Source organism: Herbaspirillum sp. FG34 (genome assembly GCF_057809315.1).
The window spans coordinates 1-56,186 of the sequence record NZ_JBMDJS010000019.1 but is presented as its reverse complement, the minus strand read 5'-3'; the positions used below and the strand labels follow the sequence as shown (position 1 = coordinate 56,186).

The following is a 56,186-nucleotide window of genomic DNA, read 5'->3' as shown; positions in this document are numbered from 1 at the left end:
AAAGAGGGAAACGCTGGAAGGGCGCTGGCATCGACGAGCCTCGGGAGATCGGAAAAAGTGGAGACGAACTGCGGCCCAGTATGGTCAAGGGCCTGCAGGCGGGCTGTAATAAAGTGTAATGCGTGGCTTGGCGCCTGCCGTGAAGTGCAGCGATGGCCATCGTACGCCACGGTAGCGCAGCCAACATTCCTCTTCATACACGGTGTTACAAAGCTGACGCCTTCGTCAGCTTCCCGCAAGCGCGGTAAAGTATAAAAAACCTGCGATTTCTCACTGTTTTTCAGACGATTCTTATGCGCCGACGGGCGCCGCTCCACCACAATAACGGCTTTGTCGGCGGGTCGGTTTCCAGGGGGAGCTGACGCTGCAGCGCAGCAGCTTCACATGATCAGAATTCGAGGGGGAGAGGGCATGACATGGACCTTGGCATCGGGGATGCGCATTGCGCTGCTGGACGACCACGCCGTGGTTCGTTACGGCCTGGCCAAGCGCCTGGCCGAGGAGCCCGACTTCACGGTGGTCGGCGCCTTCGCCTCCAGCCGGGAGCTGATGGCGGCCTTGCGGGCCTCACCGGCTGATTTGCTGCTCATCGATTATTCGCTGGGCAGCAATGACATCGACGGTCTGAACCTGATTCGCGCCTTGCGTGTGCGTTTCCCCCGCGCCAAGATCCTGGTGACCTCGGCCCACAGCAGCCCGGCGACGGTAGCCATGGCGATGAAGGCCGGCGCGCGCGGCTTCGTGAGCAAATCGCAGGAACTGGCCGAGCTGATCCTGGCCATTCGTACCATCAGTCGTGGACGTGAATATCTGAACAGCGCCATGACACGCGAGCTGGCCATCATGCAGGCCGCCGAGGCGGCCACTCGCAGCCAGCCCGAGGTGCGCCCGCCGCGACGGCGTACGCGCAGCACCGAAACCTCGCCAGACACCCTGTCGGACATGCCCAGCCTGTCGCCGCGCGAACGTGAAGTCCTGCGCTGTTGCCTGGATGGCATGTCGGTGACCGAAATCGCCGAAAAATTTGCACGCAGCGTCAAGACCATCAGCGGACAGAAGCAGTCGGCCTTCCGCAAGCTGGGCGTGCGCAGTGACAACGAATTGTTCAAGATCGAATATCAGATCAAGGAGCTGTAAATGCCGCATCAGAGGGAAAGCGCAGTGACCAGGCAGAATGAACCGGGCGTACTGCTGGTTGATGATTCGGTCACCATCCGCTACGCCATGCAGAATCGCCTGCAGCGGCTGGGCTGCCAGGTCGATTGCGTGGCCGATGGCAGCAGTGCGCTGGCCGCCATCCGGGCGCGGCCTTATGGACTGGTCCTGCTGGACTGCTTCCTGCCCGACATCCCCGGACAGGAAGTGGCGCGCCAGGTCCGGCGTCTGGAACAGGAGCAGCGCCAGCGTCCCTATACGCCCCTGATCGGCATTTCCGCCGAGGCCGATGCCCAGCACGTGCAGCGCTGTCTGGACAGCGGCATGGACGGCATGCTGGCCAAGCCCCTGCAGACCCAGGCCATTCGTCGGCTGCTGGCGCTCTGGTGCGATCACGACACCGAAGACGAAGGCGAGGTCGCCACGCCCGAGCAGGAATACGGCCAGGACCTGGACCGGCTGTTCCTGCAAACCACCCGCCATGATCTGGCCGCGCTGGAGCAGGCCAGCCTGCTGGGGGACCGGGCGCGCATGGCGCAGCTTGCGCACCGCATGAAGGGCGCGGCCCTGACCATGGGGCGGCTGGAGCTGGTGGCCTTGCTGGATTGCGTGGAAGAAGCGCTGCGCGCCGACGCCGACGGCCAGCAAGCCATCAGCCTGCTGTTGCAGTCGCTGGCCAGCGCCCTGCAGGCGCGCAGCCTGCAGACCTGAAGGGCCTGCGCAGGTGGTGCAGTCTCAGGCCCCGACCCAGGGCAGGCCGGCGTGGCACCAGCCTTCGATGGTCTTGCGATGGCCGTTGGCGTCCTTGTTGCCTTCGAAACCCTCGAGAATGTCGAAGCAACGCGTGTAACCCGTTTCCGTGGCCAGCTTGGCCGCATGCCTGGAACGCACGCCCGAGCGGCACAGGAACAGCAATACCTCGTCCGGCCGGGCGACTTCCTGCAGTTGCTCCAGGAATTGCGGATTGGGCTTGCCTTCGGGGTAGAGATTCCACTGCACCGCCAGGTGTTGCGCCGGCGGGATCTGGACCACGCCCACCCAGTCGCGCTCGGCGCGGGTGCGTACGTCGACCAGCTTGATGGCGGGATCGGATTGCAGCAGGGCCAGGGCTTCCTGCGGTGTCACGGCACCGGCGTAGGGCAGATGGCCGTCGGCGGCACGGTGGGCGGCAGTACTGAGAATGGATGCGTTGCTCATGGGAAAAGTCTCTGAAGAAGAAGGAACAGCGGACAAATGATTTTAAACAATATAAACAGTTAGGCAATTTTCCCAGGCCGGTGCATGCTTTCTCATCGGCAAGCAGTCTGCCCCAACACGGCGCACGCACATCGTTGGTGCAATTTGCTGCTTTCGTCAAATGATTGCATTTTTATGGTGCATTTTGATCGAGATGCACTAAAAGAATGCAATCTATCCGTAGTGCTGCACCGCGCTTGCTGCCCGGATGGCCGCGCCCTCCCTAAAATATTCCATTATTGGCGCACCTGAAAGGTTGGTGGCATGGAATCTGCTATCATCCGCGACTGAGTTCGGCGCAAGACCGTTGTATCAAATGCAAAGATCCAGTCGCAAAAAAACGGCTCAACACCCCAATTTATACTACTTCCTCGTTTTAGGAGATTCGCATGGCAAGGACGGCCGCAGAGGTTTTGAAGATGGTGAAGGACAACGAAGTCAAGTTTGTCGACTTCCGTTTCGCTGACACCCGTGGCAAGGAACAGCACGTTTCCGTGCCTGTTTCGCATTTCGACATCGACAAGTTCGAATCCGGTCACGCCTTCGACGGTTCGTCGATCGCCGGCTGGAAGGGTATCGAAGCCTCCGACATGCTGCTGATCCCGGACCCGAACACCGCCAACATCGACCCGTTCATGGAAGAGACCACCCTCTTCATGCAGTGTGACGTGATCGAACCGTCCGACGGCAAGGGTTACGACCGCGATCCGCGCTCCATCGCCAAGCGCGCTGAAGCGTACCTGAAGTCCTCCGGCCTGGGCGACACCGCCTACTTCGGTCCGGAACCCGAATTCTTCATCTTCGACGGCGTGCGTTGGGGTGCCGACATGTCCGGTTCCTTCGTCAAGATCGACTCCGAAGAAGCTTCCTGGAGCACCGGCGCCAAGATCGAAGGCGGCAACTCCGGCCACCGTCCGACCGTCAAGGGCGGCTACTTCCCGGTTCCCCCGGTCGACAGCTTCCAGGACATGCGTTCGGAAATGTCCCTGATCCTGGAATCCCTGGGCATCCCCGTCGAAGTGCACCACCACGAAGTGGCTGGCGCTGGCCAGAACGAACTGGGCACCAAGTTCTCGACCCTGGTCGAGCGCGCTGACTGGACCCAGACCCTGAAGTACGTGATCTGGAACGTCGCCCACACCTACGGCAAGACCGCGACCTTCATGCCCAAGCCCCTGGTTGGCGACAACGGTTCCGGCATGCACGTGCACCAGTCCGTCTGGAAGGATGGCAAGAACCTGTTCGCTGGCGACGGCTATGCCGGCCTGTCCGAGTTCGCGCTGTACTACATCGGCGGCATCATCAAGCACGCCAAGGCGCTGAACGCCATCACCAACCCTGGCACCAACTCGTACAAGCGTCTGGTCCCCGGCTTTGAAGCACCGGTCAAGCTGGCCTACTCGGCCCGCAACCGTTCCGCTTCGATCCGTATCCCGCACGTGGCCAACCCGAAGGGCCGCCGCATCGAGACCCGTTTCCCGGATCCCCTGGCCAACCCGTACCTGTGCTTCTCGGCCCTGCTGATGGCCGGTCTGGATGGCGTGCAGAACAAGATCCACCCGGGCGAAGCGGCTACCAAGGACCTGTACCACCTGCCGCCGGAAGAAGACAAGCTGATCCCGACCGTCTGTGCTTCGCTGGATGAAGCCCTGGAGCACCTGGACAAGGACCGCGAGTTCCTGACCCGTGGCGGCGTGTTCACCGACAGCATGATCGATGCCTACATCGAGCTGAAGATGCAGGAAGTCCAACGCTTCCGCATGACCACGCACCCGATCGAATTCGACATGTACTACTCGCTGTAATCGAATCCGCATCCGGAGAAAAAGGGGAAGCTTGCTTCCCCTTTTTTTATGCCCGGCATGCCCTCCATGCCGGGTAGTGCGCCCGGAAATTGCTAGTCAGGACGGATCAAGGACTGCGCCAGAGCGCGCCAGAAGACATGACCCCAGGCACCACGAATGCTCCCATGAAGACACCGCTTCCTTCCCTCGATGGCCTTGACCTGCTGGCCTCGGCCGTGATCATCCTCGATGCCAACGGCGGCATCGTCTACGCCAATGCTGCCGCCGAGAACCTGCTGGAGAGCTCCTTCAAGGTACTCTCACAACAGAAGCTGTCGGAGCTCTTCCTCAATGGCAAGGAGCTCACCGCGCTGTTCTACCAGGCCATCGAACACCAGTTCGCCGACAAGCGCCTGGACCTGGTGCTGGAACGCGCCAACCGCGAGCCGCTGCAGGTCCACACCATCGTCACGCCGCTGGACAGCAGCGACTGGCCGGTGCTGCTGGAGCTGCGCGAGAACGTGCAGCAACTCAAGCTCGATCGCGAAGAACGCATGTTCGACCAGAGCCAGGCCAACAAGGAACTCATCCGCAACCTGGCCCACGAGATCAAGAATCCGCTGGGCGGCATCCGTGGCGCGGCGCAGCTGCTGGAGCTGGAGCTGCCCGAGCGACACTTGAAGGAATTGCGCGAATACACCCAGGTCATCATCAAGGAAGCCGACCGCCTGCAGACCCTGGTGGATCGCCTGCTGGCCCCGCACCGCCATCCGCACATCGTCGGCGACGTCAACATCCACGAAGTCTGCGAGCGCGTGCGCAGCCTGGTGATGGCCGAGTTTCCGCAGGGGCTCACCATCAAGCGCGACTATGACCTCTCCATTCCCGAGTTCCGGGGAGACAAGGAGCAACTGATCCAGGCCGTGCTCAACATCGTCCACAACGCCGCACAAGCGCTGGCCGACCGTATCCGTGCCGGTGATGGCGAGCTGATCCTGCGCACGCGCGTCTCGCGTCAGGTGACGCTATCCAAGGTCCGATACCGGCTGGCACTAGACTTGCATATCATCGATAACGGTCCGGGCATTCCCCCCGACATCCAGGAAAGAATCTTCTATCCCCTGGTATCGGGTCGGGAGGGTGGCAGCGGACTGGGGCTGACTCTGGCGCAGACCTTCGTGCATCAGCACATGGGCGTGATTGAATGCGACAGCCGGCCTGGTTGTACCGATTTCAGAATACTTATACCGCTGCCGTGAGCATGGCCGCAGGCGGCGCGCCAAAGCCGAGTGGACGCAGGGCTTCCCGTCCACCAAGGGGGCTGCGGACAGGGCGCCAGAAGCGCCGTGGATCGCGGGAGCATTAACAGCATGACCAACGCAGGAAGATGTGATTTATGAAGCCAATCTGGATTGTTGACGACGACGAATCGATACGCTGGGTGCTCGAAAAAGCACTGGCCCGAGAAAATCTCGCCACGCAGAGTTTTTCCAGCGCCCGTGATGCCATGGCGGCGCTGCAGAACGGCACGCCGCAGGTGCTGGTCTCGGACATCCGCATGCCCGGCGCCTCCGGCCTGGAGCTGCTGCAGACCATCAAGGCCAAGCACCCCGGCATCCCGGTCATCATCATCACCGCCTTCTCGGACCTGGATTCGGCGGTCTCGGCCTTCCAGGGCGGTGCCTTTGAATACCTGGCCAAGCCCTTCGACGTCGACAAGGCGGTCGAGCTGATCCGTCGCGCGCTCGACGAAAGCCTGCGCGAGACCGACATCGAGCAGGGCGCCGCCCAGACCCCCGAAATCCTCGGGCAGGCCCCGGCGATGCAGGACGTGTTCCGCGCCATCGGCCGCCTGTCGCAATCCAATGTCACGGTGCTCATCACCGGCGAATCCGGTTCCGGCAAGGAGCTGGTGGCACGTGCCCTGCACAAGCACAGCCCGCGCGCCAGCCAGCCTTTCGTGGCGCTCAACACCGCAGCCATTCCCAAGGATTTGCTGGAATCCGAACTGTTCGGCCATGAACGCGGCGCCTTCACCGGCGCGCAAGCCATGCGCCGTGGCCGTTTCGAGCAGGCCGAGGGGGGTACGCTGTTCCTCGATGAAATCGGCGACATGCCGCTGGACCTGCAGACGCGCCTCTTGCGCGTGCTCTCGGATGGTCACTTCTATCGTGTCGGCGGCCATCAGTCGCTCAAGGCCAATGTACGCGTCATTGCGGCCACCCACCAGAATCTGGAGCAGCGTGTACGTGAAGGTTTGTTCCGCGAGGACTTGTACCATCGCCTGAACGTGATCCGTCTGCGCCTGCCCAGCCTGCGCGAACGCAGCGAAGACATTCCCATCCTGGCCCGCTACTTCCTGGCGCAGAGCGCGCGCCAGCTGGGCGTGGAAGCCAAGCGCCTGTCACCGCAGGCCATGCAGTTCCTGTCGCAGCTGGAGTTCCCCGGCAACGTGCGCCAGCTGGAAAACCTGTGCAACTGGATCACCGTGATGGCCCCGGGCCAGACGGTGGAGATCAAGGACCTGCCGCAAGATCTGGTGGAAGAGCGCGTGCATGCGCCGCAACCGGCGCAGATCGTCTCCGCCCCGGCCTCGGCGGCTGCCGTGGCCGCACCGGTGGTGTATGCCGACCCGGCTGCTGCGGCGGTGCCAGTGGATGCGGTGGCTGGCAACTGGATCTCGCTGCTGGAAGTGGAAGCGGCCCAGATGCTGGCCTCCGAACAGCCCGAGGTGATGGATATCCTCGGTCGCCAGTTCGAAGCGGCGCTCATCAAGATCGCGTTGAAGCATACCCACGGTCGCAAGAATGACGCAGCCGTCCGCCTGGGCATCGGTCGCAACACCATCACCCGCAAGATCCAGGAACTGGGTATCGGCGGCGCGGAAGACGACTGAAGCACAACTTAACCATCAAGCAGGGGAGGTCTGCCCGCGAGCCGCCGCGCGGGCAGGATCAGCAAGGGGAAGAGGCGGCGGCCATAAAAAAGGAAATGGCCTGGATCGCGAGATCCAGGCCATTTTTATTGGGCGCTTCGTAAACGATTTATATCATTTGCGCGACGATGCGAAGCATCAGCGCAGACGCAACACGAAACGCGCCGCCACGGTGGCCATCAGGCTCAGCACCGCGCCGAAGATGACGAAGTAGCTCACCGACAGCTTGTCGCCGGTGAAGTCGATCAACCAGGTGATGATGAGGCCGGCGAAGCCGCCGAAGATGGTCACGGCGATGTTATAGGCCAGCGACATGCCGGTGCCGCGCGTGGCCACCGGGAAGATGTCGGCCAGCAGTGCCGGCATCGCGGCGAAATACATGGTCATGAGCACACCGATGACGGTCTGCAGCAACAGCAGTTGCAGGAAGCCCGGCGAGTGGGTCAGGAACACGAACATCGGATAGGTCAGCACGATGTAGAGCGCGCTGCTGGTGATCATGAAGGGGGTACGACCAATCTTGTCGGAGAACTTGCCCACCAGTGGCGAGCCGATGAACATGATCAGGCCGGCCACCGACATCGCGGCAAACGAGGACCAGGCCGGCAGCCCCAGCTGCTTGACGGCATAGGTGGGGATGTACAGCGACAGGTACACCGAGACGGTGGCCATGATGACGCTGCCGGTACCGATCAGCAGGCGCATCTTCTGGTGGGTGAAGGTGTCGCGCAGGGGCGCGTCGGTCTTCTCGCTGGATTCCTTGAATTCGGGCGCTTCATCCAGGTGACGACGGATGTAGATGCCGGCCGGGGCGATCAGCAGACCGAAGATGAAGGGCACGCGCCAGCCCCAGGAGGACAACTGCTCGGGTGTGAGCATGTTGTTGAGCACGGCGCCGAAGATGGCGGCCAGCAGCAGGCTGATGCCCTGGCTGGCCACCTGCCAGCTGGAGAAGAAGCCGCGACGGTGCGGTGCGTGTTCCACCAGGAAGGCGGTGGAGCTGCCGAACTCGCCACCGGCGGAGAAGCCCTGGATCATCTTGCCCAGTGCGATGCCGGCCGGTGCCAGCATGCCGATGCTGGCATAGCTGGGCATGAAGGCGATCATGGCGGTGCCCACCGTCATGAGCATGATGGACAGCATCAGCGCGGCCTTGCGACCGGCGCGGTCGGAGTACGCACCCAGCACCACTGCACCCAGCGGACGCATGAAGAAGGACACGCCGAAGGTGGCGAAGGTCAGCAGCAGCGAGACGTTGTCATCCCCGGTGGGGAAGAACTGCTTGGCGATGACTACCGCGAAGGCGCCATAGATAAGGATGTCGAACCATTCGAGCGCATTGCCGATGGAGGACGAGATGATCGCACGCCGCGCTTGCGGATGCGTGGTGCCGGCGCCAGGCGCCGCGGTATTGCTGGTCATGGAGACTCCCTGATGGATACGTGGATGGAGGAGCAGCACGCCGTTCCGACCCTGGCGGGGCAGACGGCTGCCTGGCTGTATATGGATGGTTGTGGGCTCCGCGTGACGGCCGCAGCCGTTACAGCGGGCGAGCATAGGCGGGGCGATGCGGCACTGTCAAGGCGCAGTGCGGGGGATTATCAGGAGGCAGGACATGGGCGCGATTCTGCGAAATCATTTTCTCGTTTCGCTGACCCGAAGCTCACTGCCGTGCTGACGTTTCGACCTCCTCGACCTCCTTGAGCTTGCGCCACAAGGTCGTGCGACTGATGCCCAGGTGACGCGCGGCCGCGGCGCGGTTGCCACGAAAGCGGCGCAGTGCGGCGTGGATGGAGTCGGTGTCGGGTGCGTGGTCAGTGGTGGTCAGGGCATGAGAGGGCGGCGTCTGTGCAGCGTCCATGATCAGCGGCTGCGCTGCTGTGGCCAGCTCCGGTGCGACCCGCTGTATCAGCGTCGCCGTCAGTGCCTGCAAGGGTTCTGCAGCCAGGAACAGCGCCAGTCGCTCCATCAGGTTACGCAGTTCGCGCACATTGCCCGGCCAGTCATAGGCGCACAGCAGCGGCGCGCAGCGCAGGATTTCCGCGCCCAGATTGGCATGCGGGCGCGCATCGAGTGCGGCCAGCGCATGTTTGAGATGCCATTCAGCCAGCGCCGCAATGTCTTCACGGCGCGCGCGCAAGGGCGGCAGTTGCAGGCGCAGCACGCTCAGGCGGTAATACAGGTCGGCGCGAAAACGGCCTTCCCGCACCCGCGCTTCCAGGTCGCAATGGGTGGCACTGATGATGCGCACCTGGACCGCAATGGGCCGCGTACCCCCCACGCGCACCACCTCGCGCTCCTCCAGCACGCGCAGCAGTCGCGTTTGCAGCGGCAGCGGCATCTCGCCGATTTCATCGAGCAGCAGGGTGCCACGATGCGCCGCTTCGAACACCCCGGCCCGGCCTCCCCGACGGGAACCGGTGAAAGCGCCTTCCTCGTAGCCGAACAGTTCGGATTCCAGCAGCGATTCGGCCAGCGCCCCGCAATTGATGGCCACGAACGGATGCGCGGCCTGGGTCTTGCCCTGCATGCGCGGATGGGCGCGGTGAATGGCCTGGGCCGCCAGTTCCTTGCCGCTGCCGGTCTCGCCCTGGATCAGTACATTGGCCGGCGAACGTGCAAACAGCGTAATGGACTGGCGCACCGCTTCCATGACCGCCGAGTCGCCGCGCAAGTCCTTGAGGTGATGCCGTGCGCGCAGACTGTCTGCCACCGGCAGGCTGGGGCCGCGCGAGCTTTCCAGTTGCGTCAGGCGCGCCAGTTCCAGCGCATCTTCAAAGGCCTGGCGCACCGTGGCCGAGGAGTAGAGGAAGATGCCCTGCATGCCCGCTTCCTCGGCCAGGTCGGTGATGAGCCCGGCCCCGACCACCGCCTGCACGCCGCCAGCTTTCAGTTCCTGTACCACGGCGCGCGCATCTTCCTCGGTGGCATAGGTGCGCTGGGCAATGTCCAGTCCGAACATCTGCTGGAACTCGCTCAGGGCCGGCATCGCCTCCTGATAGGTGACCAGCCCGATGCGCGCGCTGATCTGCCGCGCGCGGGCCAGCGCCTGCATCACGTCGAAACCGCTGGCGCGCGCCACCACCACCGGTACCGGCAGGCGGCTCTTGAGATAGGCACCATTGGAACCGGCCGAGATCACCACATCGCAGCGCTCGCTGGCCAGGCGCTCGCGGATGGCGCGTACGGCCTCGTCGAAACCGAGATGAATGGGCTCGATATCGGCCACGCCGTCGAATTCCAGCGTGATGTCGCGGAAGAGTTCGGACAGGCGCGACACGGACACGGTCCAGATCACGGGTTTGTCGGCCAGGCGGTCAGCAGGGGCAGGGCGTTTCATGGTGGGCGTTCAGTGTGTTTCGGTGAAACGTCAATGTAACACTGATGAAACATGGATGCTTGTGCCAGATCAAGCTGGCAGCTCCGGCGCAAGCCCGGGGCGAGCCCGCCCCGTCCGGTGGCGAGCCTTGTTTGACGGGGGTTTCAGGCGATATGAAGGTTTCTTCGGGGCCCTTGCCATCGGATGCTGCACTGCGATGGCACGGCCGTTGCAATGGTGAACGCAAATGTCGCAGGACGGGTGTGCCTCACGTCCGCCTGTCGCTTTACGCAGTCAAGCAGTGACGCAGTTGGTCCAGACTTTCCACATTCCAACCTCATCGAGAAGGTGTCCACCATGGCTCTCCATTCCGCAGGCGCAGCGTTCCGCCAGGCCGTCCAGGAAGAATCCCCCTTGCAAGTCATCGGCGCGATCAACGCCAACCACGCCCTGCTGGCCAAGCGCGCCGGTTTCCGCGCGATCTATCTGTCCGGCGGCGGCGTGGCGGCGGGTTCGCTGGGCTTGCCTGACCTGGGCATTTCCAATCTGGACGACGTGCTCACCGACGTGCGCCGCATCACCGACGTGTGCGACCTGCCGCTGCTGGTGGATGTGGATACCGGCTTCGGTGCCTCGGCCTTCAACGTGGCGCGGACCGTCAAGTCCATGATCAAGTTCGGCGCCGCCGCCATGCACATCGAAGACCAGGTCGGTGCCAAGCGCTGCGGCCATCGTCCCGGCAAGGAAATCGTCAGCAAGCAGGAAATGGTAGACCGCATCAAAGCCGCCGTGGATGCCCGCACCGACGAGAACTTCGTCATCATGGCGCGCACCGATGCGCTGGCCGTGGAAGGGCTGGACGCCGCCATCGAGCGCGCCGTGGCCTGCGTCGAGGCCGGTGCCGACATGATCTTCCCGGAAGCCATCACCGACCTGGCCATGTACAAGCAGTTCGCCAATGCGGTGAAGGTACCGATCCTGGCCAACATCACCGAGTTCGGTTCGACTCCGCTGTTCACGGTGGACGAACTCAAGGATGCCGACGTGGGGCTGGTGCTCTATCCGCTGTCGGCCTTCCGCGCCATGAACAAGGCCGCTGAAAACGTCTACCAGGCGATCCGCCGCGATGGTACGCAGAAGAACGTGGTCGATACCATGCAGACCCGCATGGAACTCTATGACCGCATCGATTACCACAGCTACGAACAGCGCCTCGATGCGCTGTTTGCCCAGCAGAAGAACAAGTAAGCCCCTTCCGACAAAGCATTGTCACCCCATCCCGAATACGAGGAGAACACGATGAGCGAACAACAAGCCGCAGGTTTCAAGCCCAAGAAGTCCGTTGCCCTCTCCGGCGTGACTGCCGGCAACACCGCCCTGTGCACCGTCGGCAAGACCGGCAATGACCTGCACTATCGCGGTTACGACATTCTCGACGTGGCCGATAGCTGCGAGTTCGAGGAAATCGCCCACCTGCTGGTGCACGGCAAGCTGCCGACGGCTGCCGAACTGCGCGCCTACAAGGCCAAGCTGAAGGCCCTGCGCGGCCTGCCGGCCAACGTCAAGGCAGCGCTGGAATGGTTGCCGGCCGCCTCGCATCCGATGGACGTGATGCGTACCGGCGTCTCCGCGCTGGGCTGCGTGCTGCCGGAGAAGGATGACCACAACACCCCCGGTGCGCGCGACATCGCCGATCGCCTGATGGCTTCGCTGGGTTCGATGCTGCTGTACTGGTACCACTACAGCCACAACGGCAACCGTATCGAGGTCGAGACCGACGACGATTCCATCGGTGCCCATTTCCTGCACCTGCTGCATGGCGAGAAGCCCTCGGCGGCCTGGGAGAAGGCCATGCACACCTCGCTGATCCTGTATGCGGAACACGAATTCAATGCCTCCACCTTCACCGGTCGCGTCATCGCCGGCACCGGTTCGGACATGTATTCGGCCATCACCGGCGCCATCGGCGCCCTGCGCGGCCCCAAGCATGGCGGCGCCAATGAAGTGGCCTTCGAGATCCAGAAGCGCTATGACAATCCGGACGAGGCCGAGGCCGATATCCGCCGTCGCGTCGAGAACAAGGAAGTGGTGATCGGTTTCGGTCACCCGGTCTATACCATCTCCGACCCGCGCAACAAGGTCATCAAGGAAGTGGCACGCAAGCTCTCCAAGGAAGCCGGTTCGACCAAGATGTTCGACATCGCCGAGCGTCTGGAGACGGTCATGTGGGACATCAAGAAAATGTTCCCCAACCTGGACTGGTTCTCGGCCGTGTCCTACCACATGATGGGCGTGCCCACCGCGATGTTTACGCCGCTCTTCGTCATTGCCCGTACCTCGGGCTGGGCGGCGCACATCATCGAGCAGCGCATCGACAACAAGATCATCCGCCCCTCGGCCAACTACGTGGGACCGGAAGATCTGAAGTTCGTGCCGATCAGCAAGCGCAAGTAAGGCTGGCAGGTACAGCGGCGCAAGGAGCAAGGAGCAAGGAGCAAGAGAGGGAGAGGGAGAGGGAGCAGCAAGAAGAAGGGAGCGGCGGCCGGCGTGTGCCGGTCGCCCCATTCCCCGGCGAAGGAGACGGGGCGGGCCGACCCGGGCGATCAGGCCGATTTGTAACAAGCGTTACATATGGTCGAGTCAGTCGCAATATCTTGTTAAGATGCGGGCGGATCTTTTCCGCCTCTGCGTCCACCTCTGACTCTCCATGGATCATCCGATGATTGCTGCCATCGTTTCCCGCCGTCCTTGCGCCTTGCCCCTGACATCCCTCTGCCTGGCCGCCACCGTTGCCGTTGCGCTGTCGGCCTGTTCTTCCACGCCGGTGCCCGTCACCGAGACCAAGCCACTGCTGCCGCAATTGCTGCAATCGCCGGCGGCCACGCAGCCGACCTGGGCGACCCAGCTCAAGACCGGTGCCTTCAGTTGTGAGATGGGCAACAAGGTGGAAATCCGCATGGATGGCCGCGTCACCGATGGGGTCACGCTGGTGTGGAAGGGCAGCAGCTACATGATGAACCCGGTCAGTACCTCGACCGGTGCAGTGCGTCTGGAGAACAAGGGCGAAGGCCTGGTGTGGATCCAGATCCCGTCGAAGTCCATGCTGCTCAATTCCAAGATCGGGCAGCAACTGGCCAACGACTGCCGCACACGCTGAAGCCTTGGCGCTGCGCCGTCGTGATGGCCTGACGCCGGCGCTTTCTTTCCACCTCACGTTTGCTCCTCCCTTGTCATGTTGACGGCTTCATGCCGTCGACAACGCTCCCGCTTTTTTCGTTGTTGCACTTGATCTGTATCAGCCGTGATGGCGCGTCGATGCTGCCGATTCAGCCGCTCGTAAGATTCAGGTGCAAGACTGGTTTCACCGTCGCATGAGGGCCACGCATGGCAGAGATGCCGCTGTACATGCCTCAGAGCCACGCGACCATCACCCTGCGGGCCACGCCGCGCAAGGTCTGCAGCGGTTGTCCAATTCGAGAGACATGAGGAGACGTCATGCAGTACGAGGATTTTTATCGCCGTTCCATCGATCAGCCCGAGACCTTCTGGGCGGAAGAAGCGCAGCGCATCCATTGGAACAAGCCCTTCACCAGTACCCTGGATTATTCCCGGGCCCCCTTTGCGCGCTGGTTCATCGGCGGCACCACCAATCTCTGCTACAACGCGGTGGACCGCCACCTTGGCGAGCGACCCAAGCAGGCCGCACTGATCGCCATTTCCACGGAAACCAACACCGAGCGCGTCTACGATTTCGCCGAACTGCATCGCGAAGTCCAGGCCATGGCCGCCACCATGCTGGCCTTGGGGGTGCAGCGTGGCGACCGGGTGCTGATCTACATGCCGATGATCGCCGAGGCGGTCTTTGCCATGCTGGCCTGTGCGCGCATTGGCGCGGTGCATTCGGTGGTCTTCGGCGGCTTTGCCTCCAACAGCCTGGCCTCGCGCATCGATGATGCACAGCCGAGCCTGATCGTCTCGGCCGATGCCGGTTCACGCGGTGGCAAGGTCATTGCCTACAAGGGCTTGCTGGACGAGGCGATCCACCTGGCGCAGCACAAGCCGCAGAAGGTCCTGCTGGTCGATCGCGGCCTGGCCGACATGGCGCGCACGGCAGGGCGCGACGTTGACTATGCGCCCCTGCGCCAGCAGCATCTGGATCAGCCGGTGCCGGTGGCCTGGCTGGAATCGAACGAGTGCAGTTATGTCCTCTATACCTCCGGCACGACCGGCAAGCCCAAGGGCGTGCAGCGCGACGTGGGCGGTTATGCGGTGGCGTTGGCATCCTCCATGCAGCACATCTTCTGCGGCAAGCCCGGGGAAACCTACTTCTGCACGTCTGACATAGGCTGGGTGGTCGGCCATTCCTACATCGTTTATGGCCCACTGATTGCGGGCATGGCCACCGTGCTCTACGAGGGGTTGCCGATTCGTCCCGATGCCGGCATCTGGTGGAGCATCGTCGAGAAGTACAAGGTCACCCGCATGTTCTCCGCGCCGACGGCCATCCGCGTACTCAAGAAGCAGCCGCCGGAATGTATGGAGCGCTACGATACCTCTTCGCTCAAGGCGCTCTACCTGGCCGGCGAGCCCCTGGATGAAACGACGTCGCGCTGGATTTCGGGCGCCCTGAAGGTGCCGGTCATCGACAACTACTGGCAGACCGAATCGGGCTGGCCGATCATCTCGATCGCCAAGGGTATCAGCGACAAGCCCACGCGCCTGGGTAGTCCGGGCGTAGCGATGCCGGGTTATCGCCTGGCCATCCTCGACGAAGCCACCGGCGCGCCTTGCGCCGCCGGAGAAAAGGGCGTGGTCGCCATCGAGGGACCGTTGCCGCCGGGCTGCATGCAGACGGTCTATGGCGACGATGAGCGCTTCGTCAACACCTACTGGCGCAGCCTGCCGCGCGAGGTGTATTCCACCTTCGACTGGGGTATCAAGGACCAGGACGGTTACTACTTCATCCTGGGTCGCACCGATGACGTCATCAACGTCGCCGGACACCGGCTGGGCACGCGTGAAATCGAGGAGAGCATCTCCAGCCATCCCAATGTCTCCGAAGTGGCCGTGGTCGGCGTGGAAGACAAGCTCAAGGGCCAGGTAGCGATTGCTTTCGCCATCCCCAAGCAGGCCGATGCGATGGCCACCCCGGAACGACGCCGTGCGCTCGAAGCCGAGATCATGGGCGTGGTCGACAAGCAGATCGGCGCGGTGGGTCGGCCGGCGCGGGTGTTCTTCGTCAGCGGCTTGCCCAAGACGCGTTCGGGCAAGCTGTTGCGTCGGGCCATCCAGTCCATCTGCGAAGGGCGCGACCCGGGCGATCTGCCCACCATTGAAGATCCGGCCGCACTGGAGCAGGTTCGCGCAGTGATCAGGGACTGAGGCGGGCGGCGGTCATCCACGGGGCGGTGCGCTTGCAGCGGAGCAGGGGCGCCGCGCCCGGCATAATTTGGTTACACTGAGGGCTTCCGATTTTCCTCGATCCCTTCCTGTCCATGTCTTCCTCCATCCGCCCGGCCACCGCTGCCGATGCTCCCGCCCTCTGCGACATCTACAACCACTACGTACAGACCACTGTCATCAGCTTCGAGACCGAAGCACTCAGCGCCGAGGCCATGGCCGCGCGCATCGCCGATGTGCAGGCCGATTTCCCCTGGCTGGTGTTTGAAGAACAGGGCCAGGTACTGGGCTACGCCTATGCCAGCAAGTGGAAGCCCCGTGCGGCTTACCGGCATTCGGTGGAAAGCTCGGTCTACCTGCGTCACGATGCGGGCGGCAAGGGCATCGGCAAGCAGCTCTATCGTGAGCTCATTGCGCAGTTGAAGCCCCTGGGCGTACACCTGGTCATCGGCGGCATTGCCCAGCCCAATCCGGCCAGCGTGGCCCTGCATGAGAGTGTGGGTTTCGTGAAATGCGGTGTCTTCACGGAAGTGGGCTACAAGATGGGCCGCTGGATCGACGTCGGATACTGGCAACTCAAGCTGCAAGAGGCGCAAGGATGAGATCGACCCGCGCCGCCAGCGCCATCGAGCGCCTGAACAGCCGCACCGAATCACGCGAGTATTCGATGCTGCGCACCTCCGATGAACGCTTCATCCTGACCCGCCGCCTGCCCGGCCAGCCGCTGGAGAAGCTCAACGAGGCCATGGAGCTGGATGACTTCGTCACCTTCGTCAACGCCCAGGGGCCACAGAAGGCCAGGCGCGTGAGCAAGCTGGATGTGCAGTTCGAGAAGAACATGCGCAACAAGAAAGAACAAACGCCACCCGAGGGTGGCGCTCAGTAAGTTTTTGCGTAAATGATATAAATCATTTACATCATTTAAATAATTTGTGAGCAGCCTGCACCGACATCAGTCCGCCAGCGTGGCAATCACGGGCGCGTGATCCGAAGGCTGTTCCCACTTGCGTGGCACCTTGTCGATGACGCAGGCGGTGCAGCGTGGCACCAGTTCTTCGGACAGCAGGATATGGTCGATGCGCAGGCCGCGATTGAGGCGGAAGCCCATCTGGCGGTAATCCCACCAGCTGTACATTTTTTCCGGTTGTTCGAAGAGGCGGTAGGCATCCGTCAGGCCCAGGGCCTGCAGCTTGCGGAAGGCGTCGCGCTCGGGTTCGGACACCAGCACCTGGCCTTGCCAGGCCACCGGGTCGTGCACGTCGCGGTCCTCAGGGGCGATGTTGTAGTCGCCCAGCAGGGCCAGGCGCGGGTTCTTCGCCTTTTCTTGCGCCAGCCATTCGTGCAGGGCGGCCAGCCAGTTCAGCTTGTAGGGATACTTCTCGGACTCCAGCGACTGCCCGTTGGGAATGTAGGCGCAGACGTAGCGCACGCCCTCGATGGTAGCGGCGATGATGCGTTGCTGTTCGTCGGGGAAGAGCGGATTGTTCCTGACCACATCGGTCATTGGATGGCGCGACAGGATGGCCACGCCGTTGTAGGTCTTCTGACCCGAGAATTCGACCAGGTATCCGGCGGCCGCGATCTCGGCGGCGGGGAACTTGTCGTCGGTGAGTTTGGTTTCCTGCAGGCAGAGCACGTCGACCGGGTTTTCTTCCAGCCATTTCAGCACTTGCGGCAGGCGGACCTTGAGGGAGTTGACGTTCCAGGTGGCGATTTTCATGGGGACAATGCAGTGGTGAATCGGAGACCGGCCGCGCGCATCACAGCCGATGCGTCATGAGCAACGGGCGCCATCTTACCGCATTCGTCGCGCTCCCCGGCCAATGACGGTGACCGCGATCATTCCTGCTCCCGAAACAGAAGGGGAATCCCACTGCAAGGGAAACTACGCTCCGACAGGTTTTGTTATTGATGTTGGCAGGGTCGGAACTGCGTCTCGATTTGTGATTTTTGTTCAAGGAGACGGAGCGAGAATAATGGAAAAATACTAACGATATAAACAAAATATTACGCTTTTCATGTAACTTCTGTTGTGGCGTATGAATTCGTGAAGTCGCTCTGGTAAAGGATTCCCGACTGCATGTGGCTTGGCGTGAGGAAATTTGTTTGAATGCGGAAACTAAGTTTTTTCGGCAAATCCATTTTGTTCTCATGCCATGAAAAACAGGACAAATTTTGCGTCAGAAAAAGTGACGCATGAAAACATTCCGGAATTGTTTACGCATTGAAAGCGCGGCTGCAAGCTTGAGCTCTACCGTAAAAGAATTCGCAAGCAAAGCCAGCTCTTCAGCAGGCGGCACAAGCAGGCGCAGAATGCAGACAGAGGAGGGAAGCGGATAGCACAACATGGCCGCTACCCGAAGCCGGCCGTGCGGCCGGTCTCGGGCGGGTAGGGGAGGCGGATTACTTGAAGCGGTAGCTGACGGCCACGATGGCGGTGTCATCCGTGTGGCGGCGGACCAGCGGACTGTCTGCCACGGAATGGTCCAGCCACTTGCGGCGCAGGTGCACATTGAGGTGCCAGGCGCCCGTGAGGGGAATATCGGCAGCCAGGCCCAGGGTGGGGCTGGTGGAGGCGCCGGCGCTGTATTGGCGCAGGCCGCTGGCGGCCGATTCGCTGGCGGAGACGCCGACGAAGTAATCGTTGTAGCTGCCGCTGCGGTATTCCACGCCGAGCTGCGGATAGAGGCTCACCGGACCCAGGTCGATCTGGGCCGCATAGATGGCCTCGGCCAGGGTGCCGTGCGACTTGTTGAAGTCGCGGAAGACGTTGAGGAAGAAGCCGCCGAAGGGCGTTTCCTGATAGGTGCCGATGCCGAGCGGGATCGGGTCAGAGCGGCGCTGCAGGCCGCGTTGGGCATCAAAGCCGTCCAGGCTCACTCGCCCGGCCAGTTCCAGGTAGCCATAGCCCATGCGCATGGTCTTGACGCCGAAGGTGTCCAGGCGCGCAAAAGCACGGCCATAGTCGGCGTAGGCATAGGGCAGCACCTGGTTGCGGCGATGCGCATCGGGACCGTTGCGATCGACGCGGTAGACGCCCACACCCAGGTCACCGGTGAGTCGGTCTTGCAGTTGCAGGGGATCGCTGGTATCGGTTGCGGGCGCGGCTTGCTGGGCCTGGGCGGGGAGCGCGCAGCAGGCCAGCGTGAGAGTGGCGAAAATTGTTTTCATGATGAGCAGGGGAGTGGAGCCAAGCGGCATTGTAGCGGGCTGGCGGTCCGATGCGGCGTGGTGCACGAAAATGGCCTGCCGTGAAGGCAGGCCATGACGGTCTGGAACAGCCGCTGCCGACCTCCAGTTTCAGCGCTGCGGCAGCGGATGCTGCGTCAGGACTGCTGCAGGGGCGGATAGTCGGTATAACCTTCCGCACCACCGCCATAGAGGGTGGCCTGGTTGAACTCGGCCAGCGGCGCCCCGGCCTTGAAGCGTTCCACCAGATCCGGGTTGGCGATCCACGGACGACCGAAGGCCACCAGGTCGGCAACATTGCGTGCGCGCGCCTGGACGGCCATCTCCAGGTCATAGCCGTTGTTGGCGATGTAGATGCCCTTGAAGAGATCGCGCAGCACCTGCAGATCAAAGCCGCCCTCCACCTCGCGCGGGCCGCCGGTGGCGCCTTCCACCACGTGCAGGTAGACCAGCTTGTAGCGGTTGAGCTGCTCCACCACGTAGCTGAAGAGCGCCTTGGGATCGCTGTCGGCGATGTCATTGGCCGGGCTGATGGGGGACAGGCGGATGCCCACGCGCTCGCTCGGCACCACCGACGTCACCGCTTCGACCACTTCCAGCAGCAGACGGGCACGGTTCTCGATGCTGCCGCCATAGGCGTCGGTGCGCTGGTTGCTCTTGTCGCGCAGGAACTGGTCCAGCAGATAGCCGTTGGCGGCGTGGATTTCCACGCCATCGAAGCCGGCCTGCATCGACAGTTGCGCGGCGGTCTTGTATTGCGCGACGATGCCGGGCAGCTCCGCGGCCTCCAGCGCGCGCGGTTCGACGAAGGGCTTGAAACCGCTTTCGGTGAAAGCATTGCCTTGCGGCCTGATGGCCGAGGGAGCGACCGGCAGCGCATGGCCGGGCTGCAGGTCGGGGTGCGAGATGCGACCCACGTGCCACAGCTGCAGGAAGATGCGCCCGCCTTTTGCGTGGACGGCGTCGGTGACCTTCTTCCAGCCGGCCACCTGCGCCTGGTCGTAGATGCCCGGTGTCCAGGCGTAGCCCTTGCCTTGCGGCGAGATCTGGGTAGCCTCGGCGATGATCAGGCCGGCACCGGCACGCTGGGCATAGTACTGGGCGGCCAGGTCGCTGGGCACGTCGCCTGCCTTGGCACGGCTGCGGGTGAGCGGAGCCATGACGATGCGATTGTGCAGTTGCACTGCGCCCAGCTGCATGGGCTTGAAGAGGTCACTCTGAAGATGGGTGGCGTTGGTCATGCTGATCCTTTCTTGTTGGCATTGCTTGGGATGAACTGCGTCGACCTCACTACCGACCGCAGTTGCGTGGCAGTGTTCCGGGGAAGGATCAACAGTCTAGACGGGAACCGGCGTCTTTGCAGAAGGTCGCCGCAGTGATGCCGCCGGGCCAGGATCAGGGGGCGATCCGGTCCAGCCACGGCCCCAGCCGCCTGAGTGCATCCTGGCGTGCCGCCCGGTTGGCCTGGACCGACTGATGCGCCCGGCCGGGATCGTCGAAGTCGTGCGTGGCCCCGGCATAGAGCTTGACTACGGGGGCGGGAGCCTGGCGGATGGGGATGGCCTGGCGCAGTACGCGCTGGCAAGTCTGCGGCGAGACCTCGTCGTCGGCGCTGCCCAGCAGCACCTGCACGGGCTTGTCGAATTCAGGGTGGGACGACAGTAGGGCCTGCCTGCCGCAGCCCGGATAAAACACCAGCGCCGCTGCGAAGGAGGGGCCATCTCCTGCGGGTCGTGCAGCCTGGCGCTGCATCACATTCAATGCCGTACTGGCGCCATTGGACCAGCCTTGCAGCATGATGCGGCGGACATCGACCTCGCTGCGCGTGGCCAGCCATTGCAGCGCGCCTTCGGCATCCAGCGGGCGCACCGTGAGTTCGTTGACGGCGTCCCGTTCTGGCAAGCCATGGGTGTAGCGGCCAAAGCCATGGGCCACGCCGCGCGGGCCGAAACTGTCCACCAGCAGGACCACGTAGCCACGCGCGACCCAGTAGGCAGTCCAGGCCCGGTGGCGCGCCGTGAGCGCATCGGCATCGCAGGGCGAGGGGATGGCCGGACCGACCTGGGTGCAGGCGGCGTTGACGCGCGAGGAGTACAGCCCGGCGCGTCCGTGCAGCAGTACGATGGCCGGATGCGGGCCGGCACCGAAGGGGTCGTAGAGATAGCCGGTGAGGGTGGTTTTTCCGTCAGATGAAGGAAAACGCACGGTCTGGGCGGGCGGCATCGGCGTGTCTTGTGCCACGGACGTTTCCGGCAGGATCAGTCCAAGGCTGCCCGACAGCAGTAAAAAGATGAAAAAAAACCACCGCAACACAAAGTGCTGCGGTGGTCTTGCCGTGGTGAACCCGGGCGAGGTCTGCGGCAGGAAGACGGTCATGGCGAAACCGGTATCGTCTTCCATGCCGCAAGGGCCATCAGCCGCGTGCCGACCTGGCGCGCGCCTGGTTGAGCAGCCAGGTGGTCAAGAGCGGCACCGGGCGGCCGGTGGCACCCTTGGCCGCGCCGCTCTTCCAGGCGGTGCCGGCGATGTCCAGGTGCGCCCAGGTGTACTTGCGGGTGAAGCGCTCCAGGAAGCACGCCGCCGTCACGCTGCCACCGGGCTGGCCGCCGATGTTGGCGATATCGGCGAAGTTGGACTTCAACTGCTCCTGGTAGGGATCCTGAATCGGCATGCGCCAGGCGGTATCGCCGCTTTCCTTGCCGGCGGCCAGCAGGGCGTTGGCCAGCTGGTCGTGGCTGTCATCCTCGCGAGTGAACAGGCCCGTGTTGTGATGGCCCAAGGCCACCACGCAGGCACCGGTCAGGGTGGCGATGTCGACCACGGCGGCCGGCTTGAAGCGCTCCACGTAGGTCAGCGCGTCGCACAGGATCAGGCGGCCTTCGGCATCGGTGTTGAGTACTTCGATGGTCTGGCCGGACATCGAGGTGACGATGTCGCCCGGCTTGGTGGCACGGCCCGAGGGCATGTTTTCGCAGGTCGGGATGACGCCGATGACGTTCAACTTGAGGCCCAGTTCGGCGATGGTACGGAAGGTGCCCAGCACCGAGGCGGCGCCGCACATGTCGTACTTCATCTCGTCCATGTTCAGGCCCGGCTTGAGCGAGATGCCGCCGGTGTCGAAGGTGATGCCCTTGCCCACCAGCACCACCGGTGCATCCTTGGCCTTGCCCCCCATGTGCTTGAGGACGATGAACTTGGGCGGCTGGTCGCTGCCATTGGTGACCGACAGGAAGCTGCCCATCTTGAGCGCTTCGAGCTGCTTGCGCTCCAGCACTTCCACGCCCAGCTTGAATTGCTTGGCCAGCTTCCTGGCGGTAGTGGCCAGGTAGGTCGGGGTGCAGACGTTGCCGGGCAGGTTGCCCAGTTCCTTGGTCAGCGCCATGCCGTTGGCCAGCGCCACGGCCTCGGCCAGGGCGGTCTTGGCGGCAGCGCCTTGCTCGGCGGCCACCAGCAGGGTGATCTTCTTCACACCGGTGGGAGCGGGGTCCTTCTTGCTCTTCATCGTGTCGGAACGATAGGCGGCGTCATGGCCGGCCAGCACCACGGTGCGGATGGCCCAGTCCAGGCCGCGACCCTTGATGCCATCCAGGGGCAGGGCCAGGGCGGCGTTGTCGCAGCCCAGGGTGGCCAGGGTGCGCACCAGGGCGCTGCTGGCGGCGGCGAAGTTCTTGTCGCCGGTTTCTTCTTCGTTGCCCAGGCCCAGCAGCACGATGCGTTCGGCGGCAATGCCGGTCACGCCGCGCAGCAGCAGGGTCGAGCCGGGCTTGCCGGAAATGTCACCCGACTTCAGCGCGGCGCTGATGGCGCCCAGCTTGTCCAGGGCGCTGGCGGCCTTGGTCAGCTTGCGATTTTCATAGATGCCAACGACCAGCGCGCCGGTCTTGACGCCTGTCAAGGCGTTTTTTGCGTCCAATGTTTTTGTGCTAAAGTCCATCGTTCGTCCTTTATATGAATTACCTGGCGATTATAGAGCCCATTTCGACGCTACGCGCGCATGCGTTCAGCCAGGTAAGCCAGCTTCGGACACGATGCCGGGCGCCGGACATCCGCGCAGGCCATCCGTTAATGACCCCGACACCAGAAACCAAGCCAGCCTTCCCATGATTTTCCAACGCGCCCTACGACGCGAATTGACCAGCACCGCAGGTGGGGTCTTCACTACGCTGTTCACCATCACCCTGACCGTGATGCTGATCAAGATCCTCGGCCAGGCCGCAGGCGGCCAGGTTGCGTCGCAAGACGTGCTGGCCCTGATCGGCTTCCAGGCCTTGAACTACATGCCCATCATCCTCATCCTCACCGGTTTCATCTCGGTGCTGCTGGTGATGACGCGCAGCTACCAGGATTCGGAGATCGTGGTCTGGTTCGCCTGCGGCATGTCGCTCACGCGCTGGATCGCGCCGGTGCTGCGCTTTGGCTGGCCCATCGTGGCGCTGGTGGCCGCGCTCTCTTTCGTGGTCACGCCCTGGGCCAATGAGCAGAGCAGCGAATACCGCAGCCGTTTCGAGCAGCGCGAGGACATCGCCCGTGTCTCGCCGGGCAAGTTCCAGCAGTCAGCGGCGGCCAACCGGATCTTCTTCGTCGAAGGCATTTCCGGCGATGCCTCCAAGGTGCGCAACATCTTCGTCAATACCATCAACCCCGATGGCAAGAACAGCGTGGTAGTCGCCAAGGAAGGCGAAACCAAGGTGGACCCGGATGGCGAGAAGTTCGTGGTCATGCAGAAGGGGCGCCGCTATGACGGTTCGCCCAGCCTGCCGGATTTCCAGATCGTCGACTTCGAGCGCTATGGGCTGCTGATCGGCAATCAGTCGCAAACGGCGGCCGGTGAGCGCTCGGCGCGCGCGCTGCAGCTGGCCGAGCTGCTGGGCAAGCAGGACGGATATGCCCGTGGCGAGCTGCTCTGGCGCATGGCGCTGCCGCTGATGGCGCTCACGCTGATGCTGCTGGCCATTCCGCTGTCCTTCGTCAATCCGCGGGCCGGCCGTTCGCTGGGACTCCTGGTGGCCTTGCTGCTGTTCGTGGTCTACAGCAACACGGTCAGCGTGTTCCAGGCATCGGTGGCGCAGCAGCGCATGAGTTTCATGATGGCCTGGTGGCCGGTGCACGTGATCGTGGCGCTGCTGGTGGTGGGCATGTTCGCCCTGCGCCTGAACATCAATCATCCCGCCCACCCATCCCGGTTGTGGAGCCGAGTGCGGCGCGCCATGACGTTCCAGCGCGAGGCCTGAGATGAGAGTCATCCAACGTTACTTCACCACCGAGATCACGCGCTCGGTGCTCTTCGCCCTGGCGGCCTTCCTGGCGCTGTTCGCCTTCTTCGAGATGATGGGCCAGCTGGAACAGGTCGGTCGCAACGGCTACCAGTTGCAGCAGGCGGTGTTCTACGTGCTCATGGGCTTGCCCGGCAATGTTTATGAACTGATGCCCACGGCGGTGCTCATCGGCACCATCTACACGCTCTCGCAACTGGCGGCGCGCTCGGAATTCACCATCATGCGGGTCTCCAGCATGTCTACCGGGATGGCGGCCAAGGTGCTCCTGCGTATCGGCGTGGGGTTTGCGGTGCTGACCATCGTGTTCGGCGAGCTGATCGCGCCCAAGGCTTCCGAATGGGCCGAGAAGTTGAAGCTGCAAGCCCAGGGCGCCTCGATGTCCTCCCAGTTCCGCTCGGGCATGTGGGCCAAGGACGTGATCAAGGACAATGGCCTGGAAGGCAATGTGACCGGCAGCCGCTTCATCAATATCCAGACGGTGCAGCCGGATGGCCGCATCGAGGGTGTCAAGCTCTATGAGCTCGATACCGACTTCCACATGGCGCGCATGGTGACGGCCAAGACCGGCATCTACGAAGGCAATCATCAGTGGGTGCTCAATGATGTGGTGCAATCGGACTTCGTCGGCGGCAAGGACCGCAAGATCACCGAGCCGGTCAAGACCGTCAAGCTCGCCCATGTGAGGCTGGTCTCCGAGGTGACGCCGGAAATTCTCTCGGTGCTCTTCGCCGATCCGGACCGCATGTCCGCCTACGACCTGCTGGCCTATACCAAGCATCTGGAGGCCAACAACCAGCGTACCGATCGTTACGAGATCGCGTTCTGGAAGAAGATCGTCTATCCGCTGTCGATCTTCGTGATGCTGGCGCTGGCCTTGCCGTTCGCCTACCTGCACTTCCGCGCGGGCGGCGTGAGCCTGAAGATTTTCACTGGCATCATGATCGGGGTGTGCTTCCAGCTCATCAATAGCCTGTTCTCCCACCTTGGCCTGCTCAATACCTGGCCGCCTTTCATGACGGCGGCGCTGCCCAGCCTGTTGTTCATGGCGCTGGCCATTGGTGCGCTGTGGTGGGTGGAGCGGACTTGAGTCCGTTCTGCAATCTTGATTTCATTGCCTGAAAGACTGTTGTCATCATCATGAGCGAAGCGATTTCCCAAAGCCTGATCCTGTTCGCCCACGGTGCCCGCGACCCCGCCTGGGCCGGGCCTTTCGAACGTCTGCGGGCGCTGACCCAGGCGGCCATGCCGGGCGCCAGCGTAGAGCTGGCCTTCCTGGAACTGATGCAGCCGGATCTGCCCACCGTGGCGGCCCGCCAGGTGGCCGTCGGCAGCCGGCGCATCACCGTCATTCCGGTGTTCCTGGGGCAGGGCGGCCACGTGCGCCGCGATCTGCCGGAATTGCTGGCGCAGTTGCGCCTGGCGCATCCGGGTGTGGAGGTGCGTACCGTACCGGCGGTGGGGGAGGATGAGGCAGTGTTGCAGGCGATTGCCGCTTATTGCGTGGGGACGGCCAATAGCTGATCCTGCCATCGGCACTCCCGCATGCGACGATGGCCCGGAATACGGGCCATCTGCTTGTTGGGAACAGGCCCTAGAGCCCTTCAGAACAGCCGGGCGCCGTTGGGTACGGCCTGGTCCGGCTTGAACAGCACCACCTCGCCCTGGGCATCCGGAAAGCCCAGCGTGAGCACTTCCGACATGAACTTGCCGATCTGGCGCGGCGGAAAATTCACTACCGCCGCCACCTGGCGACCGACCAGCTGCTCCAGCGCGTAGTGGGTAGTGATCTGGGCGCTGCTCTGGCGCACACCGATGCCCGGACCGAAATCGATCTTCAGTTTGAACGCAGGCTTGCGGGCTTCAGGGAAGGCATCGGCGGCGATGATGGTGCCGATGCGGATATCGACCTTGAGGAATGCCTCGAAATCGATGGGGGCGGCGGCAGGGGCCGCAGGGTCGTGGAGCAGGTGCATGGGCGTCAGTCCCGATCCGCCAGCGCCGGCCCGATCATCACCAGCACCGGTCCGCTGCAGGCCTGCAGCCCGGCCTCCAGGCCAGCCAGTTGCAGATGGTAGATATGCTGGTCAGCGCGGCTGCAGTTTTCTACCACCACCACCGGCGTCTCGGGGGCATGGCCCAGGGCCAGCAGGCGTTGCGCCGTGGCCGTGGCTTCGCGTCCGCCCATGTATTGAACCAGGGTATCGCCATTGGGCATGCGCACTTCGTCCGGCTCGTCCACGCCCGTGCTGGAGGTGAACAGGGAAACGCTGCGCGCAATCCCGCGTCGCGTCAGCGGACGCTTGGCAGCCGAGGCGGCCGCCAGTGCGGCAGTAATGCCGGGGACGATTTCGTAAGGAATGTTGTGCTCTTCCAGCGCCCGCATTTCTTCATCGGCCCGACCGAAGAGCATGGGGTCGCCGCCTTTGAGGCGCACCACGCGGCGATACTGCTGAGCCGCTTCCACCAGCTTCTGGTTGATCACGGGCTGGGCCGTGGAACGCTGACCGCTGCGCTTGCCCACCGGGACCAGCACGGCTTGCGGGCACAGGGCCAAGATATCTTCGGTGACCAGGGCATCGTGCAGCACGACCTCCGCTTGCGCCAAGAGGCGCGCGGCACGCACCGTCAACAGGTCAGCGGCCCCAGGGCCGGAGCCAACCAGCCACACCATGCCCGGATGGTCCGGGCTGGGGGCGGGTGAATCGGAAGAGTAGGAAGTCGCTGCCTGTTGGGTGGCCATGGCCTGGTCGAAGAGACGATTGCGGATCGAAGGAAATTCAGTCGATCCGAATCATACCAGCGGCCACCGTCTGATGGCTCACTTCGTCGATCAGGATGAAGGCGCCGGTGGCGCGGATGTCCTGGTAGGAATCGGCCGCGATGGGCTGCTGCACGTTCACGCTGATGCGGGCGATGTCGTTGAGCTTGAGCGTGTCGGCGGGGCGGCGTTCCTGGGTGTTGATGTCCAGCAGCGTATCGACCTTGGCTACGCGTGCGGCGACCTGCTTGGTGGTGTGCTTGAGCCAGTACTTGCGGCGCAGGTCCAGCGGTTCTTCGGAGAGCCAGCACACATCCGCGTTGACGGTCTTGAGGATGGTCGAGGGCTGGGCCGCCGCGGCCAGCAGGTCGCCGCGCGAGATGTCCAGGTACTCGTCCAGCAGGATGGTCACCGACTGGCCGGCCGAGGCCGATTCCAGCGAACCATCCAGGGTCTGGATGTCCTTGACGGTCGCGCTCTGTCCGCTGGGCAGCACCACCAGCTTGTCACCACGCGCGACCTTGCCGGCTTCGATACGGCCCATGTAGCCACGGAAATCATTGGCTTCGTGGCCGTTGTGGCGCGCCACCAGCTGCACCGGGAAGCGGAAGGCTTCTTCGTGCGCATCTTCATACACCGACAGCGATTCCAGCAGGTTGATCAGCGTCGGGCCCTGATACCAGGACATGCGTGCGCTGGCCTCCACCACGTTGTCACCGGCCAGCGCCGACAGCGGGATGGCGCGCACGTCCTTCAAGCCCAGTTGCTGCGCAAACTGCTGGTAGGCGCCGACGATGCGGTCATAGACGGTCTGGTCGTAATCCACCAGGTCCATCTTGTTGACGGCCACGATCACGTGCTGGATCTGCAGCAGGTGGGCGATGGTGGAGTGGCGCTTGGTCTGGGTCAGCAGTTCCACGCTGCCATCGTCGCCCAGTTTCACCTTGGAGACGTCCACCAGAATGATGACGGCATCGGCGGTAGATGCACCGGTGACCATGTTGCGGGTGTACTGCTCATGACCCGGGGTATCGGCAATGATGAACTTGCGCTTGGGCGTGGCGAAGTAGCGATAGGCCACGTCGATGGTGATGCCTTGCTCGCGCTCGGCTTCCAGGCCATCGGTGAGCAGCGACAGGTCCACGGTATCGCCCACGGTACGCTTGTGCTTGGCACGTGAGATGGCGTCGAGCTGGTCGGCGAAGATGCCCTTGCTGTCGAACAGCAGGCGGCCGATCAGGGTGCTCTTGCCATCGTCCACGGAACCGGCGGTGATGAAGCGCAGCAGGCCGCGTTCGTGCGATTGTGCGGTGGCCTGGGCCAGTTGTGCTTGGGTTGCGGCGGCGTTCATCAGAAATATCCTTCCTTCTTGCGTTTTTCCATCGAGGCTTCGGACGTCTGGTCGTCCATGCGGGTGGCCCCGCGCTCGGTAATCTGGGTCACTGCGGTCTCGGCGATGATGGCTTCCACGGAAGCGGCATCGGAAGACACCGGGCAGGTGCAGGAAATGTCGCCCACGGTACGGAAGCGGACGACCTGCTTTTCCACGGTCTCGCCTTCGCGCGCCGGAGTGAGGTCGGTCAGCGGTACCAAGAGGCCGTTGCGCGGGATCACTTCACGTTCGTGCGCAAAGTAGATCGAGGGCAGGGCCAGTTTTTCGCGGGCGATGTATTGCCACACATCCAGCTCGGTCCAGTTGGAAATGGGGAAGACGCGCATGTTCTCGCCCGGATGTACGCGGGTGTTATACAGGTCCCACAGTTCGGGGCGCTGGGCCTTGGGATTCCACTGGCCGAACTCGTCGCGGAAGGAGAAGATGCGTTCCTTGGCGCGGGCCTTTTCTTCATCGCGGCGAGCGCCGCCGATACAGGCGTCGAACTTGAATTCCTCGATGGTTTCCAGCAGCGTGACGGCTTGTGCTGCATTGCGCGAATCGGTTTGCGGATTGCGCAGGCGCACGGTGCCGCGCTTGATCGAATCTTCCACCGAACGCACCACCAGGCGCTCACCCAGTTCGGCGGCGCGGCGGTCACGGAATTCGATGACTTCCGGGAAGTTGTGGCCGGTGTCGATGTGCACCAGCGGGAAGGGGAACTTGCCGGGGCGGAAGGCTTTTTCGGCGATGCGCAGCAGTACTACGGAGTCCTTGCCGCCGGAGAACAGCAGTGCCGGGTTGCTGCACTCGGCTGCGACCTCGCGCATGATGTGGATGGCTTCCGATTCCAGCCAGTCGAGGTGACGGTTGCTGGCGTTGTCCAAAAAGAGTTTGTCTACCGCTGTGTTCATGCCGGACCTTCCGATGCTTTGCTTGTTGTTGCTTTGATTGAATTCTGGTTCAGCTCGCCGCATGCGCCTTGATGCGCACCAGCTTGCCATCGACCACATGCAGGCCGCACTCCTTGGAGTCGGGGTTCTCCCACCACCAGCGGCCGGCGCGGATGTCTTCACCGGGCTGGATGGCCCGGGTACAGGGCTCGCAGCCGATGGAGGGGTAACCCTGGTCGTGCAGCGGGTTGTAGGGCACGTCATTGGCGCGGATGTAGTCCCACACGTCCTGTTCCGACCAGTCGGCCAGGGGGTTGAACTTCTCCATGCCGTGGGCTTCGTCACGTTCCTGCACATGCAGCTCGGCGCGTGTGACCGATTGTGCACGGCGCTGGCCAGTCACCCACGAAGCCTTGCCCTGCAGGGCGCGATTGAGCGGCTCCATCTTGCGGATGTGGCAGCACTCCTTGCGCAGTTCCACGCTGTCGTAGAAGGCGTTGGCGCCGTTCTTCCGTACGTAGGCTTCTACCGCTTCGGGCTGCGGACGATAGGGCGCGACCTCGTAGTCGTAGGTCTCGCGGATGCGGTCCAGCATGCCCACGGTTTCCTTGTGCAGGCGACCGGTTTCCAGCGTGAAGATGCTGATGCGATCCTGCAGCTTGCCACGCAGGATCAGGTCGGTCAGCACCATGTCTTCGGCGGCCAGGCTGGAGGCCAGCGCGGCCGGGGCGTACTCGGCGGCGATGCGTTCCAGGGTGGCCTGGGTCTTGGCGATGAGTTCTTGCAAGCCTGGGTTGGTCATGGGCTGTCCTTCCTTCTTCACAATCGCCGTTCAGTCAGCGGCCTGCACCGTTTCGCGCTTGACGCGGCGGAACAGCGGGTTCTTCTCGTCCCAGGAGGTCTGGTACTTCTCGGAGAAGTCGGTCAGGCCCTTGACGGCATCGTGGATGTTCTTGTCCGCACGCACGGCGAAGGCGTCAAAGCCCACGCGCTGCATGTAGAACAGCTGGTCGCGCAGCACGTCGCCGATGGCACGCAGCTCACCGGTATAGTCCAGGCGGGCACGCAGGTTGTAGGCGATGGAATAGCCACGGCCATCGGCGAACTTGGGGAAGTCCACGGCGACGACCTTGAAGCTGTCAAGCTGGCCCTTCAGTTCTTCCGGACGCTCATCGCTGGCCAGCCACACGCCGATCTCGGCGCGCGACTTCAGGGCCTCGCCCTGTGCCTGCCACACCTTCAGCGGCACGATCACGCGGCCTTGCGGCACGGTCACGGTCTCTGCGGTCTCGCCTTCAGCCAGGCGCAGTACGGTCCAGTCGTCGCTCACGACGGTCTTGTTCTTGATGATTTCAGGCATTTGCGTCTTCTCCTGCGACATACTCGGCCGAACGGATCGGCGTTGCGTAAACGAATTCCTTGAACGGGGTCACACCGATGCGGCGCACGGTGTCGATGAAGCGTTCTTCCTCGGTGCGCTGCTTGACATACACCTGCAGCAGGCGGTCGATCACGGTGGGCATCTGGGTGGCCGAGAACGAGGGGCCGATGATCTTGCCGATCGAGGACTCGTTGCCCTGGGCACCGCCCAGCGAGACCTGGTACCACTCGGAACCATCCTTGTCCACGCCCAGGATGCCGATGTTGCCCACGTGATGGTGGCCGCAGGCGTTGATGCAGCCGGAGATGTTCAACTCGATGTCGCCGATGTCATGCTGGAAGTCGATGTTCTCGAACTTCTCGGCAATGGCTTGGGCAATCGGGATCGACTTCGCATTGGCCAGCGAGCAGAAGTCGCCGCCCGGGCAGCAGATGATGTCGGTCAGGAGGCCGATGTTGGGCGTAGCCAGGCCATGCGACTTGGCGGCCTTCCACAGCGCATACAGTTCGGATTGCTTGACGTCGGCCAGCACCAGGTTCTGTTCGTGGGTCACGCGCAGTTCGCCGAAGCTGTACTGGTCGGCCAGGTCGGCCACGAAGTTCATCTGGTCGGCGGTGATGTCGCCCGGCGGCACGCCCGGTTTTTTGAGCGACAGCAGCACGGCTGCATAGCCGGCCTGCTTGTGCGCCTTGACGTTGCGCTTGATCCAGTTGGCGAAACCACGGTCTTCAGCCTTCAGGCGTTCATATTCCGCATCCACGGCCGGCAGGGTTTCGTAGGCCGGATCGGTGAAGAACTTGGCCACGCGCTGCAGTTCTTCTTCGGTCAGGGTGGAGGGGCCATCTTTGATGTCTGCCCATTCGGCTTCGACCTGGCGCGCGAACTCCTCGGGGCCGATGGCCTTGACCAGGATCTTGATACGGGCCTTGTACATGTTGTCGCGGCGGCCGTGCTGGTTGTACACACGCAGGATCGCTTCCAGATAGGACATGGCGTGCTTCCAGGGCAGGAAGTCACGGATCACGCTGCCCAGAATCGGGGTGCGGCCCATGCCGCCGCCGACCAGCACACGGAAGCCGACTTCGCCAGCCTCGTTCTTGATGACGTGCAGGCCGATGTCGTGCACGGCAGTTGCGGCACGGTCTTCGGCGGCGCCGCTGATGGCGATCTTGAACTTGCGCGGCAGGTAGGCGAACTCGGGGTGGAAGGTGCTCCACTCGCGGATCAGTTCGGCATAGGGACGCGGATCGACGATTTCATCGGCGGCCACGCCGGCCAGTTCGTCCGAGGTGGTATTGCGGATGCAGTTGCCGGAGGTCTGGATGGCGTGCATTTCCACGCTGGCCAACTGCTCCAGGATCTCGGGCGATTCTTCCAGCTTGATCCAGTTGAACTGGATGTTCTGGCGGGTGGTGAAGTGGCCATAGCCGCGGTCGTACTTGACGGCGATTTCGGCGAACTTGCGCAGTTGATTGGAGGCCAGCATGCCGTAGGGAATGGCGATGCGCAGCATGTAGGCATGGCGTTGCAGGTACAGGCCGTTCTGCAGGCGCAGGATACGGAATTCGTCTTCGGCCAGTTCGTCCGACAGGCGCCGACGCACCTGGTCTCGGTATTGTGCGACTCGCTCTTTGACGATCAGGTGATCGTATTGGTCATAGCGGTACATCTTGTCTTCCCTGTTAACGTCTTATGGGCGCCCGGATCAGGGTGCGCCCGATTGAAAATAAGCCTACCAAATCAGCTTGACTGCAACGCTCGTCAGCGTAATGGCCAGCAGGCCGCGCAAGAATTTCTCCGGCACCGCCCGCGCTGCGAGCGAACCGATGGTGATGCCCGGAACCGAGCCCAGCAACAGCGTGGCCAACAGTTCCCAGTTGATCGAACCCAGCCACCAGTGGCCCAGTGCAGCGATGGCAGTCAGCGGCACGGCATAGGCGATGTCGGTACCGGCGATCTCCGCCGGAGACAGGCGAGGATACAGCAAGACCAGCAAGGTCGCGCCCACGGCACCGGCACCGATGGAGGAAATGGTCACCAGCGTGCCCAGCAGGGCCCCGGCGGCCATGGTGGCACTGGCCCGCCTGGTACCCTGCAACTGGGCTTCCGGATGGGCGTTGAGCCAGGCCTGCATGCGCGAGCGGAACAGCAGCGCCACTACGGTCAGGAACACCGAGATTGCAATCGAATAGCGGATGGTCAGGGCAATGCCGTCGCTGACGGCACCGAAATGCTTGAGCAGCAGCGTAGTCAGCAGCGCAGCGGGCAGGGCACCGTAGGACAGGCGGCGCACCACATCCCAGCGCACCGTTCCCTTGAAGCGGTGGGCCAGGGTGCCGGCGGTCTTGGTGGCTGACGCGAAGGCCAGGTCGGTGCCCACGGCCACAGAAGGATGAATGCCGAACAGCAAGGTCAACAGCGGTGTCATGAGCGAGCCGCCACCAACCCCGGTCAGTCCGACCAGCAGTCCTACGGCAAATCCGCTTACTACATAAGAAACAGTCATAACACCTCGCCCATTAGTCTGCGAATCGTAATAAACTTATGTTTCAAACCAAACTACATAGTATTTATTTGCTTATATACGCCTTTGGCATATGGAAATGCGGCGAATGAAGCAGGCAGGGCTGGCGCCGGGCGCCGCCCGCTTACTAGGTAGAAGCGAAGGAATTCCCACATGAATCTTCATCAGTTCCGTTTCGTTCGTGAAGCGGTAAGGCAGAACTTCAACCTCACGGAGGCCGCCAAGGCCCTCTATACCTCGCAGCCAGGCGTTTCCAAGGCCATCATCGAGCTGGAGGAAGAGCTGGGCGTGGACATCTTCACCCGCCACGGCAAGCGGATTCGCGGCCTGACCGAGCCGGGTCGGGCGGTGCTGCGCTCGGTGGAGCTGATCATGCAGGAAGTGGATGGCTTGAAACGCATCGGCAAGGAATTCGCCGCCCACGACAGCGGCAGTTTCACCATCGCCACCACCCACACGCAGGCGCGCTATGCCTTGCCCAAGGTGGTACAAGCCTTCACCCAGAAATATCCCAAGGTGCATTTGTCATTGCTGCAAGGTAATCCCAAGCAGATCACCGAGATGGTGCGCAACGACCAGGCCGACATTGCCATCGCCACCGAGGCGCTGGCCTCAGGCGAGGGGCTGGTGTCGCTGCCCTGTTACCAGTGGGAGCACGTGGTGGTGGTGCCGCCCGACCATCCGCTGCTGCAATCGAAGAGCCTGACGCTGGAAGAGATCGCCGCCAATCCGCTGATCACCTATGACTCCGCCTTCAGCGGCCGCAGCAAGATCGACCATGCCTTCTCGCTGCGCCAGTTGAAACCCGATGTGGTGCTGGAGGCCATCGATGCCGACGTCATCAAGACCTATGTGGAGCTGGGCATGGGGGTGGGCATCATTGCCGGCATTGCCTTCGATGCCGAGCGCGACCGGGGATTGCGGGCCATTCCGGCCGGCCACCTGTTCGGCACCAATGTCTCGCGCGTGGCCTTGAAGCAGGGGGCGTATTTGCGGGGATATGTCTATACCTTCATCGAATTGCTGGCGCCGACCCTGAACCGCAAGCTGATTGCGCAGGTCATGGAGGGCGAGAAGGACATGTATGAACTTTAAGTCCCGCCGTCCGAAGGCAGACCAGACGTAAAAACGGCCGGATCCGCGCGGATCCGGCCGTTCTTGCTTGTAGCGTGGGCAGCAGTCTTACGCCACTGCCGTGCGCTCCATGTCGCGGCAGCCGTCCAGCAGGAAGGACAAGCCCACCACCAGCACCAGCTCACCTTCAGCCGAACGGGCCGTACCGGTGATGCCGGCGGTATGGATCGCGGTCAGCGGCTTGATCACCAGATCGGCCGTGCCTTCCACCGATTCCACCCCGAGGATGTAGGGATGCGGTACCGCCATGACGATGCCGACCCGTTCATTGCCCGGCTCGTAGCCCAGCACGCCGGCCAGCGAGTTGACCGGCAGCGGCCGGCCCTGGTCGCGCAGCACCGGGGCGCCGCCGACTTCGTCGAAGGTCTCGGGCAGCTCGACCACACGTTCGACCACCGCCATCGGCAGGGCCAGCGGGGCGCCGGCACAGCGCACCAGCATGGTCGGGATGATCGACAGTTCGATGGGCAGGCGGATCGAGAACTTGGTACCCTTGCCGACGGTGGATTCGATGCGGATGGTGCCTCGATGCTTTTCCACGGCGGTCTTGACCACGTCCATGCCCACGCCGCGTCCGGAGACGCTGGAAGCCACTTCCTTGGTCGAGAAACCGGGCAGGAACACCAGCTGCAGCGCCTCGTCGGCGGTCAGCGCCTGGTGTTCGTTGATCAGCCCCTTGGCCAGCGCCTTGCCGCGCAGCATGTCCGGATCCATGCCCTTGCCATCATCGAAGACTTCGATCATGACGCTGCTGCCGGCCTGCCAGGCGTTGAGCGAAATGGTCGCCTTGTTGGGCTTGCCGGCGGCGGCGCGGTCCACTTCGATACCGTGGTCCAGCGAGTTGCGCAGCATGTGCACCAGCGGGTCGTAGAGGCTGTCCACCACCACGCGGTCGACTTCGGTTTCGGCACCGGTGATGACCAGGTCCACGTCCTTGCCCAGGTCCTTGGCCAGTTCGCGCACCAGTCGCGGGAATTTCTGGAACAGACGGCCCACCGGCTGCATGCGCGTGGACAGCGTGGCGCGTTGCAGTTCGCTGGAGTAGCGCGAGGCGCGGCCCAGGGTTTCGGCCAGGGTCGACATGAGCGCCGCAGCGGTGCCTTCGAACTTGAACTGTTGCAGCTTTTCCAGTAGTACGGCGGCCTGGTTGGCGGCCTGCACCGATTCACCGGCCACTTCCAGCAGGGCATCCAGTTTGACGGCATCGATACGGATGCTTTCTTCCTTGGCTCCGCCAGGGGAGTCGGTGGCGCGGCGATTCTGCTGAACCGGGGCGGCGGCCTTGGGCTCGCCATCGGCGGCGGCAGGAGCGGCAGCGGCAGGCACAGCAGCGGTGACCGGAGCGGCCTCGACCGGGCTGTCAGCCACCGGCGCGGCAGCCGCGCCCGGCACCAGCGCCTGGTACAGCGCGGGCCAGTCCAGTTCTCCATTCTTCATCACGCTGGCACTGCCATCGACGCTGGCCGCAGCAGCGGGCGCAGCCGCCACCAGTGCTGCCGCGGGTGCCGCTGCCGCCGGGGCAGGTGCAGCCGCAGCGGGTGCCGGCGCTTCGCTCTTGCCTTCGATGGCCTGGGTCAGGATGTCTTTCAGTTCCGCCGGCATCGAGGCCAGGCTGTCGGGCGCGGCGCCGTTGGACAATTCGTTCAACTGGTCGGCCACGAAGCCGCTGGCCTGCAGCGCCGCTTCGATGGCCAGCGGCGTGACCGGGGCCTTGCCGGTGCGCAGCGCATCGAACAGGTTTTCGGTCAGGTGGCAGGCCGACACCATGGCCGGCAGGTTCACGAACCCGGCACCACCCTTGATGGTGTGGAATGCGCGGAAGACCGCGTTGAGGATTTCAAGGTCATCAGGATGTCGTTCCAGCGTCAGCAGATGCTCTTCCACGTTGGTGGCGAGCTCCAACGCTTCAACGACAAAATCCTTGAGCATTTCGTCATCCATTAGAACCCCAGGCTATCGAGTAAGTCGTCCACGTCGTCCTGTGCCATGGCGGTGCCCCCCACGGACGGGCCATTCATCAGGGTGACCGGTTTTTCCGCATCCATCTGCGCCTTCACCTCGGGCGGTGCATTGTCGCGCAGCAATTGCGCCAGTTCGCGCTCGGCGGTGGCGGTGATGGCCACGATCTTCTTGATCAGCTGGCCGGTGATGTCCTGGAAGTCCTGGGCCATCATGATTTCCAGCATGCGCGCCTTTTCCGCTTCGGTCGATTCCATGACCGAGGTGGAGAATTTCTGCGAGTCGCCTGCCAGCGCCTTGAACTCGTCGATGTTCATCTGGCCGGCATAGAGCCTGGTCCAGCGGGCGTTGATGTCCTTGGCCTGTTCCTGCAGGCGGTCCTGGGCCGGCATGCCCGAATCGAGCGCATTGAGCACCTTGTTGGCCGCCTGCTCGGTGAGGGTGGCGATGTGTTCGAGACGGCTCTGGGCGTCGCCGATCTGCTCGGCTACGTCGGTGAGCGAGCGGTCGTAGCCCAGTTCACGCATGGAATCGTGCAACAGGCGCACGATGCCGCCCAGGCGTTCATACATGGGCTTGTCGCTCTGGTCTTCCTGTTCGCCTGCGGCTGCCTCGTCGGTGCTGGCGGTGGCGGCGGCCGGTTCGGCGGTCATGCCCGGTAGCGTCTGCGAGGAAATTTCGTCAAACAATGCTTCCAGATCAACGTCGTCGCTCATGATTACTGATTCTCCCAACAAAGGTGTGCGCTCGTCGGCGCACTGCTGTGCAAAGTTGCCCGTAGGCGGATCAAATGCGTCGTTCCGGGAGGCACAGCAACTACCCTTTCCCCGATATCAAGGAGATATCGGCAGCCAGAGGCAGAGTCTGAAGGCCCGCAGACCACGACAACGGTTCAGGGATGACAGTGAGGCCAGCGGACCCGCCAAGAGTCCATCGGTCGACGATGCCATGGCGCCGAGTATAGGACCGCTTGCCGTGATCTCATCGGCCAAACAGCGAGTGAAATCCCCCATTTGTTTCAATTTTTCGGCCCCGACCACCCAGCGCCGGAGACCGCGTTTCAAATGTTTTCGATAGAAGAATCGAATTTATTCTATATAAAGCTGCTGGGGATGAATTCTATCTGGCTTTTTCCTGAAAGCAATTAGTGTGCTCGGGCTTGTGCTGATTTACATCATCTGTTGCCGGGCGCTTGTGGCCTGCACATTGCACGCCTACAATGGCGCGGTTTTGGTGCCCGCCGGCGTATCCTCGCCGGCCGTTAAACGGGAAACACGCGCCAGGCCGCCTGCAGCAAGCAGGAGGGCCGGCCAAGGTGTACTGCCCCCGCAACGGTAACCAGGTGCCGGCAGCAGTGAGACGATGCGTCTCGCCATGCCGGCGAGACCGTCTTCCACGCCACTGTGTTTTTGCGCGAACGTTCACTTCGCCACATGGGAAGGCCGATGGTCATGCCTGCAGTCCGGAGACCGGCCAGAACAGGAGGGAGCTGCACAGCCAATGCTGGTGCGGTTTTCCGTTGATTGCGGCTTGCGGGGAGGCAGGCTGCACACATTCATCGACTGTCTTTTCATGCACATCGCTCATTTCCCGGCCCGCTGCGGCGGTCCACGCCCCCGTTTTGCCCTGCGCACCGCCGTTGCGCTCATCCTCTCGACCCTGGCCGCCGGCAGCCAGGCGGCCGACGCCAGCCAGCCGCTGTCGGCCGTGGTGGTGTCGGCCTCGCGCTTCCCGAACGATCCGGCCTTTGCGCCGGTGGCCACCACGGTCATCACCGCCGAGCAGATCCGCGAAGCCGGCATCGACAACGCCAATGAAGCCATCCGCAAGCTGGGCGGCGTCTACGGGCGCCAGAGCCTGGCCGGTCCGCGCGACTTCCCGCTGGACCTGCGCGGCTTCGGCGCCAATGGGGACCAGAACATGGTGGTGCTGGTCGACGGTGTACGTATTTCCGAGAACGAACTGACGACGCCCTTGCTGTCGTCGATTCCCATCGAGACCATCGAACGTATCGAGATCGTGCGCGGTGGCAGCAGCGTCCTCTATGGCAGCGGCGCCACCGGCGGCACCATCCAGATCATCACCCGCCGCCCGCAGGCCAATGCGGCGCACGGTACCGTGGTGGGCGAAGTCGGCAGCAACGGTCAGCGCGCGGGCCGGGCAGCGGTCTCGCGCGGCTGGGACAACATGTCCATCGATGCCAGCTATGCCAAATCGCACGCCGACAACTGGCGCCACAACAGCCGTGCCAACCAGGAAAACGCCAGCACCACGGTGCAATGGTTCGCCAGCGACTGGCGCTTCGGCCTGCGCGCCAACCTGTCCCGGGCCGATTTCGGCCTGCCGGGCAGCCTGACGCAAGCGCAATATGAAGCCAATGCGCATCAGACCAGCAAGCCACTGGACCATGGCTCCTATGACAACGACAGCATTACGGCCTTCCTGGAACGCCGTTTTGGTGCCTTTGATGTGGCCGCCGAACTGTCGCATCGCGAGAAGATCTCGCGCTCCACCTATGTCAGCAGCGGCTCGACCGCGCAGAACAATGTACGCACTACCCAGTTCTCGCCGCGCCTGCGCCACGTACTCGAGAGTGGTTTCTGGAAGAACGAGGCCATTGCCGGCGTCGACCTGGCCCAATGGAGTTCGGCCACCAACGCCAGCTATGGCAACAGCGATGCCTCCCAGCATTCGAAGGCGCTGTATCTGCGCGATGAAATCGAGTTCGACCACAATGCCCGCGTGGCCGCCGGCGTGCGCCGCGAGCAGTTCACCCAGCTAAGTGGTTCCGGTGCCTATGGCCGCACCAGTGCCGTCAATGCCTGGGACCTGCAGGCCAGCTACGCACCGCTGCCGTTGCTGCGCGGCTTCGTCAAGACCGGCCAGAGCTATCGCCTGGCCACGGCCGACGAGAACGGTTTCACCGCCTTGCCCAGCGGCGCGGTCCTGAAGCCCCAGGTCTCGCATGATCTGGAACTGGGCGCGACCCTGGGCAATAGCGCACGCCAGGTGACGCTGCGCTGGTTCCGCCATCGCGTGCGTGACGAGCTGTATTACGACCCCACCGCCAATGGCGGCAACGGTGCCAACAGCAACCTGGCCCCGACCCGTCATCAGGGCGTGGAACTGGAAGGGCGCGTGCAGCTGACCGAGACCCTGGGGTGGCGTGCCACCTACCAGCACATCGATGCGCGTTTCGTGCAGGGCGACAACAGCGGCAAGCAACTGGCGCTGGTGCCGGCCAATACGCTGTCGACCCGATTGAACTGGAAGTCCGGCCAGCACAGTGCCGATGTGGGGGCGCGCTGGGTGGACCGCCAGCGCATGGGCAATGATTTTGCCAACACCTGCGCGCGCATGCCGTCCTTCACCACCTTCGATGCCCGCTATGCGGTACGTGTCAGCGCCTGGGAATTGGCCGTTACCGGCACCAACCTGGCCGACCGCAAGTATTACTCGCAAGCCTATGACTGCAGTGGCGGGGCGGTATCGGGCATCTATCCGGAAGATGGACGGGCAGTAAAATTCACCGCCCGCTACGACTTCTGAAGCCAAGCCCGCGCTTCTGCCACTGATCTGAGCCTGCCACCCATGCGACCTTATCTGCCCGTGCTGTGCATCTTGCTGCTGCTATCCCTGCTGGCCTTGTCGGTGGCGGCGCTGTGCGGCAGCACGGGGTGCCTGCGTCCTTCATCGCCGGCCGACAGCGTGGCACTGTTGCTGTCGCTGCGGGTGCCGCGGGCGCTGACGGCTTTTGTGGTGGGCGGTGCGCTAGCCCTGGCGGGCGCGCTGATGCAGGTCCTGTTGCGCAATCCCCTGGCTGATCCTTATGTATTGGGCCTGTCCGGTGGTTCTGCGGCGGGCGCCCTGCTGGCCATGCTGGTGGCGTTGCGGCTGGGCTGGCCGCTGCAGGCGGTCACGGCGCCCGGCGCCTTGCTGGGTGCAGGCCTGGCCATGCTGCTGCTGTTCGGGCTGGTGCGCCAGTCGCTGCGGCATCTGGCGATCTCGCCCTTGCTCTCCAGTCAGCGCCTGCTGTTGACGGGGGTGATGCTGGCGGCCGGGTTCGGTGCGCTCATTTCCCTGGCTTTGTCGATTGCGCCCGATGCCCAATTGCGCGGCATGGTGTTCTGGCTCATCGGCGACCTCGACGATGCGCGTCTGCTGCCCCTGGTGGCACCGGTCCTGCTGCTGGCGCTGCTGTGGAGCTGGCGTCATGCGCCGTCGCTGAACCTGCTGGCGCGCGGCGATGCCTTTGCTCAGTTGCTGGGTGTGCCGGTGATGCGGCTGCGCGTGATGCTGCTGTGCGTGGCCGCCGCCTGCACCGCCGGCGCCGTGGCCATGGCCGGGACCATCGGCTTTGTCGGACTGGTGGTGCCGCATGGTCTGCGGCTGCTACTGGGCAATGACCAGCGTCTGCTGCTGCCGGCTTGTGGTTTGGCCGGCGGCGCGGCGCTGACCCTGGCCGACCTGCTGGCGCGCACGGTGGTGGCACCGGTGCAGTTGCCGGTGGGCGTCATCACCGCCCTGGTGGGGGTGCCGCTGTTTCTGTGGCTGCTGGCGCGGAGTCGCACATGAAGGGGTCTTCCGTTCCCTTGTTGGAGACGCGCCAGCTGGTCGTGCGGGCCGGTGCCCGCCTGCTGCTCGATGGACTGGACTGGCAGGTCCGGCCCGGCCAGTTCTGGTGCGTATTGGGCCGCAATGGCGTGGGCAAGAGCAGCCTGCTGCATGTGCTGGCGGGTTTGCAGCCGCCCCATGGCGGGCAGGTACTGTTGCAGGGGCGTGCGCTGTCTTGCTACTCGCCGGCGCAACTGGCCTTGCAGCGGGGTCTGCTATTGCAACATCAACAGGATGCGTTTTCGCTGCCGGTACTGGAGGCCGTCATGGCCGGCCGCTTCGCCCATGGCGATGGCTGGGGTGGCGAGAAACGCGACACCGCACCGGCCAGCCTGGCGCTCGAACAGGTCGGCCTGGCTGCTCTGGCGACCCAGGACCTGTTGCGACTCTCCGGCGGCGAGCGCCAGCGCGTGGCGCTGGCGACCCTGCTGGTCCAGGCCCCCGCGCTCTATCTGCTGGACGAACCGACCTCGCATCAGGATATCGCCGCGCAATGGCAGGTGATGCAGCTGCTGCAGGCATTGGCGCAGCAGGGCGGGGCGGTAGTGGCCAGTTGTCATGACATCAATCTGGCCAGGCGCTTTGCTTCGCACGTTTTGCTGCTCGATGGCAGTGCCGCGCAAGGTGGCACGGTGGAGGCGGTCATGCAGCCCGCTGCGCTGGAAGCCGCCTTCGGTTGCCGCTTCGTCCCCCTCGCAAGCCCGGACGGAATGGTCTTCCTGGCTGCCCAGGGCAGCCCGCTGATCCCGAAGACTTGAAAGAAGCTTCGTATTCTCGTGCACCCGTATGTCAATCTGCATCCCTTTTCGCGAGGGATGTTTCTTATGGGCTGCGTGTGGCTGCCTGACGCGCCTGCTCCAGCTTGCCGCAGACCTCCTCGGCCGCTTGCAGCACCCGCGGCCCGGCCCGGTTCAGCCAGTCCGCATTGACCGAATACAGTTGCCCGTCGCGCACCGCGCGCAGGCGCGTGAACTGCTTCCAGCGCGCCAGCGGTTGATCGCGTGCGTCGCCGGCGCTGAGGATGACCTGGGGATCCGCAGCCAGTACCGATTCCACGCTCACGGTGGGGGCCAGTTGGGGAAGATCGGCAAAGATGTTGCGCCCGCCGCACAGCCGCAGCACGGCCGATACCATGTGTCGGCCGTTGAGCGTCATCAGGGGCTGGCTCCAGATCTGGTAGAACACGGTCACGGGCGTGCGTCCCCGGTATTGCACCTCCAGCTGCTGCCAGCGCGCCCGGAAGGCCGCTGCAGCCGCTTGCGCGGTGGTGTCGGTGCCGGCCAGTCGGCCCAGTCTTTCCAGCGAGGAGGCGATCATGCCGAAGTCGTCCGGCTGGCTCTCGAAGACGGGAATGCCGAGGCTGCGCAGGCGCGCCAGTTGCAGGGGTTTGTTGCCGCTGTGCCAGGCCACGATGAGGTCGGGTTTGAGACTGGCGATGCGCTCGATGTCGAGCGCGTTGTAGCCGCCCAGACTGGGCAGTTGGGCGGCTTGCGGAGGATAGTCGCTGTGGTTGCTGACCCCTGCGATCTGCGCCCCGGCCCCGGCTGCATAGAGCAGTTCGGTCACATGCGGCGCCAGGCTGACGATGCGGCGCGCGGGTTGGGTCAGGGTGACGCTCTGGCCCAGGTCATCCTGGACAGTGATGCTGGCGTGGGCGGCATCGGCGGCCAGCAACGCCGCCCAGGACAGCAAGCATCCCGCCAGCACACGCATGAATCAGATCTCCAGGTTGTCGATCAGGCGCGTCGCCCCCAGCTTGGCCGCCGACAGCACCACCAGGGGGGCGCCTTGCTCCATGTCGGCAGGGGAGGGCGGCTGCAGGTCGATGCGCTTGCGCACGGCCACGTAGTCGGGCTTCCAGCCACGGGCGGCCAGGCGTTCCATGGCCACGCGCTCGGCCAGGGCCACGTCGTGCTGGCCGCCGCGCACTTCATCGGCGACCGCATTGAGCACCTGGTAGAGCAGCGGCGCCTCGGCGCGTTCTTCCGGGGACAGGTAGCCGTTGCGCGAGGACAGCGCCAGGCCGTCCTCAGCCCGATAGGTTTCGGCGCCGACGATCTCGGTGGGCAGGGCGAACTGACGTGCCATGTTGCGCACGATCATGAGCTGCTGATAATCCTTCTTGCCGAACACGGCCACGCGCGGCTGCACGCAGGAGAACAATTTCATCACCACGGTGGATACGCCGGTGAAGAAACCGGGACGGAATTCACCCTCGAGGATATTGCCCAGATCATTGGGCGGCTGTACGCGGTATTCCTGCGGTTCCGGGTACATATCCTTTTCGGTGGGGGCGAAGAGTACGTAGACGCCTTCCTTCTCCAGCTTCTCGACGTCAGCCTGGAAGGTGCGCGGATACTTGTCGAAGTCCTCGTTGGGGCCGAACTGCAGGCGGTTCACGAAGATCGAGGCCACCACCGGATCACCGTGGGTGCGCGCCAGGCGCATCAGCGAGAGATGGCCTTCGTGCAGGTTGCCCATGGTCGCCACGAAGGCGGTGCGCAACTGGCCGCGCAGGTGGTCACGGAGTTCTTCGATGGAGGAAATGATTTTCATGCGGATTCTCTGGTTGCGGGCGGACTGTCTATCGCCCCGTTGCCGGTGGACTGCGCCCGTTCAGCTGGGCGAGTAGGACAGTCTGACATAGATGGGCGCGAAGGCTTCGGCCTGGGTGATTTCGATGAGCGTTTCCTTGGCCAGCTCCAGCAGGGCGATGAAGTTGACCACCACCACAGGGACCCCGCGCGAGGGATCGAAGAGGTCCGAGAACTCGACGAAGCGTGCCGACTGCAAACGCCGCAAGATGCCCGTCATGTGCTCGCGCACGGACAGTTCTTCGCGGCTGATGTGGTGATGCTGGGTCAGCTTGGCGCGCTTGATGATATCGGCCCACACCGCCTTGAGGTCGTCGATGTCGACCTCGGGCCAGCGGGTGACCACGGTCTGCTCGATGTGGACCTGAGTGCGCACGTAGTCGCGGCCGACCTGCGGCAGCTGGTCCAGCTCCTGGGCGGCCAGCTTGATCTGTTCGTATTCCAGCAGGCGGCGCACCAGCTCGGCGCGCGGGTCTTCGGGCTCCTCGCCGGGCTCGGCCTTCTTGGCCGGCAGCAGCATGCGCGACTTGATTTCGATGAGCATGGCGGCCATCAGCAGGTATTCGGCGGCCAGCTCCAGGTTCTGCTTGCGGATCTGCTCGACGTATTCCAGATACTGTGCGGTGACCTGCGCCAGCGGAATATCGAGGATGTTGAAGTTCTGCTTGCGGATCAGGTAGAGCAGCAGGTCCAGCGGCCCCTGGAAGGCTTCCAGGAAGACTTCCAGCGCATCCGGGGGGATGTAGAGATCATTGGGCAGCTGGAACAGCGGTTCGCCGTACAGACGTGCCAATGCCACGCCGTCGATCACGTCGGGCGTGGTGTCCTGCTGGCCTGCGGGGGTGATGTCGATGGCGTCGGCGCTGGGTTCCGCGCCGGGCTGGCCGGCGGGGTCGGCGCCACCTGCTTGGGCCGTCATGCCAACAGCTTAGTGGCTCTGGTAGACGTAGGGCTGCTGGGCCACGCGCGAGGCCTTGTCACGGGCGGTCTTGTCCAGGTCCAGCGGTTCCTTGTCCCACAGCAGGGCGCGGCCGGCGCGTTGCGATTCTTCCAGCTTCGGGTTCTTCGTCTTCAGTTCGTCGATGAACTGGGTGATTTCAGATACGTAGGTGGTCTTTTTTCCGAAGAGCATGATATTTTCAGGCCAAATGTTACACAGAAGCCGTATTTTACCTTGTCTTCATCAGGGATAATCAAATACCTATGCGTGAACCCATCTTCACTCGCCTGCGTCGCCATGCCGCCCATTTCGGGGCTTTATTTGTTGCCCTGGCCCTGTTCGGCTGCGACCGCAACGGCAATCCCATCGAGGAGTTCGGTTTGGACAAGTTGCAAAAGGGCATTTCCAGCGAAGCCGACGTACGCGGCGTGATGGGCCAGCCCGACACGGTCTGGGAGGACGGCGGGGGTGCCCGGACGCTGGAATATCCCAAGGGACCGGAAGGCATCCGCACCTGGATGTTTCGTATCGGTGCTTCCGGTACGCTGATCGATTACACCCAGGTGCTGACCCAGGAGCATTTCGACACCATCCGTGCGGGCATGAGCACCGAGCAGATTCGCCGCGAGTTCGGCCGGCCTCGCAGCGTGGTGCAGTTTGCCCGCAAGAATGAGGAAGTGTGGGACTGGAAGTATCACTACGTGCACGAGGACCGGCTCTTCAATGTGCATTTCGACATGAATACCAAGCAGGTCGTGCGGACCTCGATCTCGGAAATCTCGGGCCATTGAGACCCGGCCACTTCAGCGTATCCCCGCCCGCATGAACGACTGCACGAACTGCCGCTGAAACAGCAGGAACGCCAGCAACAGCGGTGCCGACGTCATCAGCGTGGCCGCCGTGATGATGGACCAGTCCACGCCCTGGTCGGTGGACGAAAACACCTGTAGCCCCACCGTCAGCGGACGCGACTCCACCGAATTGGTCACGATCAGCGGCCACAGGAAGTTGTTCCAGTGGGTGCTCACCGAGACCAGCCCGAAGGCGATGTAGATCGGTTTGGCCAGCGGCACGTAGACCTGCATCAGGATCTGCCAGGGCGATGCGCCTTCCACGGTAGCCGCTTCATCCAGCTCGCGCGGCACCGTCTTGAAGGTCTGGCGCAGCAAAAAAATACCAAAAGCCGAGGCAAAGTAAGGCAGCCCAATCGAGAGGATGGTATCGCGCAGTCCCAGCAGGTTCATGGTCTGGTAGTTCTCCACGATCAAGATGTCGGGCATCACCATCAGTTGCAGCAGCACCAGCATGAACATCACATTGCTGCCCCGGAAGGTGAAGCGTGCAAAGGCATAGGCCGCCAGGGTGGAGAGGATCAGCTGCGCCGCCAGGATCAAGGTCACCAGCAGGAAGGTATTGAGGAAATAGCGCGGGAAGGGGGCAGCCTGCCAGGCGTTGACGAAGTTCTGCAGCGTCAGCGGGGCGTCCAGCGCGAAGCGGGTGGCGTAGGCCGCCGGATGAAAGGCCGTCCACAGCGCATACAAGAGCGGCAGCAGCCACAGCAGCGCCAGCACCCAGGCAGAGACGGTTTCCAGCGCGCGATGGCGTGCGGCGAAAGGCGAGGTGGGGGCGATCATTGATAATGAGTCCGGCGGTCAAGTACACGAAACTTCACCAGCGCAATCAACCCCAACAGGGCCAGCAGCACTACCGTCAGGGCTGCAGCGTAGGAAGAGTCCCAGAAGGCGAAGCCAACTTCATAGATGTAGTACAGCAGCAGGGTACTGGCATTGTCCGGCCCGCCCTTGGTCATCACCACGATGTGGTCGACCAGGCGGAAGGCGTTGATGAGCGCATTGATCAGCACGAACAGCGTGGTCGGCATCAGCAAGGGGAACTGTACGCGCCAGAAGTATTGCCAGCGCGACGCCCCCTCCAGTGCCGCGGCTTCGGCCAGCACTGGCGAGATCTGCTGCAACGCGGCCAGGTAGAAGATCATGAAGAAGCCGGCTTCCTTCCACACCGCCACCACCATCAGCGCCCCCAGCACGGTATCGGGATTGCCCAGCCAGTTGTGCGAGGGCAGGCCCAGCGCGCCGGTGATCTGCTCCAGCAAGCCGTATTGCGGCGTATAGAAGAACAGCCAGATATTGGCCACCGCGATCATCGGCAGCACGGTCGGGGTGAAATAGGCCAGGCGCAGCAGTCCGCGCCCGGCCAGTTTCTCGTTGACCCACAGCGCCATCAGGATGGCCAGGACAATGGCCAGCGGGATGGTGCCCAGGGCAAACCAGAGGTTGTTGCACAGGGCCTGCCAGAACACCGGATCGTCCACCATGAGGCGATAGTTTTCCAGCCCGACGAAGACCGATGGCCGGGCTCCCTTGGGTGTGGAAAAGACGCTGTGCCAGAGCGTCGCCAGCGCCGGATAGTGCGTGAAGGCGATCAGCAGCACCATCGCTGGCGACAGCAGCAGCCAGGGCAGCACGGAGGAGGGCAGGCGTTTCATCGGCAGCTCTTGTGCAACGGGCAGGACTTAGCGACCGTAGGCGCGCAGGATGCGCTCGGCTTCGCGCTGGGCATCCTTCAGGGCGGCCTCCGGTGTCTTGGTGCCGGAGAGCGCTGCCTGCAGGTTGTCGTTCAGGGCCTTGGTCACGCGCTGGTTGTCGTGGGTGGAGAGTTCGGCCACGCCATATTTCATCTGCTCACGCGCCACGTCGGCGGCCGGAACGTCCTGCAGATACTTCTTCATTTCCGGGGTATCCCAGGCATCCTGACGCGGGGCCACATAGCCGGTGGCAATCGACCACTGCGCGGCGCGCGCCGGTTCGGTGGCAAAGCGGATGAACTTCATGGCGGCCTGCTGCTCGGCTGGAGAGGTCTTGTTGAAGACATAGAAGTTGCCGCCACCCGTGGGGCTGCCCGGATGTTTGATGCCCGGCAGCATCGCCACGCCGAAGGGGAAGCTGGCGTTGGTACGGATGTTGGTCAGGTTGCCGGTGGTGGTCCAGATCATGGCGGCCTTCTGCTCCAGGAAGTCCTTGGGGATGGTGCCCCATTCGATGGAACCGGCCGGCATCACCTTGTCCCTGGTCGTCAGGTCGACCCAGTGTTGCAGGGCCTGCACCGCACCCGGCTTGTCGAAGTAGGTCTTGGTGCCGACGTTGTTCATGAGGATCGCGTCATTGGAGGCGGTCATGGCCTGGAACATCCAGTAGCCGAAGCCGGTGGAAGGAATCTTCACGCCCCATTGGGTGACGTTACCGTTGGCATCGCGCCTGGTCAGCTTCTTGGCGGCCTCGACCATCTCGTTCCAGTTGGCGGGGGCCTTGTCCGGGTTCAGGCCAGCTTGCTTGAACAGGCTCTTGTTGTAGTACATCACGATGGTCGAACGCTGGAAGGGAATGCCCCAGGTCTTGCCGTCGGTCTGACTGTTTTCCATGAAGCCCTTGTAGAAGCCATCGATCCATTTCTTGTCGTCGGCGCTGCCAGCCAGACTGTCGATGGGCACGATGGCGTTTTCGTCGATCAGCGTGAAGAGGTCGGTCGAGAGCAGCACGGCCAGGGTCGGCGGGGTGCCGCCCTTGAAGGCGGTCAGCGCCTTGACGATGCTTTCCTGGTAGGTGCCGGCATAGATGGCCTTGACCTTGATGTCGGGATTGGCCTTTTCAAAGTCGGCCACCATGCTGTCGATGGTCTTGGTGACTGCACCGCCCACGGCGACCGGGTAATAGAAGCTGATCTCGACCGGGTTGGCTGCCATGGCCGGTGCACAGAAGGCGGCTGTAGCGGCCACCGCGGCCAGTGCGGACAGGGACTTGAGGAAGGTTCTACGCATAGTGCATCTCCATGAGGTGGATGGGTTGGCTTGCTGCGGAAATCGTGGTGTGGATCAGGACCGGCGCAGGCCGCTATCCCGATCGAAGAAATACTGGTCGCGGGCATCCCATGCCAGGTACACGGGCTCACCAGCGCTGATTCGGTGTTGTCCGGGCGCGCGCACCAGCAACGAAGCTGTGCCGATGCGGGCGCCAATGATGGTGTCGGCACCGAAGTATTCGACGGTCTCCACCACTGCCGGCACCGACGCATCGCTGGCACTGGCCAGTCGGATGTGTTCCGGACGCAGGCCCAATTGCAACGGGGTGTGGCCGAGCTCGCGCAGGATCACCTCGCTGCCGCTGATGGTCAATCCTTCGGCGTGGGTGTCCAGCGGCAGCAGGTTCATCGGCGGCGTACCGATGAAGCGGGCCGCAAAGGCCGTCGCGGGCCGGGCATACAGATCGGCCGGGGCGGCATCCTGTTCGATGCGGCCCTCGCGCAGCAGGATCACCTGATCGGCCATGCTCATGGCCTCGGTCTGGTCGTGGGTGACGTAGAGCATGGTCATGTTCAGTTGCTGCTGCAGGGCGCGGATTTCGCGGCGCATTTCCTGGCGCAGCTGCGCATCGAGGTTGGACAGCGGCTCGTCCATCAGGCAGACCGGGGCATCGGCGATGATGGCGCGGCCCAGCGCCACGCGCTGCTGCTGGCCCCCGGAAAGCTGCGCCGGACGACGCTCCAGCAGGTGCGCCAGACCGAGGATGTCGGTCACGCGCTTGAGGCGCGTTTCGTAACCGGCACGTGGCTCCTTGCGCACGCGCACGCCGAAGAGGATGTTGTCGCGCACGGTGAGATGCGGGAACAGTGCATAGGACTGGAACACCATCGAAATCTTGCGTTGGGCGGGCGGCAGTTGGGTTACGTCGCGTCCGCCGATATGGATGCTGCCCGAGCTGGGCTTGTCCAGCCCCGCGATCAGGCGCAGGGTGGTCGACTTGCCGCAGCCGGAGGGGCCCAGCAGGACGGTGAACTGGCCCGACTGCACCTCGAAATCGATATTCCTGACGGCCTGGGCGTCACCCCAGTGTTTGCCGACGCCCTGCAAGGAGATGGCTGCCATGCTGGTTTCCTCGTGGAGATGCGATCACGCCGCCGCGCCGTTGCGGATCTGCTCCACCAGCAGGCGCGCGCTCGGTTCGTCGATGATCAGTTCGTTGATGAAGCCGCCGCGCAGCGCCGCTTTCAGGCCGGGCAGCTTGCCGGTGCCGGAGACCACGCACAGCGAGTGCGCCGCGTGCGTGAAGCAGTCCATGTCCGGGCCGCTGTTGCGGCCATTGAAGGCCACATCGCGCCAGCTGCCATCGGCACGGAAGAAGACGGTGGCGATGTCGCCCACCAGCCCTTCCTCGCGCAGGATCTGGCGTTCTTCTTCACCCAGGTAGCCGGCGGTATGGATGTAACTGCCGGTGGCTTCGGCGCCGATGGAGAACAGCAGGATGGAGGCGCGCTCCTGCAGGTCGCGGATGGCCTTGATGCTCTTCTCGCGCCAGAGCGCGGTACGCGTTTCGGGGTAGTCGAAGAAGGCCGGTACCGGCAGATGATGGGCGCGCGCGCCATAGTTCTGGGCGAAGCGCGAGACGATGGATTCGCTGAAGCTGTTGATGAAGCTGGCGCCGCTGCCGGAGCCATTGAGCGCCACCACGTCGACGTCGTGCACATGGCGCGGCAGCAACTGGTCGGCGATCTGTGCCACCGTCGTGCCCCAGGCCAGACCGATGATGGTGCCGGGCGTGACCAGCGAGTTGACGTAGGCGGCAGCGTGACAGGTGACGCGCTGCAGGGTTTCCTTGTCGGTGGCGGCGGCAGCCACCGGCACCACCTGAATCGAGCGCAGCCGGTAGTGATGGGCGATGGCCGCTTCCAGGCTGCCGGAGACTTGCTGCGGATCGTGTACGCGGATTTCCACCAGCCCGCGCTCCAGCGCGAAGGACAGCAGGCGCGAGACGGTGGCGCGCGAGGTGCCGATTTCATCGGCGATCGCGGCGGTGGTCATGTTCTGGAAGTAATACAGCCGCGCCACGCGCACGGCCAGGTAGGCGGTTTCCTGTCTATCCCCTTGGGCCATTGTGATGGTGCTTACCAGTGAATGTGAATTTTCAGCGCATGCTCTTGGACCGCCCCCCGGCGAGCCAGGCGGGCAGCGCCTCCTGACAACGTTTTCATGATGGTAGCGAGCGATTGTTACCGCTTGATGAACAAACGTTCCAATTTCTCGTGGCGGCGGTCGGGCAAAAGAAAAGCGACGCACCGGGCGTCGCTTTTTGGGGAGGGGAAGGATGGATGATCAGTGCCGCATGACCCGTCGCATCACGATGGGCGGTGCTTCCTGCGGATTGGCGCGGGTGTATTCCAGTTCCGGCGCGATCTCGAAGCCGAAGGCGGCGTACAGATCCACCAGCTGTGCCTGGTCGGTACGTACCGCCAGCCGCAGCTCGCGCACATCGGCTGACTGGGCGCGGTGGATCAGGGCTTCCATCAGATGCTGGGACAGGCGCTCACCCCGGAAGGCCGGGGCGATGCCCATGCGGCGGATTTCCCAGACATCGCTTTCGGTATCCAGTGGCAGCCAGCGCACGGAGCCGGCGGGCGTCTCGCCGCTGAGCAGGATGAAGGCGCCGCCGTTCTGCAGGTCTTCCTGCACATGGTCGGGCGCCTCGCGGTGGCCCGAGGAGCTGGGCGCGACCTTGTTGGCCCAGCTGTGTCGGGTCAGTTCGGCGATCAGACTGGCATCTTCCGAAGTGGCTTCACGTATCACCAGGTTCATTGCGATCTTTCCTCCAGCGCAGGCGACTGTGCTTTAGCGCACCCGCATGCCCGGCTCGGCGCCCGGCCACGGGTTGAGCACATAGATGCCCGGATTGGCCTTCTCATCCTTGGCCGAAGCCGCCAGCACCATACCTTCAGAGACGCCGAACTTCATCTTGCGCGGCGCCAGGTTGGCCACCATCACGGTCAGCTTGCCGACCAGTTCTTCCGGCTTGTAGGCCGAGGCGATGCCGGAGAAGACGTTGCGGGTCCGGCCTTCGCCGGCATCCAGGGTCAGGCGCAGCAGCTTGGTGGAACCTTCCACGGCTTCACAATTGACGATCTTGGCGATGCGCAGGTCGATCTTGGCGAAGTCATCGATGGAAATTTCCGGGGCCAGTTCCTCGATGGCGCTTTCTTGCGCTGCCGGGGCCGCTGCGGGCGCTTCGGGGGCTTCGAACAGAGCATCCAGCATTTTGGGATCGACGCGCTGCATCAGGTGCGAATAGGCATTGATGACATGGCCATCGGCCAGCGGCGTGGTGACGTCGCTCCACTGGAAGGGTGCCACTTGCAGGAAAGCTTCCACCTGGGCCGCCAGCTGCGGCAGCACGGGCTTGAGGTAGATGGTCAGGATGCGGAAGGCTTCCAGCAGGCGGCTGCAGACTTCGTGCAGTTGCGCATCCTTGCTGCTGTCCTTGGCCAGTTCCCAGGGTTTGTTGGCGTCGACGTAGGCGTTGATGGCGTCGGCTTGCTCCATCACCAGGCGCAGGGCCTTGCCGTATTCGCGCTGCTCGTAGAGGCTGCGGATCTCGTCGGCCACGCCGCGCAGCTTGGCCAGGAAGGCATCGTCCGCCGTGGCCCACTGCGTGGACACGCGGCCGTCGAAACGCTTGGCGATGAAGCCGGCAGCGCGGCTGGCGATGTTGACGTACTTGCCGATCAGGTCGGCGTTGACGCGGGCGACGAAGTCGTCCGGGTTGAAGTCCACGTCTTCGACCTTGGCGTTCAACTTGGCGGCGATGTAGTAGCGCAGCCATTCCGGGTTCATGCCGATGTCCAGATAGCGCAGCGGCGAGATGCCGGTGCCGCGCGACTTGGACATCTTCTCCCCGCTGACGGTGATGAAGCCGTGCGCAAAGACGTTGGTCGGCGTCTTGCGGCCGGCGAACTTGAGCATGGCCGGCCAGAACAGGGTGTGGAAGTAGGTGATGTCCTTGCCGATGAAGTGGTACTGCTCGGTCTTGTCATCGGCCATGAAGGCGTCGAAGTTGCGGCCGGTCTTGACGAAGTAGTTCTTCAGCGAGGCCAGGTAGCCGATGGGCGCATCCAGCCAGACATAGAAGTACTTGCCCGGTGCATCCGGAATCTCGATGCCGAAGTAGGGCGCGTCGCGGCTGATGTCCCAGTCGCCCAGGCCGCCTTCGCCATCCAGCCATTCGCGGGCCTTGTTGGCCACTTCTGGCTGCAGGCGGTTGCTGTCCAGCGCCCATTCGCGCAGGAAGGCCACGCATTTCGGATCCGACAGCTTGAAGAAGAAGTGCTCGGAGGACTTCATCACGGGCGTGGCGCCCGAGAGGGTCGAGTACGGGTTCTTCAGGTCGGTGGGCGAATAGACCGCGCTGCAGTTCTCGCAGGAGTCGCCGTACTGGTCCTTGGTGCCGCACTTGGGGCATTCGCCCTTGATGTAGCGGTCCGGCAGGAACATGTTCTTCACCGGATCATAGAACTGGTCGATGGTCTTGGTGGAGATCAGCTTGGCCTCGTCGCGCAGGGCGCGGTAGATCTCCTGCGACAGTTCGTGGTTCTCCGGGCTGTCGGTGGAGCTCCAGTTGTCGAAGGCGATGTGGAAGCCATCCAGGTACTGCTTGCGGCCGGCAGCGATGTTGGCCACGAACTGCTGCGGCGTGATGCCGGCCTTTTCGGCGGCGATCATGATGGGCGCGCCGTGGGCATCGTCGGCGCCGACGAAGTGCACCTCATTGCCCTGCATTCGCTGGAACCGGACCCAGATATCGGCCTGGATGTATTCCATGATGTGGCCGATGTGGAAAGCGCCGTTGGCGTAGGGGAGTGCGGTCGTGACGAAGAGTTGGCGAGGTGCGGAAGTGCTCATTGGCGATACGGACGATGCAAGTGGGTTAAGGCGCGTGCGCGCCGAAATAGCAAGAAAACTGCAATAAAACTGCCATGAAAGAGGGGCATTCTATCAGCCAGCGGGCCTTGGGCGCAGTAGTTGCTCCGTTGCAATCAATATGAAGGGTTCTGCAAGGGCGCTTTGATCGCCGCACAGGGCGGCGCTGGCGCGATTGGTTTAGACTTGCGGGTTCTGAGCAAGGAGAACCAATGAGCATTACCGTGGAAGAGATCAAGGCGGCCCTGTTGCAGGTGATCGACCCCAATACCGGCAAGGATCTGATCCGGGGCAAGGAAGCCCGCAACATCCGCGTCGAGGGTGGCCGCGTGCTGCTGGACGTGGAGCTGGGGTATCCGGCCGCCAGCCAGATCGCGCCGATCCGCCAGCTGGTCGAGGAGGCGCTGGGCAAGCTGCCCGGCGTGACCGGCGTCGAGGCCAACGTCTATTTCAAGATCGTGGCGCATGCGGTGCAGCGCGGCATCAAGCTCAAGAGCAACGTCAAGAACATCATCGCCGTGGCCTCGGGCAAGGGCGGGGTGGGCAAGTCCACCACGGCCGTGAACCTGGCCCTGGCGCTGTCGGCCGAGGGCGCGCGCGTGGGCATCCTGGATGCCGATATCTATGGACCTTCGCAGCCCATGATGATGGGCATCTCGGGCCAGCCCGAGACCAAGGATGGCAAGACCATGGAGCCGCTGGAGAACCACGGCCTGCAGGTGTCTTCCATCGGTTTCATGATCGATCCGGACGAACCCATGGTCTGGCGCGGCCCCATCGTCACGCAAGCCCTGCAGCAATTGCTGGACCAGACCAACTGGCGCGACCTGGATTACCTGATCGTCGACATGCCGCCGGGCACCGGCGATGTGCAGCTGACCTTGTCGCAGAAGGTGCCGGTCACCGGTGCGGTCATCGTGACCACCCCGCAGGATATTGCGCTGCTGGATGCCCGCAAGGGTTTGCGCATGTTCGAGAAGGTCGGCATCCCCATCCTGGGCATCGTGGAAAACATGAGCATGCACGTCTGTTCCAACTGTGGCCATGCCGAGCCCATCTTTGGCGTGGGCGGTGGCGAGAAGATGTGTGCCGACTTTGGCGTGGATTTCCTGGGCGCCTTGCCGCTGACCATGGAGATTCGCCAGCAGACCGATTCCGGCAAGCCCACCGTGGTGGCTGATCCGGATGGCAAGGTGGCCGAGATCTACAAGGCCATCGCCCGCAAGGTCGCAGTGAAGGTGGCCGAGAAGGCGCGCGACATGACCAGCAAGTTCCCCAGCATCGTGGTGCAGAACGACTGATGCGGGCCTCGGGGCGGGCTGCCGGCATGGCGTGCCGCCCTGCAAAGGCGTTAAAATGACGCCTTTCCGAATTCCTTTGCTTGACCGATGGCCGGCCCTGGCATTCCAGGACCGGCCTGATTTTTACTCGCTATCATGACTGCCACTCAAGTTCGTACCCGTTTCGCTCCCAGTCCCACCGGCTACCTGCACCTGGGCGGCGCCCGCACGGCGCTGTTCTCCTGGGCCTACGCCCGTCGCTTCGGCGGCACTTTCGTGCTGCGCATCGAAGATACCGACGTCGAGCGTTCCACCCCGGAAGCGGTGCAGGCCATCATCGAGGGCATGCAGTGGCTGGGGCTGGAGCATGACGAAGGTCCGTTCTACCAGATGAAGCGCATGGATCGCTATCGCGAAGTGATTGCGCAGATGCTGGAGCAGGGCACGGCGTATTACTGCTATTGCACCCCGGAAGAAGTGGAAGCCATGCGCGAGCGTCAGCGTGTGGCCGGCGAGAAGCCGCGCTACGACGGCACCTGGCGTCCGGAACCGGGCAAGACCCTGCCGGCCATCCCGGAAGGTCGCAAGCCGGTGGTGCGTTTCAAGAATCCGCAGGATGGCGAAGTCAGCTGGAACGATGTGGTCAAGGGCCCCATCACCATTTCCAACCGTGAGCTGGACGATCTGGTCATCGCCCGTCCGGACGGCACGCCGACCTACAACTTCTGCGTAGTGGTGGACGATTGGGACATGAAGATCACCCACGTCATCCGTGGCGATGACCATGTGAACAATACGCCGCGCCAGATCAATATCCTGAAGGCCCTGGGCGGCACGTTGCCCGAGTATGGCCATGTGCCGATGATCCTGGGTGCGGATGGCGAGAAGCTGTCCAAGCGCCACGGTGCGGTCAGCGTGATGGATTATCCTGCCCAGGGTTATCTGCCTGAAGCCATGCTGAACTATCTGGCGCGTTTGGGCTGGAGCCATGGCGACGACGAGATTTTCTCGATGCAGCAGTTCTGTGAATGGTTCGACCTGGATCACCTGACCAAGGCCCCGGCGCAGTTCAACCCGGAAAAGCTGAACTGGCTCAACAACCACTACATCAAGCTGGCCGACAACGCCCGCCTGGCTGATCTGGTCCGTCCGTTGTTGCAAGCACAGGGTGCGGTGTTCGAGGGTGCGCCTGATCTGGCTGCCGTGATCGCTTTGCTGAAGGATCGCGCCAATACCGTCAACGAGATTGGTGCGGCGGCCCTGATGTTCTACCGCCAGCCGGCCCCGGATGCGGCTTTGGTGGCGCAGCACATTACGGATGCCATCAAGCCGGCACTGGCCGACTTTGCCCAGCGTGTGGCGACCGTGGAATGGACCAAGGAAGCCATTGCCCCGATGATCAAGGAAGTCCTGGCTGCGCACGGCATCAAGATGCCGCAGTTGGCCATGCCCTTGCGCCTGATCGTGGCGGGTCAATTGCAGACGCCGGCCATTGACGCCGTGCTGCAATTGTTTGGTCGTGAGGCTGTTAAGGCACGTTTGGCGGCATATCTTTGAAAAAGAGAAATTATTTTTCAAAAACGTGTTGTCTTTTGAAAATAGGTATTGCATAATCTCGCTTCTTCGCAACGGGGGTATAGCTCAGCTGGGAGAGCGCTTGCATGGCATGCAAGAGGTCAGCGGTT

The 56,186-nt window shown here is 63.3% G+C and carries 51 protein-coding genes and 1 riboswitch (1 of these 52 running past the window's edge); of the genes, 21 read left to right on the top strand and 30 right to left on the bottom strand.

All coding sequences use genetic code 11. The annotated features are described in order from the left end of the window. Positions 1-31 carry the beginning of a DUF1800 domain-containing protein gene (locus ACODSZ_RS19915; RefSeq protein ID WP_488928392.1) on the bottom strand. It extends 1,511 nt beyond the left edge of the window, so 31 of the gene's 1,542 nt are visible here — the first part of the coding sequence; it begins with the start codon at positions 29-31; the stop codon falls past the left edge of the window. 380 nt (positions 32-411) lie between these two features. Between ACODSZ_RS19915 and ACODSZ_RS19910 the strand changes: the two genes are divergently transcribed. Together ACODSZ_RS19910 and ACODSZ_RS19905 are read left to right on the top strand one after the other, a co-directional pair. Next, on the top strand, positions 412-1,137 hold the full coding sequence (locus ACODSZ_RS19910; protein ID WP_034350482.1) for a response regulator transcription factor: 726 nt from the start codon (positions 412-414) through the stop codon (positions 1,135-1,137). Further along, a complete protein-coding gene (locus ACODSZ_RS19905) occupies positions 1,138-1,866 on the top strand; it encodes a response regulator (RefSeq protein WP_175343656.1) in 729 nt (242 codons plus the stop codon). 24 nt (positions 1,867-1,890) lie between these two features. Here ACODSZ_RS19905 and ACODSZ_RS19900 read toward each other — a convergent pair whose 3' ends face one another. After that, on the bottom strand, positions 1,891-2,352 hold the full coding sequence (locus ACODSZ_RS19900; RefSeq protein ID WP_175343657.1) for a rhodanese-like domain-containing protein: 462 nt from the start codon (positions 2,350-2,352) through the stop codon (positions 1,891-1,893). A 428-nt stretch (positions 2,353-2,780) separates the two neighbouring features. Between ACODSZ_RS19900 and glnA the strand changes: the two genes are divergently transcribed. The 3 genes from glnA (at position 2,781) to ntrC (ending at position 7,071) form a co-directional block, all read left to right on the top strand. Then, positions 2,781-4,196, top strand: coding sequence for a type I glutamate--ammonia ligase (glnA, locus tag ACODSZ_RS19895; RefSeq protein WP_034331334.1), 1,416 nt, complete (start codon positions 2,781-2,783; stop codon positions 4,194-4,196). A gap of 164 nt (positions 4,197-4,360) precedes the next feature. Beyond that, positions 4,361-5,434 carry a nitrogen regulation protein NR(II) gene (gene glnL, locus ACODSZ_RS19890; RefSeq protein WP_008330334.1) on the top strand — a complete coding sequence of 358 codons (1,074 nt, stop codon included), beginning with the start codon at positions 4,361-4,363 and terminating at the stop codon, positions 5,432-5,434. 137 nt (positions 5,435-5,571) lie between these two features. Further along, positions 5,572-7,071, top strand: a complete 1,500-nt coding sequence (gene ntrC / locus ACODSZ_RS19885; protein ID WP_488928391.1) for a nitrogen regulation protein NR(I) — start codon at positions 5,572-5,574, stop codon at positions 7,069-7,071. A gap of 177 nt (positions 7,072-7,248) precedes the next feature. Here ntrC and ACODSZ_RS19880 read toward each other — a convergent pair whose 3' ends face one another. Both ACODSZ_RS19880 and prpR read right to left on the bottom strand, forming a co-directional pair. Further along, complete coding sequence (locus ACODSZ_RS19880) at positions 7,249-8,532, bottom strand: MFS transporter (protein WP_488928390.1); 1,284 nt, start codon at positions 8,530-8,532, stop codon at positions 7,249-7,251. Between the two features lie 241 nt (positions 8,533-8,773). Continuing rightward, positions 8,774-10,450 (bottom strand): propionate catabolism operon regulatory protein PrpR, encoded by a 1,677-nt coding sequence (gene prpR, locus ACODSZ_RS19875; protein WP_488928389.1) that lies wholly within the window; start codon positions 10,448-10,450, stop codon positions 8,774-8,776. Positions 10,451-10,786: 336 nt separating this feature from the next. Here prpR and prpB point away from each other — a divergent pair, with 336 nt between their 5' ends. The 6 genes from prpB (at position 10,787) to ACODSZ_RS19845 (ending at position 16,715) form a co-directional block, all read left to right on the top strand. Next, positions 10,787-11,677, top strand: a complete 891-nt coding sequence (gene prpB / locus ACODSZ_RS19870) for a methylisocitrate lyase (RefSeq protein ID WP_008330325.1) — start codon at positions 10,787-10,789, stop codon at positions 11,675-11,677. Positions 11,678-11,728: 51 nt separating this feature from the next. Then, complete coding sequence (gene prpC, locus ACODSZ_RS19865; RefSeq protein ID WP_008330323.1) at positions 11,729-12,883, top strand: bifunctional 2-methylcitrate synthase/citrate synthase; 1,155 nt, start codon at positions 11,729-11,731, stop codon at positions 12,881-12,883. A 265-nt stretch (positions 12,884-13,148) separates the two neighbouring features. Next, positions 13,149-13,586 (top strand): hypothetical protein, encoded by a 438-nt coding sequence (locus ACODSZ_RS19860; protein WP_488928388.1) that lies wholly within the window; start codon positions 13,149-13,151, stop codon positions 13,584-13,586. Between the two features lie 338 nt (positions 13,587-13,924). Beyond that, on the top strand, positions 13,925-15,811 hold the full coding sequence (locus ACODSZ_RS19855) for a propionate--CoA ligase (protein ID WP_175343661.1): 1,887 nt from the start codon (positions 13,925-13,927) through the stop codon (positions 15,809-15,811). Between the two features lie 113 nt (positions 15,812-15,924). After that, a complete protein-coding gene (locus tag ACODSZ_RS19850; protein WP_175343662.1) occupies positions 15,925-16,431 on the top strand; it encodes an arsinothricin resistance N-acetyltransferase ArsN1 family B in 507 nt (168 codons plus the stop codon). Further along, on the top strand, positions 16,428-16,715 hold the full coding sequence (locus tag ACODSZ_RS19845; protein ID WP_008330304.1) for a hypothetical protein: 288 nt from the start codon (positions 16,428-16,430) through the stop codon (positions 16,713-16,715). Before ACODSZ_RS19850 ends, ACODSZ_RS19845 begins: the two co-directional genes overlap by 4 nt. A 66-nt stretch (positions 16,716-16,781) precedes the next feature. Here the strand turns inward: ACODSZ_RS19845 and xth are convergent, their stop codons facing one another. From xth to ACODSZ_RS19820, 5 genes are all read right to left on the bottom strand, one after another. After that, the gene (xth, locus tag ACODSZ_RS19840; RefSeq protein WP_008330303.1) at positions 16,782-17,549 is read right to left on the bottom strand and encodes an exodeoxyribonuclease III; all 768 of its coding nucleotides are present in this window, start codon (positions 17,547-17,549) and stop codon (positions 16,782-16,784) included. Between the two features lie 683 nt (positions 17,550-18,232). Further along, positions 18,233-19,000, bottom strand: a complete 768-nt coding sequence (locus ACODSZ_RS19835; RefSeq protein WP_488928387.1) for a MipA/OmpV family protein — start codon at positions 18,998-19,000, stop codon at positions 18,233-18,235. A gap of 155 nt (positions 19,001-19,155) precedes the next feature. Then, positions 19,156-20,259 carry an alkene reductase gene (locus ACODSZ_RS19830; RefSeq protein ID WP_241821733.1) on the bottom strand — a complete coding sequence of 368 codons (1,104 nt, stop codon included), beginning with the start codon at positions 20,257-20,259 and terminating at the stop codon, positions 19,156-19,158. A 154-nt stretch (positions 20,260-20,413) separates the two neighbouring features. Next, a complete protein-coding gene (locus ACODSZ_RS19825; RefSeq protein ID WP_488928386.1) occupies positions 20,414-21,418 on the bottom strand; it encodes a dienelactone hydrolase family protein in 1,005 nt (334 codons plus the stop codon). 13 nt (positions 21,419-21,431) lie between these two features. Further along, complete coding sequence (locus tag ACODSZ_RS19820; protein WP_488928385.1) at positions 21,432-22,952, bottom strand: leucyl aminopeptidase; 1,521 nt, start codon at positions 22,950-22,952, stop codon at positions 21,432-21,434. 166 nt (positions 22,953-23,118) lie between these two features. Here ACODSZ_RS19820 and lptF point away from each other — a divergent pair, with 166 nt between their 5' ends. The 3 genes from lptF to ACODSZ_RS19805 are packed head-to-tail and all read left to right on the top strand — an operon-like array spanning position 23,119 to position 25,815. Beyond that, entirely contained in the window at positions 23,119-24,249 is a 1,131-nt protein-coding gene (gene lptF / locus ACODSZ_RS19815; RefSeq protein WP_034350480.1) for an LPS export ABC transporter permease LptF, read from the top strand. 1 nt (position 24,250) lies between these two features. Further along, entirely contained in the window at positions 24,251-25,381 is a 1,131-nt protein-coding gene (gene lptG, locus ACODSZ_RS19810) for an LPS export ABC transporter permease LptG (RefSeq protein ID WP_175343667.1), read from the top strand. Positions 25,382-25,431: 50 nt separating this feature from the next. Then, positions 25,432-25,815 carry a sirohydrochlorin chelatase gene (locus ACODSZ_RS19805; RefSeq protein WP_488928384.1) on the top strand — a complete coding sequence of 128 codons (384 nt, stop codon included), beginning with the start codon at positions 25,432-25,434 and terminating at the stop codon, positions 25,813-25,815. 80 nt (positions 25,816-25,895) lie between these two features. Here the strand turns inward: ACODSZ_RS19805 and ACODSZ_RS19800 are convergent, their stop codons facing one another. The 8 genes from ACODSZ_RS19800 to ACODSZ_RS19765 form a co-directional block, all read right to left on the bottom strand. Then, complete coding sequence (locus ACODSZ_RS19800; protein ID WP_488928383.1) at positions 25,896-26,267, bottom strand: tRNA-binding protein; 372 nt, start codon at positions 26,265-26,267, stop codon at positions 25,896-25,898. Positions 26,268-26,272: 5 nt separating this feature from the next. Next, positions 26,273-27,034 (bottom strand): uroporphyrinogen-III C-methyltransferase, encoded by a 762-nt coding sequence (gene cobA, locus ACODSZ_RS19795; protein WP_488928382.1) that lies wholly within the window; start codon positions 27,032-27,034, stop codon positions 26,273-26,275. Positions 27,035-27,071: 37 nt separating this feature from the next. Beyond that, positions 27,072-28,403: a sulfate adenylyltransferase subunit 1 gene (locus ACODSZ_RS19790; RefSeq protein ID WP_488928381.1), complete on the bottom strand. Its 1,332-nt coding sequence runs from the start codon at positions 28,401-28,403 to the stop codon at positions 27,072-27,074. Further along, the gene (cysD, locus tag ACODSZ_RS19785; protein WP_069374332.1) at positions 28,403-29,338 is read right to left on the bottom strand and encodes a sulfate adenylyltransferase subunit CysD; all 936 of its coding nucleotides are present in this window, start codon (positions 29,336-29,338) and stop codon (positions 28,403-28,405) included. The genes ACODSZ_RS19790 and cysD overlap by 1 nt, the downstream gene beginning before the upstream one ends. A gap of 49 nt (positions 29,339-29,387) precedes the next feature. Beyond that, positions 29,388-30,119, bottom strand: a complete 732-nt coding sequence (locus tag ACODSZ_RS19780; protein WP_175343671.1) for a phosphoadenylyl-sulfate reductase — start codon at positions 30,117-30,119, stop codon at positions 29,388-29,390. A gap of 30 nt (positions 30,120-30,149) precedes the next feature. After that, complete coding sequence (locus tag ACODSZ_RS19775) at positions 30,150-30,677, bottom strand: DUF934 domain-containing protein (RefSeq protein WP_488928380.1); 528 nt, start codon at positions 30,675-30,677, stop codon at positions 30,150-30,152. Beyond that, a complete protein-coding gene (locus ACODSZ_RS19770) occupies positions 30,670-32,367 on the bottom strand; it encodes a nitrite/sulfite reductase (RefSeq protein WP_008330270.1) in 1,698 nt (565 codons plus the stop codon). Before ACODSZ_RS19770 ends, ACODSZ_RS19775 begins: the two co-directional genes overlap by 8 nt. A gap of 63 nt (positions 32,368-32,430) precedes the next feature. Continuing rightward, entirely contained in the window at positions 32,431-33,204 is a 774-nt protein-coding gene (locus tag ACODSZ_RS19765; protein ID WP_488928379.1) for a sulfite exporter TauE/SafE family protein, read from the bottom strand. A gap of 171 nt (positions 33,205-33,375) precedes the next feature. On the opposite strand from ACODSZ_RS19765, the gene ACODSZ_RS19760 reads away from it, so the two are divergent. Next, positions 33,376-34,317: a CysB family HTH-type transcriptional regulator gene (locus ACODSZ_RS19760; protein WP_008330266.1), complete on the top strand. Its 942-nt coding sequence runs from the start codon at positions 33,376-33,378 to the stop codon at positions 34,315-34,317. An 87-nt stretch (positions 34,318-34,404) separates the two neighbouring features. Here the strand turns inward: ACODSZ_RS19760 and ACODSZ_RS19755 are convergent, their stop codons facing one another. Both ACODSZ_RS19755 and ACODSZ_RS19750 read right to left on the bottom strand, forming a co-directional pair. Then, complete coding sequence (locus tag ACODSZ_RS19755; RefSeq protein WP_488928378.1) at positions 34,405-36,297, bottom strand: chemotaxis protein CheA; 1,893 nt, start codon at positions 36,295-36,297, stop codon at positions 34,405-34,407. Beyond that, positions 36,297-37,031 (bottom strand): protein phosphatase CheZ, encoded by a 735-nt coding sequence (locus tag ACODSZ_RS19750; protein WP_175343675.1) that lies wholly within the window; start codon positions 37,029-37,031, stop codon positions 36,297-36,299. The genes ACODSZ_RS19755 and ACODSZ_RS19750 overlap by 1 nt, the downstream gene beginning before the upstream one ends. Before the next feature lie 498 nt (positions 37,032-37,529). Beyond that, positions 37,530-37,807: riboswitch (cobalamin riboswitch) on the top strand. An 80-nt stretch (positions 37,808-37,887) separates the two neighbouring features. On the opposite strand from ACODSZ_RS19750, the gene ACODSZ_RS19745 reads away from it, so the two are divergent. From ACODSZ_RS19745 to ACODSZ_RS19735, 3 genes are read left to right on the top strand one after another with little or no spacing between them, the layout of a single operon-like run. Continuing rightward, the gene (locus ACODSZ_RS19745) at positions 37,888-39,864 is read left to right on the top strand and encodes a TonB-dependent receptor family protein (RefSeq protein WP_488928377.1); all 1,977 of its coding nucleotides are present in this window, start codon (positions 37,888-37,890) and stop codon (positions 39,862-39,864) included. 42 nt (positions 39,865-39,906) lie between these two features. Next, positions 39,907-40,890 carry a FecCD family ABC transporter permease gene (locus ACODSZ_RS19740; protein ID WP_488928376.1) on the top strand — a complete coding sequence of 328 codons (984 nt, stop codon included), beginning with the start codon at positions 39,907-39,909 and terminating at the stop codon, positions 40,888-40,890. Next, positions 40,887-41,687 carry an ABC transporter ATP-binding protein gene (locus ACODSZ_RS19735; RefSeq protein ID WP_488928375.1) on the top strand — a complete coding sequence of 267 codons (801 nt, stop codon included), beginning with the start codon at positions 40,887-40,889 and terminating at the stop codon, positions 41,685-41,687. Before ACODSZ_RS19740 ends, ACODSZ_RS19735 begins: the two co-directional genes overlap by 4 nt. A gap of 64 nt (positions 41,688-41,751) precedes the next feature. Here ACODSZ_RS19735 and ACODSZ_RS19730 read toward each other — a convergent pair whose 3' ends face one another. Genes ACODSZ_RS19730 through ACODSZ_RS19715 form a run of 4 tightly spaced genes read right to left on the bottom strand, consistent with a single transcriptional unit; the run spans position 41,752 to position 44,655 of the window. Beyond that, a complete protein-coding gene (locus ACODSZ_RS19730) occupies positions 41,752-42,642 on the bottom strand; it encodes a cobalamin-binding protein (RefSeq protein WP_488928374.1) in 891 nt (296 codons plus the stop codon). A 3-nt stretch (positions 42,643-42,645) separates the two neighbouring features. Beyond that, positions 42,646-43,485, bottom strand: a complete 840-nt coding sequence (panC, locus tag ACODSZ_RS19725; protein ID WP_008330243.1) for a pantoate--beta-alanine ligase — start codon at positions 43,483-43,485, stop codon at positions 42,646-42,648. Between the two features lie 60 nt (positions 43,486-43,545). Beyond that, entirely contained in the window at positions 43,546-44,442 is an 897-nt protein-coding gene (locus ACODSZ_RS19720; RefSeq protein ID WP_175343679.1) for a segregation and condensation protein A, read from the bottom strand. A 9-nt stretch (positions 44,443-44,451) separates the two neighbouring features. After that, positions 44,452-44,655 carry a DUF3460 family protein gene (locus ACODSZ_RS19715; RefSeq protein ID WP_008330239.1) on the bottom strand — a complete coding sequence of 68 codons (204 nt, stop codon included), beginning with the start codon at positions 44,653-44,655 and terminating at the stop codon, positions 44,452-44,454. Between the two features lie 71 nt (positions 44,656-44,726). Between ACODSZ_RS19715 and ACODSZ_RS19710 the strand changes: the two genes are divergently transcribed. After that, entirely contained in the window at positions 44,727-45,254 is a 528-nt protein-coding gene (locus tag ACODSZ_RS19710) for a hypothetical protein (protein WP_488928373.1), read from the top strand. Between the two features lie 12 nt (positions 45,255-45,266). Here ACODSZ_RS19710 and ACODSZ_RS19705 read toward each other — a convergent pair whose 3' ends face one another. The 7 genes from ACODSZ_RS19705 to metG all read right to left on the bottom strand — a co-directional run bounded on the left by ACODSZ_RS19705 (position 45,267) and on the right by metG (position 53,203). After that, positions 45,267-46,097, bottom strand: a complete 831-nt coding sequence (locus tag ACODSZ_RS19705) for a carbohydrate ABC transporter permease (RefSeq protein ID WP_488928372.1) — start codon at positions 46,095-46,097, stop codon at positions 45,267-45,269. After that, complete coding sequence (locus tag ACODSZ_RS19700; RefSeq protein ID WP_488928371.1) at positions 46,094-46,969, bottom strand: carbohydrate ABC transporter permease; 876 nt, start codon at positions 46,967-46,969, stop codon at positions 46,094-46,096. The genes ACODSZ_RS19705 and ACODSZ_RS19700 overlap by 4 nt, the downstream gene beginning before the upstream one ends. Before the next feature lie 27 nt (positions 46,970-46,996). Further along, complete coding sequence (locus ACODSZ_RS19695; protein WP_008330230.1) at positions 46,997-48,298, bottom strand: ABC transporter substrate-binding protein; 1,302 nt, start codon at positions 48,296-48,298, stop codon at positions 46,997-46,999. Between the two features lie 54 nt (positions 48,299-48,352). Next, positions 48,353-49,402 (bottom strand): ABC transporter ATP-binding protein, encoded by a 1,050-nt coding sequence (locus ACODSZ_RS19690; protein WP_488928370.1) that lies wholly within the window; start codon positions 49,400-49,402, stop codon positions 48,353-48,355. 24 nt (positions 49,403-49,426) lie between these two features. After that, positions 49,427-50,407, bottom strand: a complete 981-nt coding sequence (locus tag ACODSZ_RS19685) for a sugar-binding transcriptional regulator (RefSeq protein ID WP_008330227.1) — start codon at positions 50,405-50,407, stop codon at positions 49,427-49,429. A gap of 219 nt (positions 50,408-50,626) precedes the next feature. Then, on the bottom strand, positions 50,627-51,106 hold the full coding sequence (locus tag ACODSZ_RS19680) for a GNAT family N-acetyltransferase (protein WP_008330226.1): 480 nt from the start codon (positions 51,104-51,106) through the stop codon (positions 50,627-50,629). A 33-nt stretch (positions 51,107-51,139) separates the two neighbouring features. After that, positions 51,140-53,203 carry a methionine--tRNA ligase gene (metG, locus tag ACODSZ_RS19675; protein ID WP_488928369.1) on the bottom strand — a complete coding sequence of 688 codons (2,064 nt, stop codon included), beginning with the start codon at positions 53,201-53,203 and terminating at the stop codon, positions 51,140-51,142. A gap of 230 nt (positions 53,204-53,433) precedes the next feature. Between metG and apbC the strand changes: the two genes are divergently transcribed. Together apbC and gltX are read left to right on the top strand one after the other, a co-directional pair. Then, positions 53,434-54,522 (top strand): iron-sulfur cluster carrier protein ApbC, encoded by a 1,089-nt coding sequence (gene apbC, locus ACODSZ_RS19670; protein WP_175343685.1) that lies wholly within the window; start codon positions 53,434-53,436, stop codon positions 54,520-54,522. 135 nt (positions 54,523-54,657) lie between these two features. After that, positions 54,658-56,058 carry a glutamate--tRNA ligase gene (gene gltX, locus ACODSZ_RS19665; RefSeq protein ID WP_488928368.1) on the top strand — a complete coding sequence of 467 codons (1,401 nt, stop codon included), beginning with the start codon at positions 54,658-54,660 and terminating at the stop codon, positions 56,056-56,058. Positions 56,059-56,186 lie beyond the last annotated feature (128 nt).

Excerpts from the sequence above, each read along its gene's own strand:
- prpB (WP_008330325.1), top strand. The coding sequence starts at position 10,787 with ATGGCTCTCCATTCCGCAGGCGCAGCGTTCCGCCAGGCCGTCCAGGAA.
- ACODSZ_RS19905 (WP_175343656.1), top strand. The coding sequence starts at position 1,138 with ATGCCGCATCAGAGGGAAAGCGCAGTGACCAGGCAGAATGAACCGGGC.
- ACODSZ_RS19830 (WP_241821733.1), bottom strand. The coding sequence starts at position 20,259 with ATGACCAACGCCACCCATCTTCAGAGTGACCTCTTCAAGCCCATGCAG.
- ACODSZ_RS19835 (WP_488928387.1), bottom strand. The coding sequence starts at position 19,000 with ATGAAAACAATTTTCGCCACTCTCACGCTGGCCTGCTGCGCGCTCCCC.
- ACODSZ_RS19710 (WP_488928373.1), top strand. The coding sequence starts at position 44,727 with ATGCGTGAACCCATCTTCACTCGCCTGCGTCGCCATGCCGCCCATTTC.
- ntrC (WP_488928391.1), top strand. The coding sequence starts at position 5,572 with ATGAAGCCAATCTGGATTGTTGACGACGACGAATCGATACGCTGGGTG.
- ACODSZ_RS19845 (WP_008330304.1), top strand. The coding sequence starts at position 16,428 with ATGAGATCGACCCGCGCCGCCAGCGCCATCGAGCGCCTGAACAGCCGC.
- cobA (WP_488928382.1), bottom strand. The coding sequence starts at position 27,034 with ATGGCCACCCAACAGGCAGCGACTTCCTACTCTTCCGATTCACCCGCC.
- ACODSZ_RS19755 (WP_488928378.1), bottom strand. The coding sequence starts at position 36,297 with ATGGATGACGAAATGCTCAAGGATTTTGTCGTTGAAGCGTTGGAGCTC.
- ACODSZ_RS19735 (WP_488928375.1), top strand. The coding sequence starts at position 40,887 with ATGAAGGGGTCTTCCGTTCCCTTGTTGGAGACGCGCCAGCTGGTCGTG.
- ACODSZ_RS19825 (WP_488928386.1), bottom strand. The coding sequence starts at position 21,418 with ATGGAAGACGATACCGGTTTCGCCATGACCGTCTTCCTGCCGCAGACC.
- ACODSZ_RS19800 (WP_488928383.1), bottom strand. The coding sequence starts at position 26,267 with ATGCACCTGCTCCACGACCCTGCGGCCCCTGCCGCCGCCCCCATCGAT.
- glnA (WP_034331334.1), top strand. The coding sequence starts at position 2,781 with ATGGCAAGGACGGCCGCAGAGGTTTTGAAGATGGTGAAGGACAACGAA.
- ACODSZ_RS19900 (WP_175343657.1), bottom strand. The coding sequence starts at position 2,352 with ATGAGCAACGCATCCATTCTCAGTACTGCCGCCCACCGTGCCGCCGAC.
- prpR (WP_488928389.1), bottom strand. The coding sequence starts at position 10,450 with ATGAAACGCCCTGCCCCTGCTGACCGCCTGGCCGACAAACCCGTGATC.
- ACODSZ_RS19780 (WP_175343671.1), bottom strand. The coding sequence starts at position 30,119 with ATGACCAACCCAGGCTTGCAAGAACTCATCGCCAAGACCCAGGCCACC.
- ACODSZ_RS19730 (WP_488928374.1), bottom strand. The coding sequence starts at position 42,642 with ATGCGTGTGCTGGCGGGATGCTTGCTGTCCTGGGCGGCGTTGCTGGCC.
- ACODSZ_RS19850 (WP_175343662.1), top strand. The coding sequence starts at position 15,925 with ATGTCTTCCTCCATCCGCCCGGCCACCGCTGCCGATGCTCCCGCCCTC.
- prpC (WP_008330323.1), top strand. The coding sequence starts at position 11,729 with ATGAGCGAACAACAAGCCGCAGGTTTCAAGCCCAAGAAGTCCGTTGCC.
- ACODSZ_RS19745 (WP_488928377.1), top strand. The coding sequence starts at position 37,888 with ATGCACATCGCTCATTTCCCGGCCCGCTGCGGCGGTCCACGCCCCCGT.
- ACODSZ_RS19770 (WP_008330270.1), bottom strand. The coding sequence starts at position 32,367 with ATGTACCGCTATGACCAATACGATCACCTGATCGTCAAAGAGCGAGTC.
- metG (WP_488928369.1), bottom strand. The coding sequence starts at position 53,203 with ATGAGCACTTCCGCACCTCGCCAACTCTTCGTCACGACCGCACTCCCC.
- cysD (WP_069374332.1), bottom strand. The coding sequence starts at position 29,338 with ATGAACACAGCGGTAGACAAACTCTTTTTGGACAACGCCAGCAACCGT.
- lptF (WP_034350480.1), top strand. The coding sequence starts at position 23,119 with ATGATTTTCCAACGCGCCCTACGACGCGAATTGACCAGCACCGCAGGT.
- glnL (WP_008330334.1), top strand. The coding sequence starts at position 4,361 with ATGAAGACACCGCTTCCTTCCCTCGATGGCCTTGACCTGCTGGCCTCG.
- ACODSZ_RS19685 (WP_008330227.1), bottom strand. The coding sequence starts at position 50,407 with ATGGCCCAAGGGGATAGACAGGAAACCGCCTACCTGGCCGTGCGCGTG.
- ACODSZ_RS19700 (WP_488928371.1), bottom strand. The coding sequence starts at position 46,969 with ATGAAACGCCTGCCCTCCTCCGTGCTGCCCTGGCTGCTGCTGTCGCCA.
- ACODSZ_RS19765 (WP_488928379.1), bottom strand. The coding sequence starts at position 33,204 with ATGACTGTTTCTTATGTAGTAAGCGGATTTGCCGTAGGACTGCTGGTC.
- ACODSZ_RS19680 (WP_008330226.1), bottom strand. The coding sequence starts at position 51,106 with ATGAACCTGGTGATACGTGAAGCCACTTCGGAAGATGCCAGTCTGATC.
- ACODSZ_RS19705 (WP_488928372.1), bottom strand. The coding sequence starts at position 46,097 with ATGATCGCCCCCACCTCGCCTTTCGCCGCACGCCATCGCGCGCTGGAA.
- ACODSZ_RS19775 (WP_488928380.1), bottom strand. The coding sequence starts at position 30,677 with ATGCCTGAAATCATCAAGAACAAGACCGTCGTGAGCGACGACTGGACC.
- ACODSZ_RS19720 (WP_175343679.1), bottom strand. The coding sequence starts at position 44,442 with ATGACGGCCCAAGCAGGTGGCGCCGACCCCGCCGGCCAGCCCGGCGCG.
- ACODSZ_RS19855 (WP_175343661.1), top strand. The coding sequence starts at position 13,925 with ATGCAGTACGAGGATTTTTATCGCCGTTCCATCGATCAGCCCGAGACC.
- xth (WP_008330303.1), bottom strand. The coding sequence starts at position 17,549 with ATGAAAATCGCCACCTGGAACGTCAACTCCCTCAAGGTCCGCCTGCCG.
- ACODSZ_RS19760 (WP_008330266.1), top strand. The coding sequence starts at position 33,376 with ATGAATCTTCATCAGTTCCGTTTCGTTCGTGAAGCGGTAAGGCAGAAC.
- ACODSZ_RS19740 (WP_488928376.1), top strand. The coding sequence starts at position 39,907 with ATGCGACCTTATCTGCCCGTGCTGTGCATCTTGCTGCTGCTATCCCTG.
- ACODSZ_RS19880 (WP_488928390.1), bottom strand. The coding sequence starts at position 8,532 with ATGACCAGCAATACCGCGGCGCCTGGCGCCGGCACCACGCATCCGCAA.
- gltX (WP_488928368.1), top strand. The coding sequence starts at position 54,658 with ATGACTGCCACTCAAGTTCGTACCCGTTTCGCTCCCAGTCCCACCGGC.
- ACODSZ_RS19860 (WP_488928388.1), top strand. The coding sequence starts at position 13,149 with ATGATTGCTGCCATCGTTTCCCGCCGTCCTTGCGCCTTGCCCCTGACA.
- ACODSZ_RS19690 (WP_488928370.1), bottom strand. The coding sequence starts at position 49,402 with ATGGCAGCCATCTCCTTGCAGGGCGTCGGCAAACACTGGGGTGACGCC.
- ACODSZ_RS19820 (WP_488928385.1), bottom strand. The coding sequence starts at position 22,952 with ATGGACTTTAGCACAAAAACATTGGACGCAAAAAACGCCTTGACAGGC.
- ACODSZ_RS19805 (WP_488928384.1), top strand. The coding sequence starts at position 25,432 with ATGAGCGAAGCGATTTCCCAAAGCCTGATCCTGTTCGCCCACGGTGCC.
- ACODSZ_RS19715 (WP_008330239.1), bottom strand. The coding sequence starts at position 44,655 with ATGCTCTTCGGAAAAAAGACCACCTACGTATCTGAAATCACCCAGTTC.
- lptG (WP_175343667.1), top strand. The coding sequence starts at position 24,251 with ATGAGAGTCATCCAACGTTACTTCACCACCGAGATCACGCGCTCGGTG.
- ACODSZ_RS19750 (WP_175343675.1), bottom strand. The coding sequence starts at position 37,031 with ATGAGCGACGACGTTGATCTGGAAGCATTGTTTGACGAAATTTCCTCG.
- panC (WP_008330243.1), bottom strand. The coding sequence starts at position 43,485 with ATGAAAATCATTTCCTCCATCGAAGAACTCCGTGACCACCTGCGCGGC.
- ACODSZ_RS19910 (WP_034350482.1), top strand. The coding sequence starts at position 412 with ATGACATGGACCTTGGCATCGGGGATGCGCATTGCGCTGCTGGACGAC.
- ACODSZ_RS19790 (WP_488928381.1), bottom strand. The coding sequence starts at position 28,403 with ATGAACGCCGCCGCAACCCAAGCACAACTGGCCCAGGCCACCGCACAA.
- ACODSZ_RS19695 (WP_008330230.1), bottom strand. The coding sequence starts at position 48,298 with ATGCGTAGAACCTTCCTCAAGTCCCTGTCCGCACTGGCCGCGGTGGCC.
- apbC (WP_175343685.1), top strand. The coding sequence starts at position 53,434 with ATGAGCATTACCGTGGAAGAGATCAAGGCGGCCCTGTTGCAGGTGATC.